Source organism: Streptomyces sp. NPDC030183, assembly GCF_055573455.1.
Genome location: NZ_JBVIBK010000003.1, coordinates 267,775 through 325,445, shown reverse-complemented (window position 1 = coordinate 325,445; position 57,671 = coordinate 267,775). Strand labels below are relative to the sequence as shown.

48 protein-coding genes (2 of these 48 only partly in view) are annotated in these 57,671 nt (G+C 71.9%); 32 read left to right on the top strand and 16 right to left on the bottom strand.

The window, feature by feature from the left end; all coding sequences use genetic code 11:
* Positions 1–446: the 5' end (the start) of an ATP-binding cassette domain-containing protein gene (locus ACZ4Z2_RS06135; protein ID WP_468072840.1), read on the bottom strand. It extends 550 nt beyond the left edge of the window; only the first 446 of its 996 coding nucleotides appear in the window; it begins with the start codon at positions 444–446; its stop codon lies beyond the left edge, outside the window.
* A 177-nt stretch (positions 447–623) separates the two neighbouring features.
* Here ACZ4Z2_RS06135 and ACZ4Z2_RS06130 point away from each other — a divergent pair, with 177 nt between their 5' ends.
* The 3 genes from ACZ4Z2_RS06130 to ACZ4Z2_RS06120 all read left to right on the top strand — a co-directional run bounded on the left by ACZ4Z2_RS06130 (position 624) and on the right by ACZ4Z2_RS06120 (position 2,748).
* A complete protein-coding gene (locus ACZ4Z2_RS06130) occupies positions 624–1,163 on the top strand; it encodes an SAV_6107 family HEPN domain-containing protein (RefSeq protein ID WP_468072838.1) in 540 nt (179 codons plus the stop codon).
* A gap of 135 nt (positions 1,164–1,298) precedes the next feature.
* A complete protein-coding gene (locus ACZ4Z2_RS06125) occupies positions 1,299–2,069 on the top strand; it encodes a methyltransferase (protein WP_468072836.1) in 771 nt (256 codons plus the stop codon).
* Between the two features lie 277 nt (positions 2,070–2,346).
* Positions 2,347–2,748 (top strand): DUF3040 domain-containing protein, encoded by a 402-nt coding sequence (locus tag ACZ4Z2_RS06120; RefSeq protein WP_359697148.1) that lies wholly within the window; start codon positions 2,347–2,349, stop codon positions 2,746–2,748.
* 258 nt (positions 2,749–3,006) lie between these two features.
* On the opposite strand, the gene ACZ4Z2_RS06115 is transcribed toward ACZ4Z2_RS06120, so the two are convergent.
* The 4 genes from ACZ4Z2_RS06115 to ACZ4Z2_RS06100 form a co-directional block, all read right to left on the bottom strand.
* Positions 3,007–5,427, bottom strand: coding sequence for a transglutaminase TgpA family protein (locus tag ACZ4Z2_RS06115; RefSeq protein ID WP_468072834.1), 2,421 nt, complete (start codon positions 5,425–5,427; stop codon positions 3,007–3,009).
* On the bottom strand, positions 5,424–6,788 hold the full coding sequence (locus ACZ4Z2_RS06110) for a DUF58 domain-containing protein (protein ID WP_468072832.1): 1,365 nt from the start codon (positions 6,786–6,788) through the stop codon (positions 5,424–5,426). The genes ACZ4Z2_RS06115 and ACZ4Z2_RS06110 overlap by 4 nt, the downstream gene beginning before the upstream one ends.
* The gene (locus ACZ4Z2_RS06105) at positions 6,785–7,825 is read right to left on the bottom strand and encodes an AAA family ATPase (protein ID WP_468072831.1); all 1,041 of its coding nucleotides are present in this window, start codon (positions 7,823–7,825) and stop codon (positions 6,785–6,787) included. Before ACZ4Z2_RS06105 ends, ACZ4Z2_RS06110 begins: the two co-directional genes overlap by 4 nt.
* A 283-nt stretch (positions 7,826–8,108) precedes the next feature.
* Complete coding sequence (locus ACZ4Z2_RS06100; RefSeq protein WP_468072829.1) at positions 8,109–8,717, bottom strand: beta-class carbonic anhydrase; 609 nt, start codon at positions 8,715–8,717, stop codon at positions 8,109–8,111.
* Between the two features lie 356 nt (positions 8,718–9,073).
* Between ACZ4Z2_RS06100 and rsmH the strand changes: the two genes are divergently transcribed.
* The 16 genes from rsmH to ACZ4Z2_RS06020 all read left to right on the top strand — a co-directional run bounded on the left by rsmH (position 9,074) and on the right by ACZ4Z2_RS06020 (position 27,095).
* Complete coding sequence (gene rsmH, locus ACZ4Z2_RS06095; protein WP_468072827.1) at positions 9,074–10,030, top strand: 16S rRNA (cytosine(1402)-N(4))-methyltransferase RsmH; 957 nt, start codon at positions 9,074–9,076, stop codon at positions 10,028–10,030.
* A 111-nt stretch (positions 10,031–10,141) separates the two neighbouring features.
* Positions 10,142–10,792 carry a cell division protein FtsL gene (gene ftsL / locus ACZ4Z2_RS06090; protein ID WP_468072825.1) on the top strand — a complete coding sequence of 217 codons (651 nt, stop codon included), beginning with the start codon at positions 10,142–10,144 and terminating at the stop codon, positions 10,790–10,792.
* Between the two features lie 5 nt (positions 10,793–10,797).
* Positions 10,798–12,765 carry a peptidoglycan D,D-transpeptidase FtsI family protein gene (locus tag ACZ4Z2_RS06085; protein ID WP_468072823.1) on the top strand — a complete coding sequence of 656 codons (1,968 nt, stop codon included), beginning with the start codon at positions 10,798–10,800 and terminating at the stop codon, positions 12,763–12,765.
* Between the two features lie 82 nt (positions 12,766–12,847).
* Positions 12,848–14,521 (top strand): UDP-N-acetylmuramoyl-L-alanyl-D-glutamate--2,6-diaminopimelate ligase, encoded by a 1,674-nt coding sequence (locus tag ACZ4Z2_RS06080; protein ID WP_468072822.1) that lies wholly within the window; start codon positions 12,848–12,850, stop codon positions 14,519–14,521.
* Between the two features lie 4 nt (positions 14,522–14,525).
* Positions 14,526–15,941: a UDP-N-acetylmuramoyl-tripeptide--D-alanyl-D-alanine ligase gene (locus tag ACZ4Z2_RS06075; RefSeq protein WP_468072820.1), complete on the top strand. Its 1,416-nt coding sequence runs from the start codon at positions 14,526–14,528 to the stop codon at positions 15,939–15,941.
* On the top strand, positions 15,938–17,011 hold the full coding sequence (mraY, locus tag ACZ4Z2_RS06070; RefSeq protein ID WP_468072819.1) for a phospho-N-acetylmuramoyl-pentapeptide-transferase: 1,074 nt from the start codon (positions 15,938–15,940) through the stop codon (positions 17,009–17,011). The genes ACZ4Z2_RS06075 and mraY overlap by 4 nt, the downstream gene beginning before the upstream one ends.
* Positions 16,993–18,420 (top strand): UDP-N-acetylmuramoyl-L-alanine--D-glutamate ligase, encoded by a 1,428-nt coding sequence (gene murD, locus ACZ4Z2_RS06065; protein ID WP_468072817.1) that lies wholly within the window; start codon positions 16,993–16,995, stop codon positions 18,418–18,420. Before mraY ends, murD begins: the two co-directional genes overlap by 19 nt.
* 94 nt (positions 18,421–18,514) lie before the next feature.
* The gene (gene ftsW, locus ACZ4Z2_RS06060; protein WP_468072815.1) at positions 18,515–19,846 is read left to right on the top strand and encodes a putative lipid II flippase FtsW; all 1,332 of its coding nucleotides are present in this window, start codon (positions 18,515–18,517) and stop codon (positions 19,844–19,846) included.
* Positions 19,847–19,879: 33 nt separating this feature from the next.
* Entirely contained in the window at positions 19,880–20,968 is a 1,089-nt protein-coding gene (murG, locus tag ACZ4Z2_RS06055; RefSeq protein WP_468072813.1) for an undecaprenyldiphospho-muramoylpentapeptide beta-N-acetylglucosaminyltransferase, read from the top strand.
* 24 nt (positions 20,969–20,992) lie between these two features.
* On the top strand, positions 20,993–21,796 hold the full coding sequence (locus ACZ4Z2_RS06050; protein WP_468072812.1) for a cell division protein FtsQ/DivIB: 804 nt from the start codon (positions 20,993–20,995) through the stop codon (positions 21,794–21,796).
* Positions 21,797–22,075: 279 nt separating this feature from the next.
* Positions 22,076–23,266 carry a cell division protein FtsZ gene (gene ftsZ / locus ACZ4Z2_RS06045; RefSeq protein WP_468072810.1) on the top strand — a complete coding sequence of 397 codons (1,191 nt, stop codon included), beginning with the start codon at positions 22,076–22,078 and terminating at the stop codon, positions 23,264–23,266.
* Positions 23,263–23,994, top strand: coding sequence for a peptidoglycan editing factor PgeF (gene pgeF / locus ACZ4Z2_RS06040; RefSeq protein ID WP_468072808.1), 732 nt, complete (start codon positions 23,263–23,265; stop codon positions 23,992–23,994). Before ftsZ ends, pgeF begins: the two co-directional genes overlap by 4 nt.
* Before the next feature lie 5 nt (positions 23,995–23,999).
* Entirely contained in the window at positions 24,000–24,719 is a 720-nt protein-coding gene (locus tag ACZ4Z2_RS06035; RefSeq protein WP_468072806.1) for a YggS family pyridoxal phosphate-dependent enzyme, read from the top strand.
* A gap of 128 nt (positions 24,720–24,847) precedes the next feature.
* On the top strand, positions 24,848–25,489 hold the full coding sequence (locus ACZ4Z2_RS06030; protein WP_468072804.1) for a cell division protein SepF: 642 nt from the start codon (positions 24,848–24,850) through the stop codon (positions 25,487–25,489).
* Positions 25,490–25,549: 60 nt separating this feature from the next.
* A complete protein-coding gene (locus ACZ4Z2_RS06025) occupies positions 25,550–25,846 on the top strand; it encodes a YggT family protein (protein ID WP_055521870.1) in 297 nt (98 codons plus the stop codon).
* 46 nt (positions 25,847–25,892) lie between these two features.
* Entirely contained in the window at positions 25,893–27,095 is a 1,203-nt protein-coding gene (locus ACZ4Z2_RS06020) for a DivIVA domain-containing protein (RefSeq protein ID WP_468072802.1), read from the top strand.
* Between the two features lie 221 nt (positions 27,096–27,316).
* On the opposite strand, the gene ileS is transcribed toward ACZ4Z2_RS06020, so the two are convergent.
* Positions 27,317–30,460 (bottom strand): isoleucine--tRNA ligase, encoded by a 3,144-nt coding sequence (ileS, locus tag ACZ4Z2_RS06015; protein ID WP_468072800.1) that lies wholly within the window; start codon positions 30,458–30,460, stop codon positions 27,317–27,319.
* A gap of 637 nt (positions 30,461–31,097) precedes the next feature.
* On the opposite strand from ileS, the gene ACZ4Z2_RS06010 reads away from it, so the two are divergent.
* From ACZ4Z2_RS06010 to ACZ4Z2_RS05985, 6 genes are all read left to right on the top strand, one after another.
* Positions 31,098–32,243 (top strand): TraR/DksA family transcriptional regulator, encoded by a 1,146-nt coding sequence (locus ACZ4Z2_RS06010; RefSeq protein ID WP_468072798.1) that lies wholly within the window; start codon positions 31,098–31,100, stop codon positions 32,241–32,243.
* Between the two features lie 80 nt (positions 32,244–32,323).
* Complete coding sequence (lspA, locus tag ACZ4Z2_RS06005) at positions 32,324–32,935, top strand: signal peptidase II (RefSeq protein WP_468072796.1); 612 nt, start codon at positions 32,324–32,326, stop codon at positions 32,933–32,935.
* 81 nt (positions 32,936–33,016) lie between these two features.
* On the top strand, positions 33,017–33,961 hold the full coding sequence (locus ACZ4Z2_RS06000) for an RluA family pseudouridine synthase (protein ID WP_468072794.1): 945 nt from the start codon (positions 33,017–33,019) through the stop codon (positions 33,959–33,961).
* 11 nt (positions 33,962–33,972) lie between these two features.
* Positions 33,973–34,449: a GNAT family N-acetyltransferase gene (locus ACZ4Z2_RS05995; protein WP_468072896.1), complete on the top strand. Its 477-nt coding sequence runs from the start codon at positions 33,973–33,975 to the stop codon at positions 34,447–34,449.
* Between the two features lie 120 nt (positions 34,450–34,569).
* A complete protein-coding gene (locus tag ACZ4Z2_RS05990) occupies positions 34,570–36,156 on the top strand; it encodes a Na+/H+ antiporter (protein WP_468072792.1) in 1,587 nt (528 codons plus the stop codon).
* Between the two features lie 101 nt (positions 36,157–36,257).
* The gene (locus tag ACZ4Z2_RS05985) at positions 36,258–36,998 is read left to right on the top strand and encodes an SDR family NAD(P)-dependent oxidoreductase (protein ID WP_468072791.1); all 741 of its coding nucleotides are present in this window, start codon (positions 36,258–36,260) and stop codon (positions 36,996–36,998) included.
* A 99-nt stretch (positions 36,999–37,097) separates the two neighbouring features.
* Here the strand turns inward: ACZ4Z2_RS05985 and ACZ4Z2_RS05980 are convergent, their stop codons facing one another.
* A complete protein-coding gene (locus ACZ4Z2_RS05980) occupies positions 37,098–38,207 on the bottom strand; it encodes a mechanosensitive ion channel family protein (RefSeq protein WP_468072789.1) in 1,110 nt (369 codons plus the stop codon).
* 128 nt (positions 38,208–38,335) lie between these two features.
* On the opposite strand from ACZ4Z2_RS05980, the gene ACZ4Z2_RS05975 reads away from it, so the two are divergent.
* Positions 38,336–38,905, top strand: a complete 570-nt coding sequence (locus ACZ4Z2_RS05975; protein WP_468072787.1) for a dienelactone hydrolase family protein — start codon at positions 38,336–38,338, stop codon at positions 38,903–38,905.
* Between the two features lie 49 nt (positions 38,906–38,954).
* Here ACZ4Z2_RS05975 and ACZ4Z2_RS05970 read toward each other — a convergent pair whose 3' ends face one another.
* The 3 genes from ACZ4Z2_RS05970 to ACZ4Z2_RS05960 form a co-directional block, all read right to left on the bottom strand.
* Positions 38,955–40,604 carry an alkaline phosphatase D family protein gene (locus ACZ4Z2_RS05970; RefSeq protein WP_468072785.1) on the bottom strand — a complete coding sequence of 550 codons (1,650 nt, stop codon included), beginning with the start codon at positions 40,602–40,604 and terminating at the stop codon, positions 38,955–38,957.
* 72 nt (positions 40,605–40,676) lie between these two features.
* A complete protein-coding gene (locus ACZ4Z2_RS05965; protein ID WP_468072783.1) occupies positions 40,677–40,898 on the bottom strand; it encodes a hypothetical protein in 222 nt (73 codons plus the stop codon).
* The gene (locus ACZ4Z2_RS05960) at positions 40,895–43,936 is read right to left on the bottom strand and encodes an ATP-binding protein (protein WP_468072781.1); all 3,042 of its coding nucleotides are present in this window, start codon (positions 43,934–43,936) and stop codon (positions 40,895–40,897) included. The genes ACZ4Z2_RS05965 and ACZ4Z2_RS05960 overlap by 4 nt, the downstream gene beginning before the upstream one ends.
* A 211-nt stretch (positions 43,937–44,147) precedes the next feature.
* Between ACZ4Z2_RS05960 and ACZ4Z2_RS05955 the strand changes: the two genes are divergently transcribed.
* Positions 44,148–44,786, top strand: coding sequence for a hypothetical protein (locus ACZ4Z2_RS05955; protein ID WP_468072780.1), 639 nt, complete (start codon positions 44,148–44,150; stop codon positions 44,784–44,786).
* A 125-nt stretch (positions 44,787–44,911) separates the two neighbouring features.
* Here the strand turns inward: ACZ4Z2_RS05955 and ACZ4Z2_RS05950 are convergent, their stop codons facing one another.
* The 3 genes from ACZ4Z2_RS05950 to ACZ4Z2_RS05940 form a co-directional block, all read right to left on the bottom strand.
* Entirely contained in the window at positions 44,912–45,712 is an 801-nt protein-coding gene (locus ACZ4Z2_RS05950) for a DsbA family protein (RefSeq protein ID WP_468072778.1), read from the bottom strand.
* A gap of 111 nt (positions 45,713–45,823) precedes the next feature.
* Positions 45,824–46,510, bottom strand: coding sequence for a hypothetical protein (locus ACZ4Z2_RS05945; protein WP_468072776.1), 687 nt, complete (start codon positions 46,508–46,510; stop codon positions 45,824–45,826).
* Between the two features lie 62 nt (positions 46,511–46,572).
* Positions 46,573–47,922, bottom strand: coding sequence for a DUF2252 domain-containing protein (locus ACZ4Z2_RS05940; protein WP_468072774.1), 1,350 nt, complete (start codon positions 47,920–47,922; stop codon positions 46,573–46,575).
* Positions 47,923–48,150: 228 nt separating this feature from the next.
* Between ACZ4Z2_RS05940 and dnaE the strand changes: the two genes are divergently transcribed.
* Entirely contained in the window at positions 48,151–51,690 is a 3,540-nt protein-coding gene (gene dnaE, locus ACZ4Z2_RS05935) for a DNA polymerase III subunit alpha (protein WP_468072773.1), read from the top strand.
* 109 nt (positions 51,691–51,799) lie between these two features.
* Here the strand turns inward: dnaE and ACZ4Z2_RS05930 are convergent, their stop codons facing one another.
* Positions 51,800–51,964, bottom strand: a complete 165-nt coding sequence (locus ACZ4Z2_RS05930; RefSeq protein ID WP_468072771.1) for a hypothetical protein — start codon at positions 51,962–51,964, stop codon at positions 51,800–51,802.
* A gap of 244 nt (positions 51,965–52,208) precedes the next feature.
* Here ACZ4Z2_RS05930 and ACZ4Z2_RS05925 point away from each other — a divergent pair, with 244 nt between their 5' ends.
* The 4 genes from ACZ4Z2_RS05925 to ACZ4Z2_RS05910 all read left to right on the top strand — a co-directional run bounded on the left by ACZ4Z2_RS05925 (position 52,209) and on the right by ACZ4Z2_RS05910 (position 56,210).
* Complete coding sequence (locus ACZ4Z2_RS05925; RefSeq protein WP_468072769.1) at positions 52,209–53,420, top strand: NYN domain-containing protein; 1,212 nt, start codon at positions 52,209–52,211, stop codon at positions 53,418–53,420.
* Positions 53,421–53,601: 181 nt separating this feature from the next.
* Complete coding sequence (locus ACZ4Z2_RS05920; RefSeq protein WP_468072894.1) at positions 53,602–54,582, top strand: ABC transporter ATP-binding protein; 981 nt, start codon at positions 53,602–53,604, stop codon at positions 54,580–54,582.
* 106 nt (positions 54,583–54,688) lie between these two features.
* Positions 54,689–55,513: an ABC transporter permease gene (locus tag ACZ4Z2_RS05915; protein WP_468072767.1), complete on the top strand. Its 825-nt coding sequence runs from the start codon at positions 54,689–54,691 to the stop codon at positions 55,511–55,513.
* A gap of 34 nt (positions 55,514–55,547) precedes the next feature.
* Positions 55,548–56,210 carry a DUF2567 domain-containing protein gene (locus tag ACZ4Z2_RS05910; protein WP_468072766.1) on the top strand — a complete coding sequence of 221 codons (663 nt, stop codon included), beginning with the start codon at positions 55,548–55,550 and terminating at the stop codon, positions 56,208–56,210.
* 201 nt (positions 56,211–56,411) lie between these two features.
* Here the strand turns inward: ACZ4Z2_RS05910 and ybaK are convergent, their stop codons facing one another.
* Positions 56,412–56,921 (bottom strand): Cys-tRNA(Pro) deacylase, encoded by a 510-nt coding sequence (ybaK, locus tag ACZ4Z2_RS05905; protein WP_468072764.1) that lies wholly within the window; start codon positions 56,919–56,921, stop codon positions 56,412–56,414.
* A gap of 49 nt (positions 56,922–56,970) precedes the next feature.
* On the bottom strand, positions 56,971–57,671 hold the 3' portion of the coding sequence (locus tag ACZ4Z2_RS05900; RefSeq protein ID WP_468072762.1) for an LON peptidase substrate-binding domain-containing protein. The gene runs 40 nt beyond the window's last position; the window shows 701 of its 741 coding nt (coding positions 41–741); its start codon lies off the right edge, out of view — the gene reads right to left on this strand; the stop codon is at positions 56,971–56,973.

The following is a 57,671-nucleotide window of genomic DNA, read 5'->3' as shown; positions in this document are numbered from 1 at the left end:
GCGTCGATCCGGTGCTCGGCCTCGGCCCTCCGCTCACGGCGGGGCCGGAGCAGTCCGCGCAGGGAGCCGTCGAACCGCCGCTGCAGCAACGCCCGTTCCCGCAGGTGCTCCCCGACGGTGAGCGCCGGGTCCAGGTCCGTGACGCCGGGGACGTGGGCCAGGGCGCTGATCCGGCGTACGGCGGCCAGCTGCTTCGGCAGCCGCAGGGCACCCACCGTGGCGTGCCCCTCGCTCGCCTTCATCCGCCCGGTGAGGGCGAGCAGCAGACAGGTCCTGCCCGATCCCGAAGGACCCTCGACGGCGATCAATGAACCGGGCTCGGCGTGGAACCCCACCCCTTGGAACACCCACCCGCGCGGGCCCTTGATCCCCAGGCCCTCGGCGCCGACGGCGACGCCGCCCCCCTCGCCGGCGGGTGCCGCGGCTGTCGTAGGCGGCTCGTCCATGTGCTCCGGACCCCCTCGTGCCTTTTTGAACTGACTGGTCAGTGCAAAATTTACCTCGAACCTTCGAGCGAAGCAAAAGCCCAGGTCAGAACGGATTGTCAGTGGCATACCTCACGATGGGCACATACGGCACCCCGTGTCAGGGCGTGCCGTCACAGAGACGACAGGAGGTTCGTCATGGCCACGTACCACGCGGCAGCCGCCAACCGGCGCCGTGCCACCGGCCCTGCCCCCTCACTGACCGGCCCGGCGAGCGACGTGCACCCCGTGCTGCGCCGGGCGACGGCCCCGCCCGCCGCACTCGACCTGCTCGCCCAGGCCCGCGCCGGCCTCGACGAGGCGTCCGCGCTCCAGGCCCCCAACGAGCGGTACGCGACGGCCCATCTGGCCGCCCTGCGCACCGCCGCCGCCGTGCTCGCCGCCCGGGGCCGCCCCGAGCCCACACCTAAGCGGCGGGCGAAGATCCGCAGCGCCTGGGAAGTGCTTCCCGAGATCGCGCCCGAACTCACCGAGTGGAGCGCGCTGTTCGCCTCCGGCGCCGCCCGCCGGGCGCGTGCGGAAGCAGGCATACGGGGCGCGGTGAGCGCGCGCGACGCCGACGACCTGATGCGCGACGTGGCGATGTTCCTGCGCCTCGTCGAGCGGATGCTGGTGCTCCAGCCGGTCCTTCCGCAGCCACGGCAGGACGGCGACGGAGGGGTGCCGGACGCGGGCTGACCGACCGTCCCGGCGCCGCCCATTAGGGTTGGGGGCACCCGAAATCTCCGCCACGGCCCCCCGGCCGCCGGCGGAACCAGCAAGCCCACCGCTCCGCCGCACACCAGGCGGTGCCGCGCCGAGGAGTCAACTGCCGTGTCGGACCCGTCGCGCCCCCGCGCCTCCCTCCGTACCGCCGTGGTCTGGGACGTTCTCCAGGACGCCCTCGAGCGCCGAGTGAAGGCCACGGGGCGGGAGTCGCTCGACGTGCTCGACACCGGGGGCGGCAGCGGCAAGTTCGCGGTGCCCGCGGCCCGCCTCGGTCACCGCGTCACCGTCGTCGACCCCAGCCCCAACGCGCTGTTCGCGCTGGAGCGCCGGGCCGCCGAGGCCGGTGTCGCCGACCGGGTGAGGGGAGTCCAGGGCGACGCGCACGGCCTCTTCGACGTCGTCGAGCGCGGCGGCTACGACGCCGTGCTGTGCCACGGCGTCCTGGAGTACGTCGACGACCCCGCCGAGGGCATCGGCAACGCGGTCGCCGCCCTGCGCGCCGACGGCGTCCTCAGCCTGCTCGCCGCCGGACTGGGCGGCGCGGTGCTCGCACGGGCCCTCGCCGGGCACTTCAAGGAGGCCAGGCAGGCGCTCGACGACCCGAACGGACGCTGGGGCGAGGGTGATCCCGTACCCCACCGCTTCACCGCCGAGCAGCTCACCGCGCTCGTCGAGGAGGCGGGCCTCGCGGTGACCGCCGTGCACGGTGTCCGGGTCTTCGCCGACCTCGTCCCCGGTGTGCTCGTCGACACCGAGCCGGGCGCCCTCGACGCCCTCCTGAAGCTGGAGGCCGCCGCCGCGGAACTGCCCGCGTTCCACTCCGTGGCCACGCAGCTGCACGTGCTCGGCGAGACCCGGGGTGCCGCCGAGGTCTGAGCGTCTGCTGTGCCGTGCCCCCTGATCAGGGGCGCGGCGGCGGATGGAGTACGCCACAGGCCCCCCGATCGGGCGCTCGGAGCCGTATGATCGAGGGAGACCGTCCGGCATGACGGGCCGTTCGCTGGGGAATCCACACCTCAGCGAGTCGGGGTGCCATGGCGGGTTCCGGTTGGCGAATTGGCGTAGAGGGGCGGGTTTCAAGGGGGCGATTCCCTGCCTATCCTGAAGAGGACCCCCCGGGTCGCCCCGGCGACCGCACGATGAGGAGGACTCCGTGCCGCTCTCAGAGCACGAGCAGCGCATGCTCGAGCAGATGGAGCGAGCGCTGTACGCCGAAGATCCCAAGTTCGCGTCAGCGCTTGAGGGAAGCGGGCTGCGTACGTACACCCGGCGGCGGGTCTACCAGGCGGTCGCGGGCTTTCTGGTGGGTATCGCGCTCCTCATGGCCGGAATGGTCGCACAGCAGATCTGGGTCAGCGTGGTGGGATTCCTCGTCATGCTGGGCTGCGCCGTGCTCGCCGTGACCGGTTGGCGCAAGGCCCCCAAGCCGGGTGAGCAGCCCACCGTTCCCACAGGCTCCGCCGGTGCCCGTCGTCAGACACGGCAGCGCCGCTCCATGATGGATCGAATCGAACAGCGCTGGCAGCGCCGCCGCGACGAACAGGGCGGCCACTGAGCCCCCGGAGTAGCCGGACTCCCCGCCAGACCTGAAGATCAGATGAAGGGTGACCGTCCTGGTGACGGTCACCCTTCGGTCACGCCTGGAATCGAACACGGGGCACCCTCGCGCCGCCGGGCACCGGTCATCGGTCATCGGTCGCCGGTCGCGGTCGCCGGTCGCCGTGACGCCCTGGCCCCGACGCAAGTCCGCCCCCACCGGGACAACCGGTGGGGGCGGACTCATGCGGGTGCGGACCTCGGTCGGACCCGGACCTCAGTTGTTCTGGCCGGTCGGCGTCGACGGCCGGCGCAGCGTCGGGCGGCGGGCGGCCAGTTCCGACGTGAGGGCCGACCAGCGGGCCGAAGCCGCCCAGATCACGCGGACGGTCGAACGGGGCAGGAAGAGCGCCCGGAAGCGGGCCCAGCGGTCGACCTGGGCCCGCAGCCCGGCCGCCACATGGTGCGCGTCCTGGGCGAGCCCCGCCGGGACCTGCGGCTGCGGGGCGTAGAGAACCTGCTCCACGGCCGCCGCCAGCCGGTGCACCGCCGCCTCGGCCGGCGGTTCCAGCCGCCCCAGCCGCACGATCCGCGCGGCGGCCTTGCGCGGTGTCTGCGACTCGTCCGGCGCGATGCCGTAGTCCCACGCCGTGTCGGTCACCTCCTGCCAGACCGCCAGGGCGTGCGCCGCGGTCTCCGCGGGTGTCCGCCCGTGCGCGCCCAGCCGCACGGACCGCGTCCGCATCCGCCACAGCATCGGCAGCAGGGGAACGGCGAGCAGCGCCAGCGCCCCGGGGACGATCAGCAGCGTCCAGGGGGAGAAGAACACCAGCCCCCAGAACCCGCGCTGCTCGTCGTAGGAACCCGGCAGGGCCGCCGCGGACTCGGACGAGCAACCGCCCTGCAGACGCACCTGCTGCGCCGAGCAGCTCTCGCTCTCCGACGGCGCCGTGGACGGCGCCGTGGACGCCGACTGCGACGGCCGCGGCACCTCCGGCAGGCCGTTGTCACCGGACGACTCGGGCTGGGTGTACTCGGGGGTGGTGCCCCGGTTCGGGGTGGGCTCGAAGCGGGTCCAGCCCACGCCCTCGAAGTACAGCTCGGGCCAGGCGTGCGCGTCGCGCAGCCCCACCGACATCGAACCGTTCGCCTCCGGGGTGCCGGGGGTGAAGCCCACCGCGACCCGGGCCGGAATGCCCAGGGTGCGGGCCATGGAGGCCATCGCGAACGAGAAGTGGACGCAGAAGCCCTCCTTCTCCTGGAGGAACCGGGCGATCGCCCGCGAGCCGGTCCCGCTCTGCACCTCGGTGTCGTAGGTGAACTCGCCGCTGAACGCGAACCAGTCCTGGAGCTTCACGGCCCGCTCGTAGTCGTTGGCGGCGCCCGCCGTGACCTCGCGAGCGGTGCGCGCCACCACCGGCGGCAGCGACGAGGGCACCTCGGTGTACTCCCGCTTCAGGGCGGGCGGCGGTGCCGGCGCCGACGCCAGCTGCTTCGCGGTGGGCCGCACGATCAGGCTCCTGACCGTGTACTGCGCGCCCTTGGTGTCCTGGCCGTGGTCGCCGACGAGCGTGCGGCCCACCGGCTCGTACCGCCAGTCGCCGTCGATGTCCACGGACGTCACCGGATACGGCATCGGCAGCCAGTTCTGCGCGTAGTCCTTCGCCGCCGCTATCCGGGTTTCGATCTCGTTCCGCTTGACGGCGGGACCCAGGCCGTTCGGCGTGCCGAAATCGTCCGGGACGCCGGTGATGGACCGCTCGGTGGGCTTCCAGGAAGTGCCGTCGAAGTCGTCCAGGGAGACGATCCGCAGATACATCTCCTGGATGTTGTCGGTGTTCGTGCGGTACGACAGGACCTGGCGGTCCTGGTCGACGTTCAGGCTCTCGCTCAGCTGGACCAGCGGGTTCACCGCGGAGATCGTGCCGCCGCCCCCGGAACCCGCGCCGAGCCCGCCGCCCGCGCCGCCCAGCAGGCCGCCGTCGAGGGCGGGCAGGCCCAGCGGCACCACCAGGGCGATACCGAGCGCGACCGCGCCGATCCGCCGCCCGGTGCGCACCGGGGCGACGGCGCCACCCCCGGTCTCCATGCCGGGAGCCCGCGCCCCGCCGCCGAAGACCCGGCCCCACTGCGAGAGCCGGTCGCGGCTCTCGGCCAGCAGCAGCATCAGATAGCCGGCGGAGGCGATCAGGAAGAACAGCCACGCGGCGCCGTCCGACAGCCCCGCCGCCACCGAGTAGAGCGCCAGCAGCGGCAGACCGGCCGGGGCCGCGCTGCGGAACGTCACCGCGAGCGCGTCGACCATCAGGCCGATGACCAGGACACCGCCGATCACCATCAGCTGGATGCCGTCCGTCATCGGCGCCGGGATGGCGTACCGGCCGACGTCGTCGGCACCGCTGCGCAGCAGCGAGCCGAAGTGCTGGAACGCCTCCGGGCCCGGGAACAGCCCGGCCAGCGCCTGCTGCCGGGCGAAGACCAGCGTCAGCATCATCAGCGTGACCAGGGCCTGCGCGGCCACCGTCAGCGCACGGGCCAGCGGCACCCGCCGGGCGAGCGCTCCCACTCCGCTCTGCACACCCAGCATCACCGCGGCCTGGAAGATCCAGGTCGCCGGCTCCACCAGCGGCAGCAGGGTGCACGCCGCCATGATCGTGGCGGCCCAGGCACACAGCGCCAGCCTCGCCCGACCGCTCATGACCGTCCCTCCGTCCCGATCCCGGAGACCATGCCGGTGCGCTGCCGGTCCGCCTGGCGCCACAGGTCCGTCAGCGAGGCGCCGCGCGGCACGCTCAGCGCCGTCCAGCCCGCCTCGTGCAGCAGGCGCAGCGACTCCTCGCCCGCGCTGTCGCCGTCCGTGGCGGGCACCTCGCCCGACTCCCGGGTCCACGTCTCGCTGTCCAGCAGGAAGGCGATCGCCCCGCCGCTGCGCCGGCGCATCCTGCCGATCAGCCCCGCCTGCTCCTCGTCGAGGTCGCCGAGGAAGGCGACCAGCAGCCCCTCGTTGCCACCGCGCAGCACGTCGTACGCGGAGGAGAGGCTGATGCCGTCGGAGTGGTCGATCACCGCGAGGGTGTCCATCATCAGCCCGGCCGCGTCGGCGGACTCCTGGCTGGAGCCCGCGAAGCCGTCGGCGCCCTCGCCCGGCACCGAACTGCCGGTGTCCGTCAACAGTCGTACGGAGAAACCCCGTTCGAGCATGTGCACCAGCATGGACGCGGCGCCCGAGACGGCCCACTCGAAGGCCGAGTCGGGGCCAGCGCCGAGATAGCCCACGGCGCGGGTGTCCAGCAGGACGGTGCAGCGGGCGCGCTGGGGCTGCTCCTCGCGGCGCACCATCAGCTCGCCGTAGCGCGCGGTGGAACGCCAGTGCACCCGGCGCAGGTCATCGCCGCGCCGGTAGCCGCGCGGGATCACGTCGTCCTCACCGGCCAGCGCCAGCGAGCGCTGCCGGCCGTCGCCGTACCCCTTCGCCTCGCCGCTCAGCCGCACCGGTGGCAGCGCCTCCACGCGCGGGATGACCGTCAGGGTGTCGAACGTCGAGAAGGACCGGGTCAGCTCGCACATCCCGAACGGGTCGGTCAGCCTCAGCTGGAGCGGTCCCAGGGGGTAGCGGCCGCGCAGATCGGAGCGGACGCGGTACGACACCTCGCGGCGGCCGCCCGCCTCGACCCGGTCCAGCACGAACCGGGGACGCGGACCGAGCACGTACGGCACCCGGTCCTGGAGCATCAGCAGCCCGGTGGGCAGCCGCGAGACGTTGTCCATCCGCAGATGGACGCGGGCCTCGCTGCCGGCGGGCACGCGCGCGGGGGAGAGGCGGCGGCTGCCCGCGACCCGGTAGCGGGTGCGGTACAGGACGGTCGCGCAGACCAGCGGCAGTACGGCGAGCAGCAGACCGACCCGGAGCAGATCGCTCTGCCCGAGCACGTACGCGCATATCGCGGCCGCCACCCCGGCGGCGAGGAAGGAGCGCCCGCGTGTGGTGAGCCCGGCGAGAGCCGTGCGCAGCCCGCCCTTGTCCTGCTCCGGGGCGGGCGCGGGCCCCGCGGTGGTCATCCAAGCCTCCGCGGCGGCTGCTGCGGATACGCGGGCGCGGTGCGGACCGCGCCGAAGCCGCCCTGCGGCGGCGCGGCCTGCGGCACGGGCGTGCGCTGCAGGATCTCCTGGACGACCTGCTCCGGCGTCCGGCGGTTGAGCTGGGCCTGCGCGGTGGGCAGCAGCCGGTGCGCGAGGACCGCGACCGCCAGGGACTGGATGTCGTCCGGCAGCGCGTATTCCCGGCCGCTGAGAGCGGCGGTCGCCTTCGCCGCACGCAGCAGATGCAGCGTGGCGCGCGGCGAGGCGCCGAGTCTGAGGTCGGGGTGGGTGCGGGTGGCGCCGACCAGGTCCACCGCGTAGCGCCGTACCGTTTCCGCGACGTGCACGCCGCGGACGGCCTCGATCAGCTTCACGATGTCATGGGCGTGGGCCACCGGCTGCATGTCCTCCAGCGGCGAGACGCCTCCGTGGACGTCGAGCATCTGGAGCTCGGCCTCCGGGCTCGGGTAGCCGACGGAGACGCGGGCCATGAAGCGGTCCCGCTGGGCCTCGGGGAGCGGGTAGGTGCCCTCCATCTCGACGGGGTTCTGCGTGGCCACCACCATGAAGGGGTGCGGCAGCTCGTACGTGTGTCCGTCGATCGTGACCTGGCGCTCCTCCAGGGACTCCAGCAGCGCGGACTGCGTCTTCGGCGACGCGCGGTTGATCTCGTCGCCGATCACGATCTGCGAGAAGATCGCGCCCGGCTTGAACTCGAACTCCTTGCGCTGCTGGTCCCAGATGGACACACCCGTGATGTCCGACGGCAGCAGGTCCGGCGTGAACTGGATACGCCGTACCGAACAGTCGATGGACCGCGCCAGTGCCTTGGCCAGCATGGTCTTGCCGACGCCGGGGACATCCTCGATCAGAAGATGTCCCTCGGCGAGCAGCACTGTCAGCGAAAGCCGTACGACCTCAGGCTTGCCCTCGATCACCGCCTCGACCGAACTGCGGACTCGCTCCACAGTGCTGGTCAGATCAGTGAGGCTCGCTCGATCGTCATAGGTCGTCACCCGGCCCTCCTCGGCCCGTTCTTTCTCCGGGCCGACGCTCTGCGATGCGGACCGGCCCACCCCGAAACACGGGCACCACGCGCGAACAGTTCCGCGTGTTGCCACACTTGCATTCTTGCTGCCGTTACCGATTCGTGTCACTCGCCTGTGGATAACGGTCGGCTATTTGTCGGCCTTGCACCGTTTTGAGCGCCAAGATGCCAGGAGATTGACAGGAACCCGAGGCGGCGGAAGACCGTTCGGGGGTGGGGGAGGCGGGTGCGACGGGCCGGTTCGACGCCGGTCAGGCCGGGCCGACCTCCCGCAGCAGCCCCGTCTTCACATCGAAGACGAAGCCGCGGACGTCGTCGGTGTGCAGCAGGAACGGGTTGGTCCGCACCCGCTGGATGGACTGACGTACGTCCTGGTCCACGTCCCGGAAGGACTCCACGGCCCAGGCCGGACGCTGGCCGACCTCCGCCTCCAGCTCGGTGCGGAAGTCCTCGGTGAGGGCCTCCAGACCGCAGCCGGTGTGGTGGATCAGCACCACGCTGCGGGTGCCCAGCTTGCGCTGGCTGATGGTGAGCGACCGGATCACGTCGTCGGTGACCACACCGCCCGCGTTGCGGATGGTGTGGCAGTCGCCCAGCTCGAGGCCGAGCGCGGCGTGCAGGTCCAGGCGCGCGTCCATGCAGGCCACGACGGCGACCCGCAGGACCGGGCGGGCGTCCATCCCGGGGTCGCTGAACGCGGCGGCGTACCGCCCGTTCGCCTCGACCAGCCGGTCGGTCACGGTGCCGCCGTTTATGGCGCCTTCGGTTTCGGTGGGAACTGATGCGGAGGTCGTCATAGGCATGACGGTACTGGTCACGAGCGCCGATGGCGCTCGGTGAGAGGGGACAAAGAACGTCATTGCAGGTTGTTGTGAGGTAACCCACAGGGGTGGCGGGATTGCACCACTCCGAGTGATTTCTCGGTATTCCGGGCTACGGCCCGAGGGCGGCGTCGCGACGCGCAGGCCGGTTGATTGACCGCAAGGGGCCGTGGACTAAAGTGACGCGGAGCGGGAGGCGAGGACCCCCTGCTGGACTGACATCCCCGAGAGATCCGGTCGCTGCCCGGCATCTCCCCGCGTGCGCGGCGCGTACGTACGGCTCGGCCTCCTCCCGCTCCCGGTCGGCCGGCACTTCCGGCGCCGGCGGACCTCCCCTTCACGAGCGGGCGGGGACCCGGCGGTGCGTACGGGCCCGCCGGACCTGAGAGGGCCCCTTGACCGAGAGCCGACACGTTCCCGTCATGCTCCAGCGGTGCCTGGACATGCTGGCCCCGGCCCTCACGGAGCCCGGCGCCGTCGTGGTCGACTGCACACTCGGCCTCGGCGGCCACAGCGAGGCGCTGCTCACCCGCTTCCCCGAGGCCCGGCTCGTCGCCCTCGACCGCGACAAGGAGGCGCTGCGCCTCTCCGGCAGGCGACTCGCCCCCTTCGGCGACCGCGCGACCCTGGTGCACGCCGTCTACGACGAACTCCCCGAGGTGCTCGCCCGCCTCGGCGTCCCGCACGTCCAGGGCGTCCTCTTCGACCTCGGCGTCTCCTCCATGCAACTCGACGAGGCCGACCGCGGCTTCGCCTACGCCCAGGACGCGCCCCTCGACATGCGCATGGACCAGACGACCGGCATCAGCGCCGCCGAGGTCCTCAACACCTACCCGGCCGGCGAACTCGTCCGGATCCTGCGGGCGTACGGCGAGGAGAAGCAGGCCAAGCGGATCGTCTCCGCGATCGTGCGCGAGCGCGACAAGGAGCCCTTCAGCAACAGCGCGCGCCTGGTCGAACTGATCCGCGACGCCCTGCCGCAGGCCGCCAAGCGCACCGGGGGCAACCCCGCCAAGCGCACCTTCCAGGCGCTGCGCATCGAGGTCAACGGCGAACTCACCGTACTGGAGCGGGCGATCCCCGCCGCCGTCAAGGCCCTTGCGGTCGGCGGCCGGATCGCCGTGCTGTCGTACCACTCGCTCGAAGACCGCCTCGTCAAGCAGGTGTTCGCGGCGGGCGCCGCCTCCACCGCGCCCCCCGGGCTCCCCGTCGTCCCCGAGCGCTACCAGCCCCGGCTCAAGCTCCTGACCCGTGGTGCCGAACTTCCCACCGAGGAAGAGGTCGCCGAGAACCGGCGTGCCGCCCCCGCACGGCTGCGCGGGGCGGAGCGCGTCCGGGAGGACGTGGAGTGAGGCGGACGAGGCGGCCGCAACACGGTGCGTGAAGGGGACGGTGGTGGGTCCGAGAACCGAACTCGCTGGCGCCAGGAGTGAGTCCGAGAACCGAACTGGCAGGGAGGGTGTGTGAGCAGGAAACCCGAACTGAAGGGCCGGGCCGCCCGTCTCGCGCGGCTGCTGCCCGCGGGCTCCGGCCGGGCCGCCCGCACCCCGTTCGTCCTCCTCGTCGTCGTGCTCCTCGGCGGCGGTCTCATCGGCCTCCTCGTCCTGAACTCCGCGCTGAGCGAGGGGTCGTTCCAGCTCGACGACCTCCAGGACGACGTCAAGAGCTACACCGACGAGGAACAGGCGCTCCAGCGGGACGTGGACGCCTACTCCGCCCCCGAGGCACTCCAGCGCCGCGCCCGCGAGCTGGGCATGGTGCCCGGCGGCGACCCCGCCTTCCTGGAACCCGGCGGCCGGGTCAAGGGCGTCCCGGGCCCCGCCGCCCCACAGTCACCGGCGAGCATGCCCCTGGTCCTCGCGCCCGAGGCACTCGCCCCCGCGGTCGCGGACGGCCCGACCCCCACACCGCCCCCCGCCCCGTCGGACTCGCCGGCCACCCCGTCTGCCGCGGCCGCCCCCGGCGCGGCGTCCGGTGCTGCGTCCGGCACCGCCCCCGGCGCGGCGTCCGGCACCGCCCCCGAAGCCCTCCGCGGTGCCGCCCCCGGCGCCGCTCCCACCCCCGCCGGCCCCTCCCCACGGTCCACCCCGCTCTCGACGAACCCCGGCAGGTGACGGAAGTGGTCGAATCAGGCAGGCAGCCGCCCCGCCGCCGCGTCCCCGGCCCCGCCCGGCCCGTACCCCCGGGCGGCCAGCAGCGCCGCCCCGGCCCCGGTGCCCGCCCCGCGGGCCAGCGCCGTCCGAGCGCGCCGCGGCAGCCCGCGCCGCGCACCATCCGGCTGGGCAGCCCGCGCCCCAGGCTGCGCATGGTGAGCCTCGCGCTGACCCTGGTGATGATCGCCTTCGTCGTCCGGCTGCTCCAGGTGCAGGCCGTCGACGCCGGCGAGTACGCGGCCAAGGCCGACCGCAACCGCTACGTCGGCCGGGTGCTCGCCGCCGAGCGGGGCGGGATCACCGACCGCAACGGCGTCGACCTGGCGATCAGCGCGGACGCCAACGACATCACCGCCGACCCGACGATGTTCACGCGCAAACTGCTCAAGATCGGCGACGGGCCCGAGCAGGCGGCGGCGCTCCTCGCGCCGATCCTGGGAGCCGACCAGGACACGATCGCCGAGAAGCTGCGCACGAAGAACACGCGGTACGTGCTCCTCGCCCGCCGCCAGACCCCGCAGGTCTGGAACCAGATCACCGATCTGCGGGCCGCGCTCGTCAAGAAGGCCAAGGACGACCCGGGCACCGTCAATGTGCTGGCCGGTGTCTTCCAGGAGCCCAGCAGCAAGCGCGTGTACCCCAACGGCGATCTCGCCGCCGGGATACTGGGCTGGGTCAACGCCGAGGGCAAGGGCGGCGGTGGCATCGAGCAGCAGCTGAACAGCGAACTGGCCGGCAAGAACGGCAAGATCCGCTACGCCCAGTCGGGCGGTCGGCTCGTTCCCACCGCGGGCTCCGCCGAGACCCCCGCCGTGGCCGGCTCGGACATCGAGCTGACCATCGACCGCGACATCCAGTGGGCCGCGCAGAACGCCATCACCGAGCAGGTGAAGAAGTCCAAGGCGGACCGCGGCTACGTGATAGTGCAGGACACCCGTACCGGCGAGATCCTCGCCATGGCCAACTCGCCCGGCTTCGACCCCAACGACCTCACCAAGGCGAACCCCGACGCCCTGGGCAACGCGGCCCTCCAGGACGCCTACGAGCCCGGCTCCACCGCCAAGGTCATGTCGATGGCCGCCGTCCTGGAGGAGAACGTCGCCACCCCCGAGACACACGTCACCGTGCCCAACCGGCTGCACCGCGGCGACCGCCTCTTCAAGGACGACATCGACCACCCGACCTGGTACCTGACGCTCAACGGCGTGCTCGCCAAGTCCAGCAACATCGGCACCATCCTCGCCACCGGGGAACTCGGCAGGAACCAGCGGGAGTCCAACCGGATCCTCTACTCCTACCTGCGCAAGTTCGGCATCGGCAGCTACACCGGGCTCGGCTTCCCCGGCGAGACCAGGGGCATCCTCGCCGCGCCCGGCGACTGGTCGACGTCGCAGCAGTACACGATCCCTTTCGGCCAGGGCGTCTCGATAAACGCGATGCAGGCGACCTCCGTCTTCTCGACGATCGCCAACGGCGGCGTCCGTGTCGCGCCCACCCTCGTCCGGGGCACCAAGGGGCCCGACGGCCGCTTCACCCCCGCCCCCAAGCCCAAGAAGACCCGGGTGGTGAGCGAGAGGACGGCGAAGACGCTGGCCAGGATGCTGGAATCCGTCGTGGACGACGAGGAGGGCACCGGCACCAAGGCCCGTATCCCCGGTTACCGGGTCGCGGGCAAGACGGGCACGGCGAACCGCGTGGATCCGGCCACCGGCAGATACCGCGGCTACACCTCGTCGTTCGCCGGGTTCGCACCCGCGGACAAGCCGCGGATCACCGTGTACTGCGCCATCCAGAACGCGACCAAGGGCAACTACTTCGGCGGCCAGATCTGCGGCCCCATCTACAAGGAGGTCATGGAGTTCGCCCTGAAGACCCTGCAGGTCCCGCCGACCGGCGCCGGACCCGCGAACCTGCCCGTCAGCTTCAAGCCCTGACCCGCCTCCCGGGCGACCCCCGACCCTCCTGACCCCTCCCTGATCCACCCGCTGATCAGCGCAACCAGCCAGGAACGCACCCGTGACCATGATCACTCCCGACCCCGGGAACCACGCATCCCCGTCTCCCCCGCCAAAACCCTCGCTTCGCTCCGGCGGGGGTGCGCCCGGTACGCTCACCGCCGTGCCACACGCTGATCAGTCCCAAACCACCCAGAAGGGCGTTTCCGTGACATACCCCGGACCGCCCAGGCCGGCCCAGCTCTCCGCCACACCCCTCGCGGAACTCGCCGGACACCTGGGTGCCGCACAGCCGGAGACCGGGGAGGCCACCGGGGTCACGGGCATCACCCATGACTCCCGCGCCGTCCGCCCCGGCGACCTGTACGCCGCCCTGCCCGGCGCCCGGATGCACGGCGCCGACTTCGTGAACCAGGCGGCCGGCCTCGGCGCCGTCGCCGTCCTGACCGACCCGAGCGGGGCCGAGCGCGCCGCCGCCACCGGGCTCCCGGTCCTCGTCGTCGACGACCCGCGCGGCCGGATGGGCGAGCTGGCGGCCACGATCTACGGCCGCCCCGGCCGCGACCTGCTCCAGATCGGCATCACCGGCACCTCCGGCAAGACCACCACCGCCTACCTCGTCGAGGGCGGCCTCAGGACGGTCCGCTCCACCGGGCTCATCGGCACCGTCGAGATGCGCATCGGCGACGAGCGCATCAAGTCCGAGCGCACCACCCCCGAGGCCACCGACCTCCAGGCCCTCTTCGCGGTCATGCGCGAACGCGGCGTGGACGCGGTCGTGATGGAGGTGTCCAGCCACGCCCTGGTCCTCGGCCGGGTCGACGGCTGCGTGTTCGACGTGGCGGTGTTCAACAACCTCAGCCCGGAGCACATGGAGTTCCACTCCGACATGGAGGACTACTTCCAGGCCAAGGCGGGGCTGTTCACACCCGAGCGCAGCAGGCTCGGCGTCGTCAACCTCGACGACGAGTACGGCCGCCGGCTCACCAAGGAGGCGTCGGTCCCCGTCGTCACGTTCTCCGCCGAGGGCCACCCCGACGCCGACTGGCGTGCCGTGGACGTCGAGGTCGGGCCGATGGACTCGACGTTCACCGTGATCGGCCCCAAGGGCGAGCGGATCACCGCCAGGTCGCCGCTGCCGGGCCCGTTCAACGTCGCCAACACCCTCGCCGCGATCGCCGCCCTGGCCGTCGCCGGGATCGATCCGCAGACCGCCGCGGACGGCGTCGCCGCCGTGCCGGGCGTGCCGGGCCGGCTGGAGCGCGTGGACGCCGGGCAGCCCTACCTCGCGGTCGTCGACTACGCCCACAAGACGGACGCCGTCGAGTCGGTCCTCAAGGCGCTGCGCAAGGTCACCGAGGGCAGGCTGCACGTGGTGCTCGGCTGCGGCGGCGACCGGGACCGGACCAAACGCGCGCCGATGGGCGCCGCCATCGCCCGGTTCGCCGACACGGCCGTACTGACCTCCGACAACCCCCGCTCCGAGGACCCCCTCGCGATCCTCGCCACCATGCTTCAGGGAGCGGCCTCCGTGCCGGCCCACGAGCGCGGCGAGGTCCTCCTCTTCGAGGACCGGGCCGCCGCGATCGCCGCGGCCGTGGCCCGCGCGGAACCCGGCGACACCGTGCTGGTCGCGGGCAAGGGCCACGAGCAGGGCCAGGACATCGCCGGCGTGGTCCGTCCCTTCGACGACCGCCAGGTGCTTCGCGAAGCTATCCAGCAGACCCAGGGATGAACTTGTGATCGCCCTCTCTCTCGCCGAGATCGCAGAAGTCGTCGGCGGGCAGACGCACGACATACCGGATCCGTCGGTCGAGGTCACCGGACCCGTCGTCCGGGACTCCCGTGAGGTGGAGCCCGGCAGCCTCTTCGTCGCCTTCGTCGGCGAGCGCGTGGACGGCCACGACTTCGCGGCCGCCGTCGTCGAGGCGGGCGCGGCAGCCGTGCTGGCGTCGCGCCCCGTCGGCGTGCCCGCGATCGTCGTGGCCGACGTCCAGGCGGCGCTCGGCGCCCTCGCCCGCCATGTGGTGCGCGAACTCGGCACCACCCTCGTCGCCCTCACCGGCTCCGCGGGCAAGACCAGCACCAAGGACCTCATCGCCCAGGTCCTCGGGCGCAAGGCGCCGACGGTGTTCACGCCCGGCTCCCTCAACAACGAGATCGGGCTGCCCCTCACCGCGCTCAGCGCCACCGAGGAGACCCGTTTCCTCGTCCTGGAGATGGGCGCCCGTGGCATCGGCCACATCCGCTACCTCACCGGCCTGACCCCGCCGAAGGTGGGCCTCGTGCTCAACGTCGGCAGCGCCCACATCGGCGAGTTCGGCGGCCGTGAGCAGATCGCGCAGGCCAAGGGCGAGTTGGTCGAGGCCCTGCCGCCGGCGAGCGAGGGCGGCGCCGCGATCCTCAACGCCGACGACCCCCTCGTCCGCGCCATGGCCTCCCGCACCAAGGCCAAGGTGGTCCTCTTCGGAGAGTCCGGCGAAGCGGACGTACGCGCCGAGAACGTACGGCTCACGGACGCGGGACAGCCCGCGTTCCGCCTTCACACACCCTCCGGTGCAAGTGATGTGACCATGCGCCTGTACGGTGAGCACCACGTGTCGAACGCGCTCGCCGCGGCCGCCGTCGCCCATGAGCTGGGCATGTCCGCGGAAGAGATCGCCACCGCGCTCTCCGAGGCGGGCTCCCTCTCCCGTTGGCGGATGGAGGTCACCGAGCGCCCGGACGGCGTGACGGTCGTCAACGACGCCTACAACGCGAACCCCGAGTCCATGCGGGCCGCTCTGCGCGCGCTCGCAGCCATGGGCAAGGGGCGGCGGACCTGGGCGGTGCTCGGCAAGATGGCCGAGCTCGGGGACGAATCGCTCGCCGAGCACGACGCGGTCGGACGGCTCGCCGTCCGGCTCAATGTCGGCAAGCTCGTCGCCGTCGGGGGCAGGGAGGCCTCCTGGCTGCAACTGGGCGCATACAACGAGGGTTCGTGGGGTGAGGAGTCGGTGCACGTGTCCGACGCACAGGCGGCGATCGACCTGTTGCGCAGTCAGTTGCGCCCGGGGGACGTCGTACTCGTGAAGGCGTCCCGGTCGGTCGGGCTCGAGAGTGTGGCGCAGGCGCTGCTCGACGGCGGCAACGAGGGTGAGGTTGCCGCGCGATGATGAATCAGATCCTGTTCGCAGGAGTCATCGGTCTCTTCCTGACGCTGGTCGGCACCCCGCTGCTGATCAAGCTGCTGGCCCGCAAGGGCTACGGCCAGTACATCCGTGACGACGGCCCGCGCGAGCACGCCAGCAAGCGCGGTACGCCGACCATGGGTGGTATCGCCTTCATCCTCGCGACGATCGTCGCGTACTTCCTGGCCAAGGTGATCTCGGGCCAGCCGCCGACGTTCTCCGGTCTGCTGGTGCTCGGCCTGATGGCCGGCATGGGCCTGGTCGGCTTCCTCGACGACTACATCAAGATCGTCAAGCGTCGTTCGCTCGGTCTGCGGGCCAAGGCCAAGATGGCCGGGCAGCTGATCGTCGGTATCGGCTTCGCGGTCCTCGCGCTGCAGTTCCCCGACGCCCGCGACCAGACACCGGCCTCCACCAGGCTCTCCTTCGTGCAGGACTTCGGCTGGTCCATCGGCCCGGTGCTGTTCGTGATCTGGGCGCTGTTCATGATCCTCGCGATGTCGAACGGCGTGAACCTGACCGACGGCCTCGACGGCCTCGCCACCGGCGCCTCCGTCCTCGTCTTCGGCGCGTACACCTTCATCGGCGTCTGGCAGTTCCAGGAGTCCTGCGCCAACACGCAGACCCTGACCAACCCGGAAGCCTGCTACGAGGTACGCGATCCCCTCGACCTCGCGATCGTCGCCTCCGCGCTGATGGGCGCCTGCCTCGGCTTCCTGTGGTGGAACACCTCGCCCGCGAAGATCTTCATGGGTGACACCGGTTCGCTGGCCCTCGGCGGCGCGCTCGCCGGTCTCGCGATCTGCTCCCGCACCGAGCTGCTCCTGGCGCTCCTCGGCGGTCTGTTCGTCCTCATCACCATGTCGGTCGTCATCCAGGTCGGCTCGTTCAAGCTGACCGGCAAGCGCGTCTTCCGCATGGCACCGCTCCAGCACCACTTCGAACTCAAGGGCTGGTCCGAGGTCCTCGTCGTGGTCCGCTTCTGGATCATCCAGGGCATCTGCGTGATCGTCGGACTGGGCCTCTTCTACGCGGGATGGGCGGCCGACAAGTGACCGACTGGCAGGGCAAGCACGTCACCGTCGCCGGGCTCGGCGTCTCCGGCATCCCCGCGGCCAAGGTCCTGCACGGCCTCGGCGCCGTCGTCACGGTCGTCAACGACGGCGACGACGAACGCGCCCGGGCCCAGGCCGCCGAGTTGGAGGCGCTCGGCGTCACCGTGCGTCTCGGAGACGGCGCCACCCTGCCGGAAGGCACCGAACTCGTCGTCACCGCGCCCGGCTGGAAGCCCGACAAGCCGCTGTTCACGGCCGCCCGCGAGGCGGGCCTGGAGATCTGGGGCGACGTCGAGCTGGCCTGGCGTCTGCGCGGCCCCGACGCACCGCCCTGGCTGGCCGTCACGGGCACCAACGGCAAGACCACCACGGTCCAGATGCTCGCCTCGATCCTGAGGGCCGCGGGGCTGCGCACGGCCGCCGTCGGCAACATCGGGGTCTCGCTCCTGGACGTCGTCCTCGGCGACGAGCAGTACGACGTCCTGGCCGTGGAGCTGTCCAGCTACCAGCTCCACTGGGCGCCCTCCCTGCGCGCCCACTCCGCCGCCGTCCTGAACCTCGCCCCCGACCACCTCGACTGGCACGGCTCCATGGAGGCGTACGCCAAGGACAAGGGCCGTGTGTACGAGGGCAATCGGGTCGCCTGCGTCTACAACGTGGCCGACAAGGCCACCGAGGACCTGGTGCGCGAGGCGGACGTCGAGGAGGGCTGCCGGGCCGTCGGGTTCACGCTCGGCACCCCGGGCCCGTCCCAACTCGGCGTCGTGGACGGCATCCTGGTCGACCGGGCCTTCGTCGAGAACCGGCAGAAGAACGCCCAGGAGCTCGCCGAGATCTCCGACGTCGACCCGCCGGCCCCGCACAACATCGCCAACGCCCTCGCCGCGGCGGCCCTCGCCCGTGCCTTCGGCGTGCCCGCCAAGGCCGTACGGGACGGCCTGCGGGCCTTCACCCCGGACGCGCACCGCATCGCGCACGTGGCCGACGTGGACGGCGTCACCTACATCGACGACTCCAAGGCCACCAACACGCACGCCGCGCAGGCATCGTTGGCGTCCTACGAGTCGATCGTGTGGATCGCCGGCGGACTCGCCAAGGGCGCGACCTTCGACGAACTCGTCGCCGGGGCCGCGAAGCGGCTGAGGGGCGTCGTGCTGATCGGCGCGGACCGCGCGCTGATCCGCGAAGCGCTCGCGCGACACGCCCCCGAGGTGCCGGTCGTGGACCTCGACCGGACTGACACTGGGGCGATGCTCGCGGCTGTCCGCGAGGCACGGGCGCTCGCACAGGCGGGCGACACGGTGCTGCTGGCACCGGCCTGCGCGTCGATGGACATGTTCGTCAACTACAACAGGCGCGGGGACGCGTTCGCGGAGGCAGTGCGCGAACTCGCCTCCGCGGACGGCTGACCGGCCCGCCCGTGCCTGGCGGCGGAGCTGGGCGAACCTGGGAGGGAACGCGTGACACGGTTGTCGTCGGTGCGCCGCGGGAAGGGCGCCCCCGATGCCCAGTAGCAGCCGTACCGGGCGCCCTCCCGTCCAGCGCCTCACCCGCCGCCCGCCCGTCCCCCGCCCGCCCCGCGAGAACCCCGTACGCCGGCTCCACACGCGGGCGCGGCGGGCCTGGGACCGTCCGCTCACCGCGTACTACCTGATCCTCGGCGGCAGCCTGCTGATCACCGTGCTCGGCCTGGTGATGGTCTACTCGGCCTCGCAGATCACCGCGTTGCAGAAGTCGCTGCCGGGGACCTTCTTCTTCCGCAAGCAGTTCCTCGCCGCCTCCATCGGCGCCCTCCTGCTGCTCGTGGCCTCGCGCATGCCGGTGAAGCTGCACCGGGCGCTGGCGTACCCGATCCTGGCCGGCTGCGTCTTCCTGATGGCCCTGGTGCAGGTCCCCGGGATAGGGCAGTCGATCAACGGCAACCAGAACTGGATCGCCGTCGGCGGCTCGTTCCAGATCCAGCCCAGTGAGTTCGGCAAGCTGGCGCTCGTGCTGTGGGGGGCCGACCTGCTCGCCCGCAAGGAGGACAAGCGGCTGCTGACCCAGTGGAAGCACATGCTGGTACCGCTGGTGCCGGTGACGTTCATGCTCCTCGGGCTCATCATGCTCGGCGGCGACATGGGCACCGCGATCATCCTCACGGCCATCCTGTTCGGTCTGCTGTGGCTGGCCGGCGCGCCGACCAGGCTGTTCGTGGGAGTGCTGTCCGTCGCCGGACTGATCGGCTTCGTCCTGATCAGGACCAGCGAGAACCGGATGGCCCGGCTCGCCTGCATCGGCGCGACGGAACCCCGCACGGACGGCGCCGACTGCTGGCAGGCCGTGCACGGCATCTACGCCCTCGCCTCGGGTGGAATCTTCGGCTCCGGGCTCGGCGCCAGTGTGGAAAAATGGGGCCAACTCCCGGAAGCACACACCGACTTCATCTTCGCCGTCACCGGTGAGGAACTGGGCCTCGCGGGGACGCTGTCGGTGCTCGCCCTCTTCGCGGCTCTAGGCTATGCGGGTATCCGCGTGGCCGGACGCACGGAGGACCCCTTCGTCAGGTATGCCGCGGGAGGCGTGACCACCTGGATCACCGCTCAGGCGGTGATCAACATCGGTGCGGTGCTCGGTCTGCTGCCGATCGCCGGAGTCCCGCTCCCGCTGTTCTCCTACGGGGGTTCCGCCCTGCTGCCGACCATGTTCGCCATCGGGCTGCTGATCGCCTTCGCACGCGACGAGCCCGCTGCGCGGGCGGCGCTTGCGATGCGGCAACCCCGCTTTGGTAGAAAGCGGGGCGGCGGCCCTTCGGGGCGGCCCGGGAGATGGAACACGATGCGACGGCGTGCCTGAGCGGTACGTACGTCCGGAGAGCGGTGAATTTCGGTGCATGTCGTCCTCGCCGGTGGCGGAACCGCCGGTCACATCGAGCCCGCGCTCGCCCTCGCGGACGCCCTGCGCAGGCAGGACCCGACCGTGGGCATCACGGCACTGGGCACGGAGCGCGGCCTTGAGACACGCCTCGTCCCCGAGCGCGGCTACGAACTCGCGCTGATCCCCGCCGTACCCCTGCCACGCAAGCCGACCCCGGAGCTGATCACCGTGCCCGGCCGGCTGCGCGGCACGATCAAGGCGACCGAGCAGATCCTGGAGCGCACCAAGGCGGACTGCGTCGTCGGATTCGGCGGCTACGTGGCACTGCCCGGCTATCTCGCCGCCAAGCGCCTCGGCGTGCCGATCGTCGTCCACGAGGCCAACGCCCGCCCCGGTCTCGCCAACAAGATCGGCTCCCGCTACGCCGCCCAGGTCGCCGTCTCCACCCCGGACAGCAAGCTGCGCGACGCCCGCTACATCGGCATCCCGCTGCGCCGCTCCATCGCCACCCTCGACCGCGCCGCGGCGCGGCCCGAGGCCCGCGCCCTGTTCGGCCTCGACCCGAACCTGCCGACGCTGCTGGTCTCCGGCGGCTCGCAGGGCGCCCGCCGCCTCAACGAGGTGGTCCAGCAGGTCGCGCCCTACCTCCAGCAGGCCGGGATCCAGATCCTGCACGCGGTCGGCCCGAAGAACGAACTGCCGCAGGTGCACCAGATGCCGGGGATGCCCCCGTACATCCCGGTACCGTACGTGGACCGGATGGACCTCGCGTACGCGGCGGCCGACATGATGCTGTGCCGAGCGGGCGCGATGACCGTCGCCGAGCTCTCCGCCGTCGGGCTCCCCGCCGCCTATGTCCCGCTGCCCATCGGCAACGGCGAACAGCGGCTGAACGCCCAGCCGGTGGTCAAGGCCGGCGGCGGACTGCTGGTCGACGACGCGGAACTGACCCCCCAGTGGGTCCAGCAGAACGTCCTGCCCGTGCTCGCCGACCCGCACCGGCTGTACGAGATGTCCCGCGCCGCCAGCGAGTTCGGCCGCCGGGACGCCGACGACCTGCTCGTCGGCATGGTGTACGAGGCGATCGCGTCGCGCCGCTAGGGGCGCGGCAGAAGGCAGGGGAGCGTGGCCGGACCGACCACCGCGGAACGCGGCGCGGACGACGATCTGGACTCCGGCCCGCTTCCACGGCGCCGACGGCGGCTGCCCGGCCCGCGGACGCTGGTCGGCGCCGCGGTCGCCCTGGTGCTGCTCGGCGGGGTCTCGGTCTGGGCCCTGTACGGCTCGTCGTGGCTGCGGGCCGAGCGGGTCTCCGTGTCGGGCACCCGGGTGCTCACCGAGGCCCAGGTGCGCGAGGCGGCCGAGGTGCCCCTCGGGGATCCGCTGATTTCCGTGGACACCGACGCGATCGAGTCGCGATTGCTGGAGAAATTGCCCCGAATCGACTCGGTTGAGGTCATTCGTTCCTGGCCTCATGGAATCGGGCTGAAAGTCACCGAGCGCACTCCGGTGCTGATTGTCGAAGCCGCCGGAAATTCGGGCAAGTACGTCGAAGTCGACGCGAAGGGTGTTCGTTTCGCCACCGTTTCGCGTGCCCCGAAGGGTGTTCCCGTCCTGGAATTGGCGCTGTCCCGTCCGGGATCCTCGGCCGCCAGTCTGCGGCGATTCGGCGAGGACCGGCTCGTGCGCGAGGCGGTACGGGTCGCGGGTGACATTCCGGCCGCCGTCGCGCCCGACACCCTGGTGGTCAAGGTGCGTTCGTACGACGCCATCTCGCTGGAGTTGAGCGGGGACCGTACCGTCGCCTGGGGGAGCGCGGAGAGGGGGCGTGCGAAGGCCCGTGCGCTCAGTGCTCTGATGGAAGCCGCCCCCGACGCGGGGCACTTCGACGTGAGTGTTCCCACCGCCCCTGCGTCAGCGGGAAGTTGACGCACATCCGCGCAGGCCAGCACCCTGGTTGGGCACCGCTACGGCTGATCACATAGGGTGAAAAGAAAAACGGGAGGTTCGGCGTGTTCGTTGAACGGGCGCCACTTGTCGACTTAGTGTCCTGTTCGGAAGAGTCCAAGGAACAGACACACTGGTAACCCTAAACTTCAGCGTTAGGGTTCGGGTCGGCGTTCGGACCGTCCCACTTCGGCATCAGTCGTCGGATCGCGGGTACCCCGCGAGGCGGCGACACGTAACTCGAGGCGAGAGGCCTTCGACGTGGCAGCACCGCAGAACTACCTCGCAGTCATCAAAGTCATCGGTGTCGGCGGCGGTGGTGTCAATGCCATCAACCGGATGATCGAGGTCGGTCTCAAGGGCGTCGAGTTCATCGCCATCAACACCGACGCGCAAGCTCTGTTGATGAGCGACGCCGACGTCAAGCTCGACGTCGGCCGTGAACTCACCCGCGGACTCGGCGCCGGCGCCAACCCGGCGGTCGGCCGCAAGGCCGCCGAGGACCACCGCGAGGAGATCGAGGAGGTCCTCAAGGGGGCCGACATGGTCTTCGTGACGGCCGGCGAGGGCGGCGGCACCGGCACCGGCGGCGCGCCCGTCGTGGCCAACATCGCCCGCTCGCTGGGCGCCCTCACCATCGGCGTGGTCACCCGCCCCTTCACCTTCGAGGGCCGCCGCCGCGCCAACCAGGCCGAGGACGGCATCGCCGAGCTCCGCGAAGAGGTCGACACCCTCATCGTCATCCCGAACGACCGGCTGCTGTCCATCTCGGACCGCCAGGTCTCGGTGCTCGACGCCTTCAAGTCGGCCGACCAGGTCCTGCTCTCCGGTGTCCAGGGCATCACCGACCTCATCACCACGCCGGGCCTGATCAACCTCGACTTCGCCGACGTCAAGTCCGTCATGTCCGAGGCCGGCTCCGCCCTCATGGGCATCGGCTCGGCCCGCGGCGACGACCGAGCGGTGGCCGCCGCCGAGATGGCGATCTCCTCGCCGCTGCTGGAGGCGTCCATCGACGGCGCCCGCGGTGTGCTGCTCTCCATCTCCGGCGGATCCGACCTCGGTCTCTTCGAGATCAACGAGGCCGCCCAGCTGGTCAGCGAGGCCGCCCACCCCGAGGCCAACATCATCTTCGGCGCGGTCATCGACGACGCCCTCGGCGACGAGGTCCGCGTCACGGTCATCGCGGCCGGCTTCGACGGCGGCCAGCCCCCGGCCAAGCGGGACAACATCCTCGGCTCGGCCACGGCCAAGCGCGAGGAGCCGGCCCCGGTGCGGGCCCCCGAGACCCGCCCCTCCTTCGGCTCGCTCGGCAGCGTCAAGCCGAAGGAGGAGCCGGCGCCCGCCCCGGAGCCGGTGAGCGAGGTGCCCGTCGCCCCGCCGGTCCCGCCGTCCCGGTCCTACACGGACAGCGCGGCGGAGGAGCTGGACGTACCGGACTTCCTCAAGTGATAGGACAGCGCGAGAACGCGAGCGGCGCGCACTTCGCCTTCACCGACAGGTGGGGCGGGGTGAGCGCCGCTCCGTATGAGGAGCTCAATCTCGGCGGGGCGGTCGGGGACGACGCCGGCGCCGTGACGACCAACCGGGAACTGGCCGCGAAGTCGCTGGGCCTCGACCCCGGCCGGGTCGTCTGGATGAACCAGGTGCACGGCGCGGAGGTGGCGGTGGTCGACGGACCGTGGGGCTCCGCCGCCGACATCCCCTCCGTCGACGCGATCGTCACCACCGGGCGCGGTCTCGCGCTCGCGGTGCTCACCGCCGACTGCGTGCCCGTCCTGCTGGCCGACCCCGTCGCCGGGGTCGCGGCCGCCGCCCACGCGGGCCGGCCCGGGATGGTGGCCGGGGTCGTCCCCGCCGCCGTCCGGGCCATGATCGAACTCGGCGCCGACCCCGCGCGGATCGTCGCCCGCACCGGCCCCGCCGTCTGCGGCCGCTGCTACGAAGTGCCCGAAGCGATGCGCACCGACGTGGCCGCCGTGGAACCGACGGCGTACGCCGAGACCAGTTGGGGCACGCCCTCCGTGGATGTGAGCGCCGGAGTGCACGCCCAACTGGAGCGACTGGGGGTGCGCGACCGGCGGCAGTCGCCGGTGTGCACGCTGGAGTCACGCGACCACTTCTCGTACCGCCGCGACCGCACCACAGGGCGACTCGCGGGATATGTCTGGCTGGACTGATGGGCATGACCGACCGTAAGGCACAACTCGCCGCGAATCTGGCGCAGGTGGAGGACCGCATCGCGGCGGCGTGCACGGCCGCGGGGCGCAAGCGTGAAGAGGTGACCCTGATCGTGGTCACCAAGACCTATCCCGCGAGCGATGTGCGCATCCTGTCGGAGCTCGGTGTGCGCCATGTCGCCGAGAACAAGGACCAGGACGCGGCGCCCAAGGCGGCCGAGTGCTCGGATCTGTCCCTTGTGTGGCACTTCGTGGGGCAGTTGCAGACCAACAAGGTCCGTTCTGTGGTGCGTTATGCGGATCTCGTGCAGTCCGTCGACCGTTCCCGGCTCGTCACGGCGCTGTCGAAGGAGGCGGTCCGGGTCGGGCGCGAGGTGGGGTGCCTCATCCAGGTCGCCCTCGACGCCGACGAGAGCGGCCGGGGGGCGCGCGGCGGGGTCGGACCGGACGGAATCGCGGAGTTGGCCGATCTTGTGGCGGACTCGCCGGGTCTGCGACTCGATGGTCTGATGACCGTGGCGCCGCTCACCGGGGAGTACGCGGGGCGCCAAAGCGCGGCCTTCGGGCGGTTGATGGATTTGTCGACCGACCTGCGCCGCGACCATCCGGCTGCGAACATGGTCTCGGCAGGGATGAGTGCGGACCTCGAGGAGGCCGTCGCGGCCGGGGCGACACATGTGCGCGTCGGCACTGCGGTACTCGGAGTCCGTCCCAGGCTCGGGTAACGTCGCCAAGAAGTCGGACCACAGCAGAAAATATGGTCATTCCGTCGAAGGGCGGCGCAACGACCTCGTGGATCGCGGGCACTTGGGAAGTCGTCAGTCGATCCACCACAGAGCGGAGGACTCAGAGCATGGCCGGCGCGATGCGCAAGATGGCGGTCTACCTCGGCCTCGTGGAGGACGATGGGTACGACGGCAGGGGATTCGACCCCGACGACGACTTCGAGCCCGAGCTCGACCCCGAGCCCGAGCGGGACCATCGGCGCCATGAGCCGGTGCACCAGTCACACCAGTCACATCAGTCCCAAAGGGACGAATCGGTGCGAGTGGTGCAGCCCCCGGCGCAGCGCGAACCGGTGTCGCACGCCACTTCGCTCCCCGCGGAAACGGTGCGACCCGCCCGGATCGCACCCGTGGCGTCCATCACACAAGACCGTTCCAGTCTGGAGAAGAACGCACCGGTGATCATGCCCAAGGTCGTGTCCGAACGAGAGCCGTATCGGATCACGACGTTGCACCCGCGGACCTACAACGAGGCCCGTACCATCGGGGAACACTTCCGTGAGGGCACCCCGGTGATCATGAATCTGACTGAGATGGACGACACAGATGCGAAGCGACTTGTCGACTTTGCGGCGGGTTTGGTGTTTGGTCTTCACGGCAGCATCGAGCGGGTGACGCAGAAGGTGTTCCTGTTGTCGCCTGCTAACGTCGATGTCACGGCGGAGGACAAGGCCCGCATCGCAGAGGGCGGGTTCTTCAACCAGAGCTGAGACGCACCACCGGAAACAGCAGTACAGGCAGCACGGAACGGGGAGAGGGAAACACCGGACATGAGCGTGGTCTTGACGATCCTCTACATCGCGCTGACGGTGTTCTTCATCGTGCTGATCTTCCGGTTGGTCATGGACTACGTCTTCCAGTTCGCCCGCTCATGGCAACCCGGCAAGGCGATGGTGGTCGTTCTGGAGGCCACCTACACTGTCACTGATCCACCGCTCAAGCTTCTGCGGCGGTTCATTCCGCCGCTGCGTCTCGGGGGCGTGGCGCTCGACCTGTCCTTCTTCGTGCTGATGATCATCGTTTTTATCCTGCGCACGCTAGTGGCCAGCGGGATGGGAACGGTGTGAGAGATGCGGTCTTGCCGAATGCCGACGACTACGTTGAGGTGAAGAGATGCCGTTGACCCCCGAGGACGTGCGGAACAAGCAGTTCACGACCGTCCGCCTCCGAGAAGGCTATGACGAGGACGAGGTCGATGCCTTCCTCGATGAGGTCGAAGCCGAACTGACACGCCTGCTTCGTGAGAACGAGGACCTGCGTGCCAAGCTCGCCGCGGCCACGCGCGCTGCTGCCCAGAACCAGCAGAACATGCGCAAACCCCCTGAGCAGGACCAGCAGCAGGGCGGTATGCAGCAGGGCGGCATGCAGCAGGGCGGCATGCAGCAGGGCGGTATGCAGCAGCAGGGCATGCGAGGTCCCGGCGCTCCCGTACCCGCTGGGATATCGGGCCCGCCGCAGCAGATGGGGGGCCCCATGGGTGGCCCGCCCCAGCTGCCGAGCGGTGCGCCGCAGCTGCCCGCCGGCCCCGGTGGCCAGGGGCAGCAGGGTCCCGGACCGATGGGTCAGGGGCCGATGGGCCAGGGCCCCATGGGTCAGGGCCAGATGGGTCAGCCCCAGATGGGGCAGGGCCCGATGGGCGGCCAGCCGCCCATGCAGCAGATGGGGGGCCCGATGGGCGGCCCCATGGGTGGTCCGATGGGCGGCCCCGGTCAGGGCCCGGGCGGTGACAGCGCCGCGCGTGTGCTCTCGCTGGCCCAGCAGACCGCCGACCAGGCGATCGCCGAGGCCCGTTCCGAGGCCAACAAGATCGTCGGTGAGGCCCGCAGCCGCGCCGAGGGTCTGGAGCGGGACGCCCGTGCCAAGGCCGACGCCCTGGAGCGGGACGCGCAGGAGAAGCACCGCGTCGCGATGGGCTCCCTGGAGTCCGCCCGCGCCACGCTGGAGCGCAAGGTCGAGGACCTGCGCGGCTTCGAGCGCGAGTACCGCACGCGACTGAAGTCCTACCTGGAGTCGCAGCTGCGTCAGCTGGAGACCCAGGCGGACGACTCGCTGGCTCCGCCGCGCACCCCTGCGACCGCGTCGCTGCCGCCGTCCCCGACGCCGTCGATGGCGCCGGCCGGTGCGAGCGCGCCGTCGTACGGCGGACAGGGCATGGGTGGCACTGGGTCGCCGGCCGCTCCCTCCTACGGCGGTCAGCAGCAGATGTCTCCGGCCATGACCCAGCCGATGGCTCCGGTCCGGCCGCAGGGCCCGTCGCCGATGGGGCAGGCTCCCTCGCCGATGCGCGGGTTCCTCATCGACGAGGACGACAACTGATCATCACCCGCACGCCATAGGCGTCGGCGGCTTTCAGGGCGGGGCCCCGGACCTCTTCGGTCCGGGGCCCCGCCCTTGTGCTACGCGAGTTCGGGGTTTTTGGGGCGGTTGTTCGGAGGCAGGGCGGATGTTTTACGGACACCACGCCGAAGGCCCGGCGACACCACAGGATGTCGCCGGGCCTTCGGTCCCGCTCGGGAGGGCGGCTCAGTGAGCCCCCGTCACGCCTTGCGGAGGCGGAACGTCAGGGTCAGGGCCTCGTCCGTGAACGGGGCGCCGTAGGTGTCGTCGGCCTCTCCGGAGGCGAAGTCCGTCGCGAGGACCTCGTCGGCGATCAGCCCGGCGTGCTGCGTGAGCGCGTCGGTCACCGCCTCGTCGGTCGCGGTCCAGCGCAGCGCGATGCGGTCGGCCACGTCGAGGCCGCTGTTCTTGCGGGCCTCCTGGATCAGTCGGATCGCGTCACGGGCGAGGCCCGCGCGGCGGAGCTCCTCCGTGATCTCCAGGTCCAGGGCCACCGTCGCACCGGAGTCGGAGGCGACCGACCAGCCCTCGCGCGGGGTCTCCGTGATGATCACCTCGTCCGGCGCCAGGCTGATCGTCTCACCGTCGACCTCGACCGACGCCGTGCCCTCGCGCAGGGCGAGGGAGAGGGCGGCGGCGTCCGCGTTCGCCACGGCCTTGGCCACGTCCTGGACGCGCTTGCCGAAGCGCTTGCCGAGGGCGCGGAAGTTCGCCTTGGCGGTGGTGTCCACCAGGCTTCCGCCGACCTCGCTCAGCGAGGCGAGCGAGCTCACGTTCAGCTCTTCCGTGATCTGGGTGTGCAGCTCGGGGTCCAGGGAGTCGAACCCGGTGGCGGCCACCAGGGCGCGGGACAGCGGCTGGCGGGTCTTGACGCCCGACTCCGCGCGGGTGGCGCGGCCCAGCTCCACGAGACGGCGAACGAGCACCATCTGCTTCGACAGCCCGGGGTCGATGGCCTTGAGGTCCGCCTCCGGCCAGGACGCCAGGTGCACGGACTCCGGGGCGCCCGGGGACACCGGGACGATCAGGTCCTGCCAGACCCGCTCGGTGATGAACGGGGTCAGCGGCGCCATCAGCTTGGTGACCGTCTCCACGACCTCGTGCAGGGTGCGCAGCGCGGCCTTGTCGCCCTGCCAGAAGCGGCGGCGCGAGCGGCGGACGTACCAGTTCGAGAGGTCGTCCACGAACGCGGAGAGCAGCTTGCCGGCGCGCTGGGTGTCGTACGCCTCCAGGGACTGGGTGACCTGGTCGACCAGCGCGTGCAGCTCGCTCAGCAGCCAGCGGTCCAGGACGGGGCGGTCGGCGGGGGCCGGGTCCGCCTCGGAGGGCGCCCAGTTCGACGTACGGGCGTACAGGGCCTGGAAGGCGACCGTGTTCCAGTACGTGAGGAGGGTCTTGCGCACGACCTCCTGGATCGTGCCGTGGCCGACGCGGCGGGCCGCCCAGGGGGAGCCGCCGGCGGCCATGAACCAGCGGACCGCGTCGGCGCCGTGCTGGTCCATGAGCGGGATGGGCTGCAGGATGTTGCCGAGGTGCTTGGACATCTTGCGGCCGTCCTCGGCGAGGATGTGGCCGAGGCACACGACGTTCTCGTAGCTGGACTTGTCGAAGACCAGGGTGCCGACCGCCATCAGCGTGTAGAACCAGCCGCGGGTCTGGTCGATGGCCTCGCTGATGAACTGGGCCGGGTAGCGGCTCTCGAAGAGCTCCTTGTTCTTGTACGGGTAGCCCCACTGCGCGAACGGCATCGAGCCCGAGTCGTACCAGGCGTCGATGACCTCCGGGACGCGCGTGGCGGTGCTGCCGCAGCCGTCCTCGGGGCACGGGAAGGTGACCGCGTCGATGAACGGGCGGTGCGGGTCCAGCTCCGACTGGTCGGTGCCGGAGAGCCGGCTCAGCTCCTCGCGGGAGCCCACGCAGGTGAGGTGGCCCTCCTCACAGCGCCAGATCGGCAGCGGAGTGCCCCAGTAGCGGTTGCGGGACAGCGCCCAGTCGATGTTGTTGTTCAGCCAGTCACCGAAGCGGCCGTGCTTGACGGTGTCGGGGAACCAGTTGGTCTTCTCGTTCTCCTCAAGGAGGCGGTCCTTGACGGCGGTGGTGCGGATGTACCAGGACGGCTGCGCGTAGTAGAGGAGCGCGGTGTGGCAGCGCCAGCAGTGGGGGTAGCTGTGCTCGTACGGGATGTGCTTGAAGAGCAGGCCCCGGGTCTGGAGGTCCTCGGTGAGCTTCTCGTCCGCCTTCTTGAAGAAGACGCCGCCGACCAGCGGGACGTCCTCCTCGAACGTGCCGTCCGGGCGGACCGGGTTGATCACCGGCAGGCCGTACGCCCGGCACACCTTGAGGTCGTCCTCACCGAAGGCGGGGGACTGGTGGACCAGACCCGTGCCGTCCTCGGTCGTGACGTACTCGGCGTTCACCACGAAATGGGCGGCCTCGGGGAACTCGACGAGCTCGAACGGACGTTGATAGGTCCAGCGCTCCATCTCGGCGCCGGTGAAGGACTGGCCGGTGGTCTCCCAGCCCTCGCCGAGCGCCTTGGCGACGAGCGGCTCGGCGACGACGAGCTTCTCGGTGCCGTCCGTGGCCACCACATAGGTGACCTCGGGGTGGGCGGCGACCGCGGTGTTGGACACCAGCGTCCACGGCGTGGTCGTCCACACCAGGAGCGCGGCCTCGCCCGCGAGCGGACCGGAGGTGAGCGGGAAACGGACGTACACCGAGGGGTCGACGACCGTCTCGTAGCCCTGCGCCAGCTCGTGGTCGGACAGACCGGTGCCGCAGCGGGGGCACCAGGGGGCCACGCGGTGGTCCTGGACCAGCAGGCCCTTGTTGAAGATCTCCTTCAGCGACCACCAGACGGACTCGATGTACTCGGGCTCCATGGTCACGTACGCGTCGTCGAGGTCGACCCAGTAGCCCATGCGGGTCGTCAGGTCGGAGAACGCGTCGGTGTGGCGGAGCACGGACTCGCGGCACTTGGCGTTGAACTCGGCGATGCCGTACGCCTCGATGTCCTTCTTGCCGTTGAAGCCGAGCTCCTTCTCGACCGCCAGCTCCACCGGGAGGCCGTGGCAGTCCCAGCCGGCCTTGCGGGCCACGTGGTAGCCGCGCATGGTGCGGAAGCGGGGGAAGACGTCCTTGAAGACGCGGGCCTCGATGTGGTGGGCGCCCGGCATGCCGTTGGCGGTGGGCGGGCCCTCGTAGAACACCCACTCGGGGCGGCCCTCGGACTGCTCCAGGCTCTTGGCGAAGATCTTCTGTTCGCGCCAGAAGTCGAGCACGGCGTGCTCGAGCGCGGGCAGATCGACCTGGGCGGGCACCTGGCGGTACGTCGGCTCTGTCATGAGCGGGCTTCCTCCAACGGACTTGCTGCCTTCCGTCGGAGGGACGAGAGCCTTCATCCTTCGTACGCCGTGTGCGGCGCGCTCCCGCGGTACCACCCTCCTTGGCCCGTCCGTGCGGCGTACGCCGCGACGAGCCCTCTCATTGAGGTCGCGAGGCCGGGTCTACTCGCCGCGCCCCGAGGGGCTCGGCTTTCTTCCGGCGGCTCCGGGGTGATCTTCACGTCGCGCTCGCCCCCGGGCTTCCACCGTCCCCGGGTCGCTCTTGGCCGCGTACGGCGCTACTCGTCCCCATCCACGCTTTTCGCTGCGCCCAGTGTACGGCGCCGGGCGGACAGCGGCCGACCGGTTTCCCGCGGCCCGTCGAGGCCGCGGGGGGCCTGGGGCGGGCCCCGGTGGCCGGGTGGCGCGGTGACCTGCGGGGTGACCCGAATGGAGTGGCCGGGGCGTCCGGATCCCGGGACCTGCGGCGGGGCGGAATACCCGGCGGGGAGCTGGGCACAACGCTTGCAGGCTCGCCGCGCGACGGTCGCGGGGCGGTCGGAATGGGTGATCCGCCCCGTTGCCGCGGGACTCGGGTCGATTTATCGTCCCAGCACGATTCGCGTGCAAGATCACAATATGTGAAGGGGCCGCGGCCATGGTGGCGAAGGACGTGAGCGGCAAGAAGCGGGTCCCCGCGACCCCGGGAGCGAAGGCGGCCACCAGCAGGACGAGCGCCCGGGAGACGGACGCGGAGGCAGGCGCCGCGGGGAAGGAGGCCGCGAAGACCGCGGCGGTGGGGCCGAGGGCCGGGGTGGAGAAGGAGGGCACGCCGGGTGCCGGGGCCGTGAGGGTGACGAAGAAGAAGGCGGCCGGCACGAGCGCCGCGAAGAGGACCGCGACGAGGACCACGACGAAGAAGGCCGAGGCGAAGGAGACCGCGGCGAAGGAGACCGCGGCCAAGAAGGCCGAGGTGAAGGACGCCGCGGCCAAGAAGGGCGCGGCGAAGAAGACCGCGGTCGGGAGGACCGAGGGGAAGGGCACCGCGGCGAAGAAGGCCGCCGTGAAGAAGACCGCGGCCCGGAAGGCAGGGGTGAAGGAGACCACGGCCGCTCGGAAGGCCGCAGCGAAGGAGAGTGCCGCCGAGCAGTCCGCGGCCGGGAAGAACACGGCCACGAAAGCGGTGGCCGAGAAGGGTGCCTCCCCGAAAACGGTGGGCACGAGGAGCACATCCAAGAAGAGCACCGCCGAGAGCACCTCCGCGAAGAGCGAGGACGACAAGGCGGGCGCGGCCGAGGCCGCCGAGACGACGGGAGCCACGACGGTGGTTGCGAAGAACACTCCTGGTACGGCTACGGCGGCGAAGAAGCCCACCGCCGTCCCCAAGGCACGGCCCGCCGCGGCGGACCCCGGTGAGCTGGCGGTACGGCCCGGCGAGGACCCCTGGAGCGCGGAGGAGGTCGCCGAGGCCCGCACGGAGCTCCAGTCCGAGGCGACGCGGCTGCGGGCGGAGCTGGACGCCTCCGAGAAGTCGCTGACGGGCCTGATGCGGGACTCCGGCGACGGCGCCGGGGACGACCAGGCGGACACCGGGGCCAAGAACATCACGCGCGAGCACGAGATGGCGCTGGCCCACAACGCGCGCGAGATGCTCGACCAGACCGAGCGCGCCCTGGAACGGCTCGCCACGGGCACGTACGGCCTCTGCGAGAACTGCGGCAACCCGATCGGCAAGGCCCGCATGCAGGCCTTCCCCCGGGCCACGCTCTGCGTCGAGTGCAAGCAGAAGCAGGAACGCCGGTAGTGATCCCCGCCTGAGCCCCTGGTCCCGGAGGCCGTGTCGTACCTTTGTCCTCAGTCAGGAACCTAGGTTGAGGGACTCACGTGGCAGAGGCGGAGCGCATCATCGGTACGCCGGACATCCCAGAGGCGGCGGGCACGGACCCCGAGCAGTCCGACGGCGGGAACGGCGCGGACGCGGCGCGGGCCGACGCGCCCGCGCGCCCGCGCGGCAAGCGCCGTGTCGCCGTACTGTTCGGGGTCGCCGCGCTGGCGTACGCGCTCGACCTGGTCAGCAAGATGATCGTGGTCGCCAGGCTGGAGCACCACGAGCCGATCGAGATCATCGGCGACTGGCTGAAGTTCGAGGCGATCCGCAACGCGGGCGCGGCCTTCGGCTTCGGCGAGGCGTTCACGATCATCTTCACGATGATCGCGGCGATCGTGATCGTGGTGATCGCCCGGCTCGCCCGCAAGCTCTACAGCCTGCCCTGGGCGATCGCGCTCGGGCTGCTGCTCGGTGGCGCGCTGGGCAACCTCACCGACCGGATCTTCCGTTCGCCGGGCGTCTTCGAGGGAGCGGTCGTCGACTTCATCGCGCCCAAGGGCTTCGCCGTGTTCAACCTGGCGGACTCCGCGATCGTGTGCGGCGGCATCCTGATCGTGCTGCTGTCCTTCCGCGGGCTCGACCCGGACGGCACCGTCCACAAGGACTGAGCGCGCCGGGTACGGCCGGGATCGCGGGAGTTTTCCACAGGCGCGGTCGGGCGTGTCGTGGCGGTCCGGCATACTCGACGGGTGAGCACGCTTCCCGAGATCCGTACCCTGCCCGTGCCCGACGGCCTGGAGGGCGAGCGCGTAGACGCCGCCATCTCCCGCATGTTCGGCTTCTCCCGTACCAAGGCCGCGGAGCTCGCCGCCGCGGGGAAGGTCGCGGTCGACGGGTCGGTGGTCGGCAAGTCGGAGCGGGTGCGCGGCGGGGCCTGGCTGGAGGTCGAGATGCCGCAGGCGCCCGCGCCGGTGCGGGTGGTGGCCGAGCCGGTCGAGGGCATGGAGATCGTGCACGACGACGATGACGTGGTCGTGATCGCCAAGCCGGTCGGTGTGGCCGCGCACCCCAGCCCCGGCTGGTCCGGGCCGACCGTGATCGGCGGTCTCGCCGCCGCCGGGTACCGGATCTCGACGTCCGGCGCCGCCGAGCGCCAGGGCATCGTCCACCGGCTCGACGTGGGCACGTCGGGCCTGATGGTGGTCGCCAAGTCCGAGTACGCGTACACGTTCCTGAAGCGCCAGTTCAAGGAGCGGACCGTCGACAAGCGGTACCACACGCTGGTCCAGGGCCACCCCGACCCCACCAGCGGCACCATCGACGCGCCCATCGGGCGGCACCCGAACCACGACTACAAGTGGGCGGTCATCGCCGAGGGCAAGCCGTCCGTCACGCACTACGACCTGGTGGAGGCGTTCCGTGCCGCCTCCCTGCTGGACATCAAGCTGGAGACCGGGCGCACCCACCAGATCCGCGTCCACATGTCCGCCCACCGGCACCCGTGCGTGGGCGACCTGACGTACGGCGCCGACCCGACGCTCGCCAAGCGCCTCGGCCTCACCCGCCAGTGGCTGCACGCGGTCCGGCTCGGTTTCGAGCACCCCGGGGACGGCGGCTGGGTGGAGTTCGAGAGCGACTACCCGGCCGATCTGCAGAAGGCCCTCGACAAGGTGCGCGAGGAGACCTACGCGTGAGCGAGGGGCGCGTGAGCCGGGAGCCGGTCGCGTACGCCGTGCGTGTCGCCGACGACCCGGCCGACCGCGCGCTGTGCTTCGCGGTGCGCAAGGAGGTCTTCGTCGTCGAGCAGGGCGTGCCGGAGGACCTCGAGTACGACGCGTACGACGAGGTGGCCGTGCATGTGCTGGCCGTGCGGGACGACGGCGTGCCGCTCGGGGCCGGGCGGCTGCTCCACGGAGAGGCCGCCGCCCGCAAGACCGGTGGGGAGCCGGGCGCCGGGTCCCTGGGGCGGCTGGCGGTCGTGCGGGCGGCCCGGGGGCTGGGTGTGGGCGTCGCGCTGGTGCGGGCCGTCGAGGACGCGGCCCGCGCGCGGGGGCTGACAGCGGTGCATCTCGGCGCGCAGACGCATGCGCTGGGGTTCTACGAGCGGCTGGGGTACGAGGCGTACGGGCCGGAGTTCCCGGACGCGGGGATACCGCACCGGGCGATGCGGCGTTCGCTGTAGCGCGGGCGCCGACCGGGCCGGTACGGGCTGGAGACCGGGCCGGTACAGGGTGGACTGTGGGGCGCATGGCACTCTGGGGGCTGTTGAGGTAATCGTCCAGACCTCGTCGAGGTGCTCAGCGTGGATCAGTTGGCCCTGTTGTTCGTCCTGTTGCTGGGGGCCGTGCTGAGCGTGCCGGTGGGCGAGCGGTTGGGGCTGCCCGCGCCGGTGCTGATGACACTGCTGGGGATCTCCCTGGCCCTGCCGGGGTTCGTGCCCAACATCGACATCCCGCCGGAGTTCATCCTGCCCCTGCTGCTGCCGCCGTTGCTCTACGCGGCGGTGCGGCGGACCTCCTGGCGGCAGTTCGCGGCCAACCGGCGGCCGATCTTCCTGCTGGCCGTGGCCCTGGTGTTCGTGACCACCGCCGCCGTGGCCGCCGTGGCCCAGGCGATCGTGCCCGGGCTGCCCGTCGCCGCCGCCGTGGCGCTGGGCGCTCTCGTGGCGCCGCCCGACCCCGTGGCGGCGACGGCCGTGGCCGGCCAACTCGGGCTGCCGCGACGGCTGGTGTCGATCCTGGAGGGCGAGGGGCTCTTCAACGACGTGACCGCCATCGTGCTCTACCACGTGGCGATCGCGGCGGCCGTCAGCGGCTCCTTCTCCCTGCCCCACGCCGCGCTCCAGCTGGTGCTCTCCGGTGTCGTGGCCGTCGCCGTGGGGCTCGCGCTCGGCTGGGCGGCCAACAAGCTGATGGACTTCCTCGACGACGCCACGCTGCAGATCGGGCTGACCCTCCTCGTGCCGTACGCGTCGTACGTGATGGCCGAGGAGCTGCACGGGTCCGGGGTGCTCGCCGTGCTGACCACCGCGCTGTTCCTCGCGGAGTACGCGATCGGCGCGGACGACGTCATGACGCGGCTCGCCGGGCACACCGTCTGGGACGTGGTCGACACGCTGGTCACGGGGGTGGCGTTCGGGCTGATCGGGCTGGAGCTGCACAACGCGATCAGGACGGCGTCCGGGCGGTGGGCCGACATGCTGGGCTGGGCGGCGGCGGTCGTGGCCGTCGTGGTGCTGGTACGGCTGCTGTGGCTGCTGCCGGCCACATGGCTCGCCCGGCGGCTGCACGCGAGGCGCGACTACGACGAGGAGATCCCCGTGTCGTGGCGCGAGACCGTGGTGATGTGGTGGTCGGGGATGCGGGGGGTGGCGTCCGTGGCGCTGGCGCTGGCGATTCCGCTGGAGACGTCGGACGGGGCGCCCTTTCCCGATCGGGACGAGATCGTGTTCATCGCGTTCGGCGTGATCATGGCGACGCTGGTGTTGCAGGGGCTGACGCTGCCCTGGCTCGTACGGCGGTTGGGGGTGCGGGCGGACGAGGGGGCCGGCAAGGAGTTCGAGAAGACCCTGGCGGTGCGGGCAGCCAAGGCGGCGAAGCGGCGGCTGAAGGAGATCGAGGACGAGGAGGAACTGCCGGAGGAGATGGCCGAGCGTCTGCTGCGGCGGGCCTTCGAGATCGGGGTGCGGATCAGCCCCGAGGTGGGCGAGGAGGAGCGGCGGGAGGGCCATGAGCAGCGGGTGCGGCGGCTGCGGAGGATGCGGCGGATCCAGGGGGAGATGCTGAGCGCGGCGCGGCACGAGGTGCTGGCGGCGCGGAGTGAGCCGGGGGCGGACCCCGAGGTGGTGGACCGGGTGCTCCGGCACCTGGACGTGCGGAGTCTGCGCTGACCGCGCGCGGCCGGGGCGGGTTCGTGATCCGGTGGTGAGGAGTGCATGACGTATGGGGTGAGGGGGTGTGGGCAGGCGGGTGCGTTCCCTAGGGTCGGGGCATGGCACGCAATGTGGTGATCAGTGGTGGCGGTACGGGGATCGGGCTCGCGGCGGCGCGGGTGTTCGCGGCGGACGGGGACCGGGTCCTGTTGCTCGGCCGGCGGGCCGAGGTGCTGGAGAAGGCGGGGGTGGACGGGGCGCTCACGTACGCGGCGGATCTCGCCGACGCGGAGAGTGTGCGGGGGGTCGCCGAGTTCGTGCGCGGTGAGCTCGGGACCGTGGACGTGCTGGTCCACAGCGCCGGCGGGAACGGCGGGCTGGAGCCCGCCGCGGACGGGGACGATCCGCTCGACGCCGTCGCGCACAACTGGCAGGTCAACTTCCGGCTGAACACGCTGACCGCCGTGCTGCTGACCGAGGCGCTGCGGGAACGGCTGGCCTCGCCCGGTGGGCGGGTGCTGTTCCTGTCGTCCATCGCCGCTTACCGGGGCTCGGGGAGCGGGGCGTACGCCGCGTCCAAGGCGGCGCTGCATCCGTACGCGTTCGACCTGGCGCGGGAGTTCGGGCCCCGGGGGATCACGGTGAACGTCGTGGCGCCGGGATACATCGAGGACACCGAGTTCTTCGGCGGGACGATGGAGGAGGCCCGGCGGGCCCGGCTCATCGCCGAGACCTCCACGGGCCGGGCCGGCACACCGTCCGACGTCGCCGCCACCCTGCACTGGCTGGCCTCCCCCGGCGCCGGCCACGTCACCGCCCAGGTGATACAGGTCAACGGCGGTGCGGAGCGGGGGCGCTGAGGGGGGCTGGATCATGACGACGGCGGGTGCCCGCGCGGTCCGCGCGGGCAAACCCGCCGTATCGCTTTCAGGCGTCGTGTCCGGTCACGCCCCGGGTCGTCACCGTCCCCTGGGGGGTTCGTGGAGGCGGGTCCGGTTGGGGCGGGGGATGAACGTGTCGGGGCGGGGGTGGCTCGGGGGGAGCACCGCGTCGGCCGTGTTGACCCTCGGGAGGGCGTACGGGTGGGTCTCCGTCAGCCAGCGGATCAGCTGTTCGCGGACCGTGACGCGCACCGTCCACAGGTCGTCCGGGTCCTTGGCGGTGACCAGGGCACGGACCTCCATCGCGGACGGGGTCGAGTCCGTGACGGTCAGGTCGTAGTGGCGGCCGTCCCACGCGGAGCACTCCCGCAGGATGTCGCGGAGCTTGTCCCGCATCGCGGGCAGCGGAGCGGAGTGGTCGACCTGCAGGAAGACCGTGCCGGTCATCTGGGAGCCGCCGCGCGACCAGTTCTCGAAGGGCTTCGATGTGAAGTACGACACGGGCATCGTGATCCGGCGCTCGTCCCAGGTCCGCACGGTCAGGAACGTGAGGGTGATCTCGTCGACCGTGCCCCACTCGCCCTCCACGACGACCACGTCCCCGAGGCGGACCATGTCGCCGAAGGCGATCTGGAGCCCCGCGAACATATTGCTCAGCGTGGACTGCGCGGCGATACCGGCGACGATGCCCAGGAGGCCCGCCGAGGCCAGCAGGGAGGCGCCCGCGGCCCGCATCGCCGGGAAGGTCAGCAGCATGGCCGCGGCGGCGACCACACCGACGATCGCGGAGACCACCCGCATGATGAGCGACACCTGGGTCCGCACCCGGCGGACCCGGGCCGGATCGCGGTGGACGCGGGCGTACCTGCTGTACGAGGTCTCCACCACCGCCGCGGCGATACGGATCACCAGCCAGGCCGTGGCGCCGATCAGCACCAGCGTCAGGGCGCGGCCGATCGTGGTCCGGTGCTGCTCCAGCAGCTGCGCCTCGTCGTAGGACGCTCTGAGGAAGGCCGCGCACAGGACCAGCTGGTAGGGGATGCGGCCGCGGCGCAGCAGGCCCCACAGAGGTGTCTCGTGGTGCCGCTGGTCCGCCTTGCGCAGCAGCAGGTCGGTGGTCCAGCCGATGACGAGAGTCAGAGCGACCGAACCACCGATGACGATCAGTGGGCGGAGTAGGTTCTCCATGCCTTCGAACGTAACCGCCTTCGCGGGGTCATGAACATGTGACTTCGACCGCCCCGTGGGTACGGGCCGCTCCGACCGGCGCCCCGCCGACGCGGGTCACTGTCGTACCCGGCTGGCACCATGGCCTCATGAACATCATGCTCTTCCACTCGACCTACGGCCTCAGACCGGCGGTCCACCGGGCCGCGGACCGGCTGCGCGCCGCCGGGCACGAGGTGTGGACCCCCGACCTCTTCGACGGACGGACCTTCGACACGGTCGAGGAGGGCATGGCCTTCAACGAGGAGCTGGGCAAGGAGGAACTGCTCAAGCGGGCCGTCCTGGCCGCCGCGCCCTACTCCGAGCGAGGGCTCGTCTACGCGGGGTTCTCCCTCGGCGCCGCCGCCGCGCAGACCCTGGCCCTCGGCGACGCCAAGGCCCGCGGGCTGCTGCTCCTGCACGGGACGTCGGACATCGCGGCCACCGCGTCCGTCGACGGCCTGCCCGTGCAGCTCCATGTGGCCGAGCCCGACGCGTTCGAGACGGACGACTGGCTGAGCGCCTGGTACCTCCAGATGCGCAAGGCCGGTGCCGAGGTGGAGGTCTACCGGTACGCCGGCGCGGGCCACCTCTACACCGACTCCGACCTCCCTGACTACGACGAGGAGGCCGCCGAGGCCACCTGGCGGGTGGCGCTCGGCTTCCTCGAAACCCTCTGACGGCCCGAGCGGGGCGTACGCCGGCCCGGGCCCACCGGGGCCCGGCGGACTACACCGGGTCGTACGTCCGCTCCACCTTCTGCGTCCCGCTCCGCGTCCGGTACGAGCGGGCCCACGACGACCTCGCGTCGGGCTTCGTCCGGTCGGACAGGACGTAGAAGTCCATCTGCGCCCGCGCGGCGGTGATGTCGAGGACGCCGTAGCCGTGCCGGTCGGTGTCGACCCAGTGGACGTGCCGGTTGGCGGCGCGGATCAGCGGGGAGGCCACCGCGGAGACGGTGCCCTCGGGGACCTTCACGAGGTCGTCGAGGTTGTCCGAGGTCACCGACGTGACGACGAACTCCGTGGCGGCGGAGGCCGACAGCGGGTACGTACCGGCGTTGACGGGCACGTCGTTGGCCCAGGCCATGTGGATGTCGCCGGTGAGGAAGACCGTGTTGCGGATGGCGTTCTCCCGCAGATGGGCGAGGAGTTCACGGCGGTCGTCGGTGTAGCCGTCCCACTGGTCGGGGTTGAGGGCGAGGCCCTCCTTCGGCAGGCCGAGCAGCTCGGTCAGCGGTTCCAGCAGGTCGGCCGTGAGGTTGCCGAGGGCGAACGGGGCGATCATCACCGAGTTGCCGACCAGCCGCCAGGTCGTGTCGGACGCCTTCAGGCCCGTCTTCAGCCAGTCGAGCTGGGCCCGGCCCGTCAGCGTACGGTCCGGGTCGTCGACCTGGCCGTTGCCGACGCCCACCTGCTGGGAGCGGTAGGAGCGCAGGTCCAGCAGCGAGAGGTCGGCGAGCTTGCCGAAGCGCAGCCGCCGGTAGGTGGTGCCCGCGATCGCCGGGCGCACCGGCATCCACTCGAAGTACGCCCGCTTGGCCGCCGACTGACGGGCCGCCCAGGTGCCCTCCGCGCCCTCGGTGTGGTTCTCGGCGCCGCCCGACCAGGCGTCGTTGGCTATCTCGTGGTCGTCCCAGATGGCGATGACCGGCGCGACCGCGTGCAACGCCTGGAGGTCGGGGTCCGTCTTGTAACGGGCGTGCCGGACGCGGTAGTCGGCGAGGGTGACGATCTCGTGGGCCGGCGCGTGCGGCCGTACGACCTTGCCGCGGGTGGCGTACTGGCCGGTGCCGTACTCGTAGATGTAGTCGCCGAGGTGGATCCAGGCGTCCAGGTCGCCGCGCGCGGCCAGATGGCGGTAGGCGGCGAAGTGGCCGCCCTCCCAGTTGGCGCAGGAGACCACGCCGAACCGCAGCCCCGCCGGTGCGGCGTCGGCGGCGGGGGCCGTACGGGTGCGGGCGGCGGGCGAGTCGGTGCCGCCGGCCGAGAAGCGGAACCAGTAGTCGGTGGCCGGGGCGAGGCCGCGGACGTCCGCCTTCACGGTGTGGTCGGAGTCGGCGGTCGCGGTGACCGAGCCCTTGGCGACGACCGTCGTGAACGCCTTGTCCAGGGCGACGGTCCAGCCGACCTCGACGTCCGGGCCGAGCCCGGAGCCGGGTATGGCCTCCGGGGTGGGCGTCACGCGGGTCCACAGCAGGACACCGTCGGGCAGCGGATCGCCGGAGGCGACACCGTGCAGGAACGCGGGGGCCTCGGCGGCGCTCGCGGGGAACGCGGCCGCCAGCGGGGCCGCGAGGACCGCGCCCGCGGCGGCGGCCTTGACGACCGTACGGCGGCGCGGAGCGGAGGAGGACAGGCCCGGCTGCGCGGGCGACATGCCTCTGGGGTCGGCGGGAACGCCGGAGTTGGAGTGAGATCTGCGACTGGTCACGGCGGATGACATTACTGATCAGTAGCGGTTTGGGTAAGGCGTATGACGCGAAATCCGCCGAATGTTCAGACGGTGGTGCCCTGTTAATGGCTCGCGCCCGGCGCGGGCGCCGGTGCGGAAGCCGGCGCGGGCGTCGGTGGGGACGCCGGTGCGGGCGTCGGTGGGGACGCCGGTGCGGGCGTCGGTGGGGACGCCGGTGCGGGCGTCGGTGGGGACGCCGGTGCGGGCTTCGGGCGTCATCGCCCGTCGGCGTACCGCCTCGCCAGGGCGAGCAGAGCGGCGCGGTCGCCGCAGCCGGTGCGGTCGCGCAGGCTCGCCAGGTGCTTCTCGACGGTGCGCGGGGAGAGGAAGAGATGCTCGGCGATCTCCTGGTTGCCGAAACGGCGGCCGAGCAGCAGGAGCACCTCGTACTCCCGGGTGGTCACCCCCGTCCGCCGCAGCTCCGCCGGGATCGTGTCGTGGCCCTGGCGGCGGCGGGGCACGGCGGAGCCCGCGTCGCGCAGCAGGGCGCGGCACGCCGCCGACACGCGGGTGGTGCCCCGGTCGTGGAAGAACTGCTCGGCGGAGCGCAGCCATTCGACCGGCCGGCCCCAGCCGTCGGCGAGGGCCGCTCCGGCGCCCAGGCGCAGACACAGATGGGCCGCGAGGGGAATGGCGTCGGTCCCGACGAGGGCCTCCTCGGCGGACTTCGCGGCCTCGGCGGCCCGGCCCTCACGTCCCAGCAGCACCGCACGCGACCAGCCGACGAAGGGGCGGTCCCAGTGGACCTGGGCGAGCCGGTCCGTGCCGGGGCCCTCCAGCTCCGCCCAGCCCGCCGTGCCCTTCAGGGTGCGCAGCAGCAGATAGGGCCCGAGGAAGCCGCTGACCCCTCGGGTGCTGGGCAGCGCCCGCATCACCCGGTCCGCCTCGGTGAACTCGGCGAGCGCCCGGTCGTGTTCCTCCCGCATCAGGGAGCAGATGCCCTGGGCCCAGCCCCACACCGAGGTGTCGTAGCCCCAGACCGCGCCCGCGCTCCGTCCGGCCAGCGCGTTCCTCAGGGCGTCCAGGGTGGCCCGCAGGCGCTCGCGTTCACCGAGCGCGGCGGCGATGATGCCGTCGACGCCGACACCGATCAGCTCCACCTCGCGCAGCCGCAGCCGCTCGGCCGTCTCCCGCAGCCGCCGGGCGGACTCCGCCGCCAGGTCCTGTTCGTCGCGCAGCACATGAGCGAGCGTCAGATGCATGTCGGCCCAGGCCGTCATGAGGGTCGCGCCGGTGTCCTCGGCGGCCCGCCGCGCGGCCAGCAGGCGGTCCGTGCCGGTGGACCGGAGCCGGTCGAGCACCCCCAGTTCCAGCAGACCGCGGATGCGCCACACCGGCAGGGCGTGCGCCTCGGCCGTCGCCACCAGGCGGGTGAAGGTCTCCTCCGCCTCGGCGAGGCTCTGGGGCCGCAGACAGTAGCCGAGCATGTTCAGCGCCTTGCAGCTCACCTCCGGCAGCCCCACCGCCTCGGCGGTGGTGACGGCACCCTCGGCGAGGGCACGGGCGGTCTCCAGCCGGTCCGGGCACCGCGAGTTGAGGACCAGGTGCGCGGCGACCGCGTCCAGGGAGGCCCGCGAGCCGGGGTCGGGGTCGTCGCCGAGCAGTTCCCTCGCCCGCCGTACGGTGGCCAGGCCCTCCTCCCACTGCTGTGCCGTGGCCGCGGCCCTGGCCCGGGTCACGAAGCCCGCCGCCCGCCGGGTGTTCGGCGCACCCGAAGCGGTCAGTACGTCGTCGAGCCGGTCCCCGAGCTCCGGTACGCGCCGGACGTCACCGGTGAGGACGAGGGCGCGGAGCAGTTCCTCCAGCAGCCCGGCCACGGCCTCGGGCGGGGTGTCCGGGGTGTCCGAGGTCAACTCCAGCCCCCGGTCCAGGAGTTCCACCGCGGTCAGTAGCGCGCCGCGCGCGACGGCCTGCCGCCCGGCGCGGGTGAGCAGGACGGCCGCCCGCGCCCGCCGGCCCCCGGCGACGCACAGCTCGGCGGCCAGCCGGTCGAGATCGTCACGGGACTGTCCGCCGATGAGCCCGCCGGGCTCGTGGAACCCGGCGGTACCGGACGGGTGCTCGATCGCGTCGGCCGCGGCGAGGCAGAGTGCGGCTCGTTCGGGGGGAAGGAGGCGGTGGGCGATGGCGTCGGCGGTCAGGGCGTGGCGGAAGGAGTGCCAGCCGGGCTCCTCCGCGGGGGGCCGGCCGGGCTCCCGCGCGGGGGGCCTGCCCGGCTCCCGCGCGGGGGAGCCGCCGGAGACCAGGCCGGCGCGGGCCGCGTGGCGGAGGTGGGTGAGGGCGCTGGCGCGGTCGAGACCGGCGACACGGGCCGCGATGTCCACCGGGAACCGTCTGCCGAGGACCGCCGCCGCCTCCAGGAGGGCCACGCCGGGTGCCGCCAGCCGGTCCACGCGTTGCAGGACGGCGGCGGCGACGGTCGCGGGGACCCCGGCGTCGAGGGCACCGGTGACCGTCCAGCCGCGGTCGCCGTCCCGGACGAGGCTGCCGCCGTCGACCATGGCCCGCAGCAGTTCCTCCACCACGAACGGGACGCCCTCGGAGACGGCGTGCAGCCGGTCCAGTACGGCCGCGGGCACCTCGTCCGTCGCGCCCCGGCCGAGACAGCGCGCGGCCAGCTCGGCGGTGCCGGCCGGCCCGAGACGGGCGAGCCGCAGCGAGCGGGCGGCGCGGCGGGACGCGGCTGCCTCGGCCAGATCGAGGGCGGGACCGGGCTCGCCCCGCAACGTGGCCAGCAGTACGGCCCGTTGGCCGGTGAGGTTGTCGGCCAGGTAGTCGACGACGGCGAGGGTGTCGGCGTCCGCGTCGTGCAGGTCCTCCAGCACCAGCACACAGCAGCGGTCACGGCCCAGCACCGTCAGGAGCCGCAACACCGCCTCGGCGTAGCCGACGAGGGGCGCCCCGTCCTCCGGTGCCGGTCCGCACAGCCGGGACAGCAGGGGTTCGTAGAGGCCCAGGTCGGCGTCGGAGGGCGCCGCTTCGCCGCGCAGTCCGGAGAACACGGCCTCCGCCAGCGGGCGCAGCGGCACGGCGCGCCCCGCCGACGCCGCCCGCCCGCGCAGCACACGCGCCCCGGCGCGCACCGCGACGGACGCCGCCTCCTCGACCAGCCGGGACTTCCCGATGCCGGGCTCGCCCAGCACGAACACCGACGAGCCCCGCCCCTCGCGGGCCGCCCGTACGGCGGCGGTCAGCAGGTCCCGCTCCGCCTCCCTGCCGACCAGCGCGGGCGCCGACAGCGATGAGAACGACGACACCTGAGGGCTCCCTGCGCCGCGTCGAATACGTCTTCGAGGCGTACAGGTTAGTACCCGCCTTCACCGGGGCCGCAGAACTATATGGGGGTTCTTCCCCGATGGCCGGGGGCCGGCGGCGGGGCACGCTTTCTTCCGGCAGGGCAGGGGGACAGGGCATGGCCTGGGGGGACATGCCCTGCCTGCCGCTTTCTCGTTGAGCTGGGAGGTCGTCATGCAGGGTGCCCGGATGTGGGCCGCCGCCGGGGTCCTGGGGGTGGTCCTGTGCGGGTGTGCGTCACCCACCGGGTCCACGGCGGGAGGCAGCGGCGGCGGATCGTCGTCGGGCGGGGCCGAGGCGGACCCGCCCGAGGTGCCGGTGACCACCCAGGACCTGGAGCGGGTCTGCTCCGACGGGCTCGGCTTCGAAGGGATGCCGGCCTACGACCGCGCGAAGAAGTCCGTGCACCCGGCGCAGCTCATGCGCAGCGACGGCGACGACGACGGGTGGACCAGCAGCGTGCCCTCCGACGGCGACTTCCCCAAGGGCTGGTTCCTGGGCTACACGGACAAGCCGGAGAAGGCCGAACTCGTCGTCTGCGTCGAGCGCACCAAGGCCACCGCGACCGGCAAGGTGTGCGACATGGAGGCCGACGGCAAGCCGCTGAAGATCAAGACGTACAACACCACGTACCGGCTGCGGGTGGTCGAGGCGCGCACCGGCGAGGAGCGGTACACGTACACCGGCAAGGCCGAGTCCGACGAGTGCCCGTACTACGTCCTCACCTCGAAGGGCGAGGACGCGGACAAGTACTACAACGAGGTGCGCCCCGAGGACTACCGCAAGCGGGTCAGGCCGTACATCGCGCCGTGACCGGGCCGTGCGGGCGGGTGTTCCCGGCGGCCTCCGGGAACACCCGCCTGTCACACGCGAACGGTGTGAACGGTGTGAACGGCGCCAACGGGGGCGTTACTTGGTGACGCCTCCTTCAGCGGGCGTTACTTGGTGACGCCCGCGTCCTTCAGGGACTTCTCCCAGTCGGCGACCGAGGACGGGTTGCCGACCGTCTTGTCGTTGATCTTGATGGTCGGAGTCGACTTGACCCCCTTGGCCTCGTCGAAGGACTTGCTCATCCTCATCGCCCAGGCGTCGTAGGTGCCCTTCTTCACGGCGTCCTGGAACTTCTTGTTGTTCTTCAGCGCGTCCACCGTGTTCGCCACCTTGATCAGATAGCTGTCGTCGGCGAACGTGTCGGTCGACTCCTCCGGGTGGTACTTCGCGGAGTAGAGCGCGGCCTTGTAGTCGAGGAACGCCTCGGGGCTGACGTTCAGGGCGGCGCCCAGCGCGCTCAGCGCGTTCTTCGAGCCCTCGCCGCTGAGATTGCCGTCGAGGAAGGTGCCCAGGGTGAACGACAGCTTGTAGTCGCCGTCCTCCATGCCCTTGTCGACCGTCTCGCCGACGGTCTGCTCGAACTGGGCGCAGGCGGGGCAGCGCGGGTCCTCGTACAGGTGGACCACGTTGTCGGTCTTGGAGTCGCCGATCACGACGGTGGTGCCGTTCTCGCCCGAGGTGTGGGCGGGCTTGACCACCGTGGCCTCCGCGGCGGCCTCCCACTTGGTGGGCTTGGTGGTCTGCACGACGGCGTAGCCGATGCCGCCGGCCGTCGCGAGGACCGCGACGACCGAGGCGGCCACGATCGCCTGCCGCCTGGCCTTCGCGCGCTTGGCCTGACGCTCGCGCTCCAGCCGCAGCCGCTCACGGGCCGCCGTCTTCGCCGCGTTGCTGTTCCGCTTGCTCATGTGGGTGAACTCCCTGGGAGACTCGCACCCGTGGGTGCGCGGATGACGTGGGTGGACTGCTCGTGCTCACCAGCGCTCAGGAGCCCGTGGCTCACCGAACGCCCGCAAGGGTCACGCGAAGGTGACCCGGCACGGCGGTCCGCGCCGCCCCAGGGAGTGGGCGAGGAGCAGGGTGCGGGCGGTGGCCCGGCGGTGCGCGGTGCGCGTCGGGCGCTGCTCCACCGGGGCGCACCGGGGCGTGAGCGCGGCGACCGCGAGCAGCAGCGGCCGGAAACCGGCGGCGACGGCGGCACCGAGCAGCTGCGCCAGCGCCCGCTCGCCGCGGCGCAGCCAGGCGGCGGCCAGCAGCCCCACCCCGATGTGCGCGGCGAGCAGCAGCCAGGCGGTTGCCGGTCCGGCACCCGCCAGCAGCGCGGCCGCCTGCGGGGATTCGCCGGTGACCCGCGCCAGCGGTGCGCCCACTCCGCCGCCGCAGAGCACGTCCAGGCCGACCTGGCGCAGCGGGCCCGCGACCGGGCCGCCCGCCTCGCCGTAACAGGCGTGCTGGCCCGCCGTGAACACGGTGTCCGCCGCCAGCTCCAGCGGGATCAGCACGGCGGCGATCCGTCCGGAGCCGCGCTCCCGGCGGCCCGCCAGCGTGTACGCGACGACGAAGACGGCGGCGGTGATCGCGGCCACGGTGACCAGCGGCAGCGGGGCCCGGGACAGCAGGACGTGCGACGCGGTGCTGAGCGTCACGACGAGTGCCGTGAACAGCGCCGCGCGCACGGCTCTGAAGGGGGTCCCGGATATGTCCATACCGCCGGAGAGTCTCCCACGCACCCCTGTAAGGGAGCCTTAAAGGGATGCTGTGCGCTGCCCTACAGGCCCGGGATCCGGCCGTTGCGGAAGAGGTCCACGAAGATCTGGTGGTCCGCACGCGCGCGTGCGCCGTAGCGGTGCGCGAAGTCCACCAGCAGGGGCGCGAAGCCCTCCTCGTCGGCGGCGATCGCCGCGTCGATGGCCCGCTCCGTGGAGAACGGCACCAGGGACTGGCCGGAGAGGTCGTCCGCCGCCGCGTGCATCGTGGCCGTGGCCCGGCCGAGGTCGGCGACGACCGCCCCGATCTCCTCCGGGTCGTCGATGTCGCCCCAGTCCAGGTCCACCGCGTACGGCGACACCTCGGCGACCAGCTGACCCGCGCCGTCCAGCTCGGTCCAGCCGAGCCACGGGTCGGCGTGCGCCTGGAGGGCGCGCTGGGAGATGACGGTGCGGTGGCCCTCGTGCTGGAAGTAGTCCTGGATGCGCTCGTCGGTGATGTGGCGGGAGACGGCCGGGGTCTGCGCCTGCTTGATGTAGATCACCACATCGTTCTCCAGGGCGTCGGTGGCGCCCTCCAGCAGGATGTTGTAAGACGGCAGCCCGGCCGAGCCGATGCCGATGCCGCGGCGGCCCACGACGTCCTTCACCCGGTAGGAGTCGGGGCGGGTCAGGGAGGACTCGGGGAGCGTCTCCAGATAGCCGTCGAACGCGGCGAGCACCTTGTAGCGCGTGGCCGCGTCCAGCTCGATGGAGCCGCCGCCCGGCGCGAAACGGCGCTCGAACTCACGGATCTCGGTCATCGAGTCGAGCAGCCCGAAACGCGTCAGCGAGCGCGCGTCGCGCAGCGCGCCGAGCAGCGGGCCCTGCGCGGTGTCCAGCGTGAACGGCGGCACCTCGTCCCGCTTGGCGCCCGCCGCGACCGCGTGGATCCGCTCCCGGTAGGCGGACGCGTACACGGTCACCAGCTCGGTGATCTGCTCGTCGCTGAGCGCCTTCGCGTACCCGACGAGCGCCACGGAGGCGGCGAAGCGCTTCAGGTCCCAGGTGAACGGGCCGACGTACGCCTCGTCGAAGTCGTTCACGTTGAAGATGAGCCGGCCCGTGGAGTCCATGTACGTGCCGAAGTTCTCCGCGTGCAGGTCGCCGTGGATCCACACGCGGGAGGTGCGCTCGTCCAGATAGGGGCCGCTGTCCCCGTCGCCGCCGCCCCACCCGGAGGCCGTGTCGCTCAGGTCGTGGTAGAAGAGGCACGCCGTACCCCGGTAGAACGCGAAGGCCGAGGCCGCCATCTTCCGGAACTTCACCCGGAACGCGGCCGGGTCGGCGGCCAGGAGCCGGCCGAAGGCGGTGTCGAAGACGGCGAGGATCTCCTCGCCGCGTCGCTCGTCGTTGAGCTGCGGAACCGACATCGCTGGGTGCCTCCTGGTACATGACGAATGGGACGGCTGGTCCGTCCCCTGGGCAACGTGCGGAGGTGCGCGGGAGTGCCCGCGACTCCTCGACGAAAGGTACGGGGGACAGGCCCCGCCGTGTCAGTGCCGAGGCATAGACTTCGACGCTGTCCCCCAGACTGTCCGCAGCCCGTCGGGGACCCGTCGTCGCCCTGTCGTCCGCAGTTCTCCCTGGAGGCCGAAGCCGTGTCAAAGCCGCCGTTCACGCACCTGCACGTCCACACCCAGTACTCGCTGCTGGACGGTGCCGCGCGGCTCAAGGACATGTTCAACGCGTGCAACGAGATGGGCATGACCCACATCGCGATGTCCGACCACGGCAACCTCCACGGGGCGTACGACTTCTTCCACTCCGCGCAGAAGGCCGGGATCACCCCGATCATCGGTATCGAGGCGTATGTCGCCCCCGAGTCCCGGCGGAACAAGCGCAAGATCCAGTGGGGCCAGCCGCACCAGAAGCGCGACGACGTCTCCGGTTCCGGTGGTTACACCCACAAGACGATGTGGGCGGTCAACGCGACGGGCCTGCACAACCTCTTCCGCCTCTCCTCGGACGCCTACGCCGAGGGCTGGCTGCAGAAGTGGCCCCGTATGGACAAGGAGACCATCGCCAAGTGGTCCGAGGGGATCGTCGCCTCCACCGGCTGCCCCTCCGGTGAGCTCCAGACCCGGCTGCGCCTCGGCCAGTACGACGAGGCGCTGAAGGCGGCCGCCGAGTACCAGGACATCTTCGGCAAGGACAAGTACTTCCTGGAGCTGATGGACCACGGCATCGAGATCGAGCACCGGGTCCGCGACGGCCTGCTGGAGATCGGCAAGAAGCTCGGCATCCCCCCGCTGGTCACCAACGACTCGCACTACACCTACGCCCACGAGGCGGGCGCCCACGACGCACTGCTGTGCATCCAGACCGGCAAGAACCTCTCCGACCCGGACCGCTTCAAGTTCGACGGCACCGGCTACTACCTGAAGTCCACCGACGAGATGTACGCCATCGACTCCTCGGACGCCTGGCAGGAGGGCTGCGCCAACACGCTCCTCGTCGCCGAGATGGTCGACACCACGGGCATGTTCCAGAAGCGGGACCTGATGCCCAGGTTCGACATCCCCGAGGGGTACACGGAGGTCACCTGGTTCCGCGAGGAGACCATGCGCGGCATGCACCGCCGCTTCCCGGACGGCATCCCGGACGACCGCATGAAGCAGGTCGAGTACGAGATGGACACCATCATCTCGATGGGCTTCCCGGGCTACTTCCTCGTCGTCGCCGACTTCATCATGTGGGCCAAGAAGCAGGGCATCGCGGTCGGCCCCGGCCGAGGCTCCGCGGCCGGCTCGATCGTCGCGTACGCCCTCGGCATCACCGACCTCGACCCCATCCCGCACGGCCTGATCTTCGAGCGGTTCCTCAACCCCGAGCGCATCTCGATGCCCGATGTCGACATCGACTTCGACGAGCGCAGGCGCGTCGAGGTGATCCGGTACGTGACCGAGAAGTACGGCGCCGACAAGGTCGCCATGATCGGCACGTACGGCACCATCAAGGCCAAGAACGCCATCAAGGACTCCGCGCGCGTGCTGGGCTACCCGTACGCGATGGGCGACCGCATCACCAAGGCCATGCCCGCCGACGTCCTCGGCAAGGGCATCCCGCTCTCCGGCATCACCGACCCCAGCCACCCCCGCTACTCGGAGGCGGGCGAGGTCCGGTCGATGTACGAGAACGAACCGGACGTGAAGAAGGTCATCGACACCGCGCGCGGTGTGGAGGGCCTGGTCCGGCAGATGGGTGTGCACGCCGCCGGCGTGATCATGTCCAGCGAGACCATCACCGAGCACGTCCCCGTCTGGGTCAGGCACACCGACGGTGTGACCATCACCCAGTGGGACTACCCGAGCTGCGAGTCGCTCGGCCTGCTGAAGATGGACTTCCTCGGCCTGCGCAACCTGACGATCATGGACGACGCCGTCAAGATGGTGAAGTCCAACAAGGGCATCGACATCGACCTGCTGTCGCTGCCGCTGGACGACCCCACGACCTTCGAACTGCTCCAGCGCGGCGACACCCTGGGCGTCTTCCAGTTCGACGGCGGCCCCATGCGCTCCCTGCTGCGCCTGATGAAGCCCGACAACTTCGAAGACATCTCCGCCGTGTCGGCCCTGTACCGCCCGGGTCCGATGGGCATGAACTCCCACACGAACTACGCGCTGCGCAAGAACGGGCAGCAGGAGATCACGCCGATCCACCCCGAGCTGGAGGCCCCGCTCAAGGAGGTCCTGGACGTCACCTACGGCCTGATCGTCTACCAGGAGCAGGTCCAGAAGGCCGCCCAGATCATCGCCGGCTACTCGCTCGGCGAGGCCGACATCCTCCGCCGCGTCATGGGCAAGAAGAAGCCCGACGAGCTGGCGAAGAACTTCACCATCTTCCAGTCAGGCGCCCAGAAGAACGGCTACAGCGACGAGGCCATCCAGGCCCTGTGGGACGTGCTGGTCCCCTTCGCCGGCTACGCCTTCAACAAGGCGCACTCCGCCGCGTACGGACTGGTCTCCTACTGGACCGCCTACCTCAAGGCCAACCACCCCGCCGAGTACATGGCGGCGCTCCTCACCTCGGTCAAGGACGACAAGGACAAGTCCGCGATCTACCTGAACGAGTGCCGCCGCATGGGCATCAAGGTGCTCCCGCCGAACGTCAACGAGTCGGTGCACAACTTCGCCGCCCAGGGCGACGACGTGATCCTGTTCGGCCTGGAGGCCGTGCGCAACGTCGGCACCAACGTGGTCGACGCGATCATCCGCTCCCGCAAGGCGAAGGGGAAGTACGCCTCCTTCCCCGACTACCTGGACAAGGTCGAGGCCGCGGCCTGCAACAAGCGCACCACCGAGTCCCTGATCAAGGCCGGCGCCTTCGACACCCTCGGCCACACCCGCAAGGGCCTCACCGCCCAGTTCGAGCCGATGATCGACAACGTGGTGGCGGTCAAGCGCAAGGAGGCCGAGGGCCAGTTCGACCTCTTCGGCGGCATGGGCGAGGAGCAGAGCAGCGAGCCCGGCTTCGGGCTCGACGTCCAGTTCACCGACGACGAGTGGGACAAGGCGTACCTCCTCGCCCAGGAGCGGGAGATGCTCGGCCTCTACGTCTCCGACCACCCGCTGTTCGGGCTGGAGCACGTGCTGTCCGACAAGGCGGACGCGGGCATCGCCCAGCTCACCGGCGGCGAGCACGCGGACGGCGCGGTCGTCACCATCGGCGGCATCATCTCCGGCCTCCAGCGCAAGATGACCAAGCAGGGCAACGCCTGGGCCATCGCCACCGTCGAGGACCTCGCCGGTTCCATCGAGTGCATGTTCTTCCCGGCGACCTACCAGCTCGTCTCGACCCAGCTCGTCGAGGACGCCGTCGTCTTCGTCAAGGGCCGCCTCGACAAGCGCGAGGACATCCCCCGGCTCGTCGCGATGGAACTCCAGGTCCCGGACCTGTCCAACGCGGGCACCAACGCGCCCGTGATCCTCACCATCCCCGCCACCCGGGTGACCCCGCCGATGGTCAGCCGGCTCGGCGAGATCCTCACCCACCACAAGGGCGAGAGCGAGGTGCGCATCCGGCTCCAGGGCCCCACCAAGACCACGGTGCTGCGCCTCGACCGGCACCGGGTGAAGCCCGACCCGGCGCTCTTCGGCGACCTGAAGGTACTGCTCGGCCCGTCCTGCCTGGCCGGCTGAGGCCGGCCCCCGGCGGACCGGGGGGCGTGAGCGCGCGAGGGGCGCATCCGGAGTTCCGGATGCGCCCCTCGGTGCCATGGGGCTGCGAACTGCCCCGTCACGCGGAAGGTCAGTTGTGGCCGAAGCGCTTCTGCCGGCCCTTGCGGGCCATGTCGCCGGGGGTCACCGAGGCGACACGCTGGTCGGCGCCCGGCTCCATGGAGGACGGCTGTACCTCCTGCTGACCACGCGCGGACTGGGGCTGCTTACGGTCCTGCTTCTTGTTCTTGGCCATGGTGATCTGCCTCCTGTGGGGGATCTAGGGGCCAGGGCCGCGACCAGATTCACATAGCCCGACACGCCGCGCATGTCGGGGAATCACCCTCCGTGACGACCCTTGTCGCCACCTGCGGCGCGCCGCACCGACGCGACCGGCGAACACGCCACGCCGATGATCCAGTTCCGGCCGTTAACCTCCGCGAGGTCGGGCAGACTCGAAGGAAGCCCTAAGCACACCTCCCGGAAAGAGGGTGGATCGCGTGGACCGCTGCATCGTCCTGGTGGACGCCGGGTATCTGCTCGGCGCGGCCGCCAGCCTCCTCGCCGGGGAACCCTCCCGCTCCCGCATCACCGTCGACCACACGGCCCTCATCCAGGGCCTGCGCGAACGCGCCGAGGCCGACACCGAGCGCCCCCTGCTGCGCATCTACTGGTTCGACGGCGCCCCCGACCGCGTCCCGCAGCCCGAGCACCGCAGGCTGCGCGTGATGCCCCGGGTGACCGTCCGGCTCGGCGCGCTGACCCGCAGCGACGGGCGCTGGGCGCAGAAGGGCGTGGACGCCGCCATGCACGCCGAACTGACCGAGCTGGCCCGCAACCGGGCCTGCTCCGACGTGGTGCTCGTCACCGGCGACGGGGACCTCCTGCCGGGCATGATGGCGGCCAAGGAGCACGGCGTCGCCGTCCACCTGTGGGCCGTGCAGGCCGCCGACGGGGACTACAACCAGTCCGAGGACCTGGTCGCCGAGGCCGACGAACGGCGCGTGCTCGACCGGGCGTGGATCACCAAGGCCGTACGGGCGAAGGACATCGGCGGCATCTGCGCGCCGCCCCCCGTGCCCCGCCCGGAGATCGCCGCGATCCTGTCGGCGCCGCTCCCCGAGTCCGCGCTGGCCGGCGCCGAGCGGGCCGCCCCCGAGCCCGAGCAGGCGCCCGCGGGGCGCAACGGCGCCGCGGAACGGGTGCCGGCCGCGGCCAAGGGCGTACCGACACCGAAGGATCTCGCCGCCCTGCGGGGGCCCGGCGCGCACACCTCGCAGCATCCGGCGACCGCCACCCTGCGGTGGTCCTCCGACAAAGGGTGGGTGGACCGGCCCGGTGTCGCGGGGGAGTCACCGGACGCGGCGGCGATGCCGACGCTGGCGCAGCTGACGACGGCGGAGCAGCGGTGGGCCGACCGCGAGGAGGACATCACCACGGTCGGCGGCGACCCCTTCGAGGTGGGACAGGTGTTCGCCCGGCGGTGGATGTCGCGGCTTACCGACCAGTCCCATCTCCAGAAGCTGTCGGCGATGTACCCGCGGGTGCCGCACCGGGTGGACGGGGAGCTGCTGCGGTACGCGGCACGGTTCGGGCTGCTGGCGCACAAGGACGACCAGATCGACGAGCACGACCGCTACGCCATCCGGGCCGGGTTCTGGCGGGAGATCGACGTACGGACGGCCGCGGAGCACGCACCGGCCGGGGACTGAACGCGGCGGCACCGCCCGGGCCTGCGTGTTCGCGGCCGGCGACGGGCTCGCCGCGGCGTGTCGCGCGGTTCCCCGCGCCCCGGCAGGGGTGCCCCGGAGGCGATTCGGTCCCCGGGACCCCGTAGGCTCGTCCCTCGTGAGTACGCGTTCGGCACAGGCGGTTCGGCATGACGGGGACGTCGTGTGTGCCGTGCGGGGCCTCACCAAGACGTATCCGGCGACCCGGGGGCGGCGCGGGACGCCGGGAACCCCCGAGGTACGGGCCAACGACGCGGTCGGTCTCGAGGTCCGGCGCGGCGAGATCTTCGGACTGCTCGGGCCCAACGGCGCCGGCAAGACCACCCTCGTACGGCAGCTGACCGGGCTCATGCGGCCCGACGACGGCACCGTCGAGATCCTCGGGCACGACATCGTGCGCCACCCGGAGCGGGCCGCGCGCATCCTCGCCTACCTGGGCCAGGAGTCCACCGCGCTGGACGAGCTGACCGTGGCGCTGGCCGCCGAGACCACCGGGCGGCTGCGCGGCCTCGACGTACGGCGGGCCCGCGCCGAGCGGGACGCCGTCCTCGACGAACTCGGGCTGAGCGGCCTCGCCGCACGGCCGCTGAAGAAGCTCTCCGGGGGGCAGCGCAGGCTCGCCTGCTTCGCCACCGCGCTGGTCGGCGAGCGCCCGCTGCTGGTGCTGGACGAGCCGACCAGCGGCATGGACCCCGTCGCCCGCCGGTCCGTGTGGGCGGCCGTCGACCGGCGGCGCGCCGAGTCCGGCACCACCGTCCTGCTGGTCACCCACAACGTCATCGAGGCCGAGACCGTCCTCGACCGCGTCGCCGTCCTCGACCAGGGGCGGGTCATCGCCTGCGACACCCCGGCCGGGCTCAAGGAGAAGGTCGCCGGCGAGGTCCGCGTCGAGCTGGTGTGGCGCGAGCGGCCCCCGCTGGACGTGCCCGAGGTCGCCGCCCTGCTGCCCCGGGCCGTGGAGTCCGGCCGCCGCTGGACCCTGCGGCTCGCCCCGGAGGAGGCGCGCGCGGTGGTGGCCACGGTCACCGGCGGCGCCGCCTTCGTCGCGCTCGACGACTTCACGCTCGCCACACCGAGCCTGGAGGACGTCTACCTGGCGCTCGGCGGCAGCGCGGGCCACGCACAGGGCCTGGTCAAGGCGTGAGGGGCGCGGGTGTGGGCCGGACATCGGCCGGTGCGGGTGTGAACGGCAGGGCTGCCGCGGCCGTACGAGAATGGGCGACAGCCGAAGCGCGAAGGAGCAACTCGACGTGAGTGTCGTACCCGCCGAGGCCCTGCCGGGCAGTGCCCTGGCAGCCGAGGAGCGCGCGGAGCGGGAGGCCGCCGAGCTGGGGCCCCGCGCCCGGCTGTGGCCCTCCCTCGCCGCCGTGTACCGGGCGCAGCTCTCCCGGGCGCGGGTCGCGCGGATCCCGCTGCTGTTCGTCGCCACCTTCCAGTCGATCGGGATCATGATCCTGATGCGCGGAGTGGTGGACGGCGGGGCCGAGGCGCGGGCCGTGGTCGCCGGGTCGTCCGTGCTCGTCGTCGCGTTCGTGGCGCTGAACCTGCTGGCACAGTACTTCGGTCAGCTGCGCTCCAGCGGCGGCCTCGACCACTACGCCACCCTGCCGGTGCCGCCCGCCGCCGTCGTCCTGGGCGCCGCCGGCGCGTACGCGTCGTTCACCGTGCCGGGGACCGTGGTCACGGCCGTGTTCGGGTGCGTGCTGTTCGGGCTGCCCCTGGCCCACCTGTGGGTGCTCGCCGCGGTGATCCCGCTCGCCGGGGCCGCCCTCGCCGGGCTCGGCGCCGCGCTGGGCCTGCTCGCCCCGCGCCCCGAACTCGCCACCGTCCTCGGCCAGCTCGGCATGTCGGCGGCGCTGCTGCTGGGTGTGCTCCCGGCCGACCGGATGCCGGCCCTGATCCGGTTCGCCCGCGACCTGCTGCCCTCCACCTATGGCGTCGAGGCGTTCGCGCGGACCTTCGGGCCGCACCCGGACTGGGCGTTCGTCCTCGGCGACCTCGCCGTGTGCGCGGGGGTCGGAGTCGTCTCGCTCGCCGTCGCCACCTGGGCGTACCGCCGGGCCGCCGTCCGGTGACGCGCCGCACAGCCGCGCCTGGCACGATGTCAGAGTGACCGCACCGTTTTCTTCGCCTCCGCCGCAGCCGCCCCACCAGCCGCCGACCGACCCCTGGGCCTCACCGCCCGCCGGCGGACAGGGCGTGGGACCCGCGTGGCACGGCGCGGACCAGCCGGACGGGCCGCCCGGCCCCGGGCTGGGGAGGGAGCTGCTGGAGGCCGCCGTCGTCACGGTGGTGACGGCACTGGTCGGCGGGGCGCTGCTCGGAGTGCTGTGGTGGTGGCTCGCCCCGCATGTGCCGCTCGTCTCCGACGGGTCGGCGGTCTACTTCAAGGACACCGAGGGTGAGCAGGCCGTCGGGGTCGACGGAACGTTCACGCTGCTCGCGCTGGGCATGGGCGCGGTGAGCGCGCTCCTCGTCTTCCTCCTGCGCCGGCGTGGCGGCGTGCCGCTGGTCGCGGCGCTCGCCGTGGGCGGGCTGCTGGGGGCGGTCGTGGCGTGGCGGCTCGGGGTGTGGCTCGGGCCCGGCACGGACGTGGTGGCACGGGCGAAGGAAGCGGGGCGGGGGGTGACGTTCTCGGCGCCGCTGAAGCTGGCGGCGAAGGGGGCGTTGCTGGCGTGGCCGTTGGCGGGGTTGGTGGTGCACCTCGTGTTGACGGGGCTGTTCGGGCCGCGGGATCCGGAGCGGTTCGAGGAGTACGAGGGCGCCAAATAACTCGGGGGTGCTCGGTTCGTCGGCGGGTGCGGGTGGGTCGTGGTTTCTCGCGCAGTTCCCCGCGCCCCTGGAGGGACGGGCCTGCGGCCCGCCCTCCCCGTGAAAAGCACGGGGCGCAGCCCCGGTCGCTTCTCAGGGGCGCGGGGAACTGCGCGACCAAGCACGACGCACCCGCAGTCGCCCGACCACCCGTACCCCCGCTCAGGCGCCCGGCACCCTCGCGACCGGTGCCGTCCTCGCCCCCGTCAGCGCCGCCAGATCCCCCGGCGCCAGCTCCACCTCCAGCCCCCGGCGGCCCGCCGAGACGCAGATCGTCGCGTGGCCGGAGGCAGACTCGTCCAGGACCGTGCGGAGCTTCTTGCGCTGGCCCAGGGGGGAGATGCCCCCGCGGACGTACCCCGTGGTGCGTTCGGCGAGCGTGGGGTCGGCCATCGCCGCCCGCTTGCCGCCGACCGCCGCCGCCAGCGACTTCAGGTCCAGCTGGCCCGCGACCGGCACCACGGCCACGACCAGCGCGCCGTCGACGTCCGCGACGAGGGTCTTGAAGACGCGCTCGGGCGACACGCCCATCGCCTCCGCCGCCTCCTCGCCGTAGGACGGGTGGGACGGGTCGTGCTCATAGGCGTGGACGGTGAACTCCACGCCCGCCGCCGTCAGCGCCACCGTCGCCGGGGTGCCCCCCGCCTGCTGCTTCTTCGCCTTCTTCGCCATCCCAGCCCGTTCCCAGCCCGTTCCCGGTCGCCGTGTCCTTCAGCCGTCCTCAGTTGAGGCTCGTCGGACCCCGCGTCAGGTCCGACGCGGGCAACGACGGCAGACTACGGATGATCGCGCTCTCCGCGCGCAGGAGTTTCAGCTCGTCACGCAGCCGGGACGCGGTGTCGGGCGCCTGGAGGAGCCGCTGCTTGGCCGGGGTGTCGAGCATCATCGCCGCGGCGACCAGGTACGACACCACGGCCGGCTCGTCGGGGAGGTCCGCGCCCGTGGACAGCGAGCGCTCCCGCGCTCCCGCCAGGCGCTTCTGGTACTGGCGGAAGGCCCGCAGCACACCCTCCGCGAGGGCGCCCGCCTCGTCGCCGGGCGCCTCCGGCAGTTCCTCCAGGTCCGCCACGAGGAACGGGCCGGTGGTGTCCAGGGAGAGCAGCCGTACCCGGTTGGTGCCGGTGGCGAGGACCTCGAACGTGCCGTTGTCGCGCTCCCGGATGGTGGCCGCGTCGGCGATGCAGCCCACGGAGTGGAACGCCTTGGCCGGGTCGTCGCCGAACCCGGCGGTCGGGCCGCGCTCCGGGAGCGCCGTCGGATCCGGCATGCCGGGCGCGCTCGGCGCGACCTCGTGGCCGTCGCGGATGGCGACGACGGCGAAGCGGCGGGGTTCGTCCTCGGGGGTCTTCAGCAACTCGCGCATCATGGCGCGGTAGCGCTCCTCGAAGATGTTCAGAGGTAGCACGAGCCCCGGGTACAACA

What these genes read in the sequence shown, in the direction of transcription:
- ACZ4Z2_RS05975 (WP_468072787.1), top strand. Translation starts at nt 38,336, where the DNA reads ATGAACATCATGCTCTTCCACTCGACCTACGGCCTCAGACCGGCGGTC.
- ACZ4Z2_RS06115 (WP_468072834.1), bottom strand. Translation starts at nt 5,427, where the DNA reads ATGAGCGGTCGGGCGAGGCTGGCGCTGTGTGCCTGGGCCGCCACGATC.
- ACZ4Z2_RS05955 (WP_468072780.1), top strand. Translation starts at nt 44,148, where the DNA reads ATGCAGGGTGCCCGGATGTGGGCCGCCGCCGGGGTCCTGGGGGTGGTC.
- ACZ4Z2_RS05950 (WP_468072778.1), bottom strand. Translation starts at nt 45,712, where the DNA reads ATGAGCAAGCGGAACAGCAACGCGGCGAAGACGGCGGCCCGTGAGCGG.
- ACZ4Z2_RS05980 (WP_468072789.1), bottom strand. Translation starts at nt 38,207, where the DNA reads ATGGAGAACCTACTCCGCCCACTGATCGTCATCGGTGGTTCGGTCGCT.
- ACZ4Z2_RS05940 (WP_468072774.1), bottom strand. Translation starts at nt 47,922, where the DNA reads ATGTCGGTTCCGCAGCTCAACGACGAGCGACGCGGCGAGGAGATCCTC.
- mraY (WP_468072819.1), top strand. Translation starts at nt 15,938, where the DNA reads ATGATGAATCAGATCCTGTTCGCAGGAGTCATCGGTCTCTTCCTGACG.
- ftsW (WP_468072815.1), top strand. Translation starts at nt 18,515, where the DNA reads ATGCCCAGTAGCAGCCGTACCGGGCGCCCTCCCGTCCAGCGCCTCACC.
- ACZ4Z2_RS05930 (WP_468072771.1), bottom strand. Translation starts at nt 51,964, where the DNA reads ATGGCCAAGAACAAGAAGCAGGACCGTAAGCAGCCCCAGTCCGCGCGT.
- ACZ4Z2_RS06130 (WP_468072838.1), top strand. Translation starts at nt 624, where the DNA reads ATGGCCACGTACCACGCGGCAGCCGCCAACCGGCGCCGTGCCACCGGC.
- ileS (WP_468072800.1), bottom strand. Translation starts at nt 30,460, where the DNA reads ATGACAGAGCCGACGTACCGCCAGGTGCCCGCCCAGGTCGATCTGCCC.
- ACZ4Z2_RS06025 (WP_055521870.1), top strand. Translation starts at nt 25,550, where the DNA reads ATGAGCGTGGTCTTGACGATCCTCTACATCGCGCTGACGGTGTTCTTC.
- ACZ4Z2_RS06030 (WP_468072804.1), top strand. Translation starts at nt 24,848, where the DNA reads ATGGCCGGCGCGATGCGCAAGATGGCGGTCTACCTCGGCCTCGTGGAG.
- ACZ4Z2_RS06035 (WP_468072806.1), top strand. Translation starts at nt 24,000, where the DNA reads ATGACCGACCGTAAGGCACAACTCGCCGCGAATCTGGCGCAGGTGGAG.
- ACZ4Z2_RS05970 (WP_468072785.1), bottom strand. Translation starts at nt 40,604, where the DNA reads ATGTCGCCCGCGCAGCCGGGCCTGTCCTCCTCCGCTCCGCGCCGCCGT.
- ybaK (WP_468072764.1), bottom strand. Translation starts at nt 56,921, where the DNA reads ATGGCGAAGAAGGCGAAGAAGCAGCAGGCGGGGGGCACCCCGGCGACG.
- ACZ4Z2_RS06110 (WP_468072832.1), bottom strand. Translation starts at nt 6,788, where the DNA reads ATGACCACCGCGGGGCCCGCGCCCGCCCCGGAGCAGGACAAGGGCGGG.
- ACZ4Z2_RS06100 (WP_468072829.1), bottom strand. Translation starts at nt 8,717, where the DNA reads ATGACGTTCTTTGTCCCCTCTCACCGAGCGCCATCGGCGCTCGTGACC.
- murD (WP_468072817.1), top strand. Translation starts at nt 16,993, where the DNA reads ATGGGCGGCCGACAAGTGACCGACTGGCAGGGCAAGCACGTCACCGTC.
- ACZ4Z2_RS05965 (WP_468072783.1), bottom strand. Translation starts at nt 40,898, where the DNA reads ATGACGCCCGAAGCCCGCACCGGCGTCCCCACCGACGCCCGCACCGGC.
- ACZ4Z2_RS06020 (WP_468072802.1), top strand. Translation starts at nt 25,893, where the DNA reads ATGCCGTTGACCCCCGAGGACGTGCGGAACAAGCAGTTCACGACCGTC.
- ACZ4Z2_RS05945 (WP_468072776.1), bottom strand. Translation starts at nt 46,510, where the DNA reads ATGGACATATCCGGGACCCCCTTCAGAGCCGTGCGCGCGGCGCTGTTC.
- ACZ4Z2_RS05985 (WP_468072791.1), top strand. Translation starts at nt 36,258, where the DNA reads ATGGCACGCAATGTGGTGATCAGTGGTGGCGGTACGGGGATCGGGCTC.
- ACZ4Z2_RS06010 (WP_468072798.1), top strand. Translation starts at nt 31,098, where the DNA reads ATGGTGGCGAAGGACGTGAGCGGCAAGAAGCGGGTCCCCGCGACCCCG.